Source organism: Paucisalibacillus algeriensis, from assembly GCF_000577245.1.
Classification (GTDB): Bacteria; Bacillota; Bacilli; order Bacillales; family Amphibacillaceae; genus Ornithinibacillus.
On record NZ_CBYO010000012.1, the window covers coordinates 1 to 57,206 of the forward strand.

Annotated in this window: 69 protein-coding genes, 1 rRNA gene and 3 other annotated features; of the genes, 69 read left to right on the plus strand and 1 reads right to left on the minus strand. The window is 38.1% G+C overall.

Annotated features, from left to right (window positions below; genetic code table 11):
* Positions 1-46: 46 nt before the first annotated feature.
* From rrf to TY11_RS09420, 68 genes are all read left to right on the plus strand, one after another.
* Positions 47-162: ribosomal RNA gene (gene rrf / locus TY11_RS09085) — 5S ribosomal RNA — on the plus strand.
* 252 nt (positions 163-414) lie between these two features.
* A complete protein-coding gene (locus tag TY11_RS09090) occupies positions 415-1,110 on the plus strand; it encodes an MgtC/SapB family protein (RefSeq protein ID WP_042145330.1) in 696 nt (231 codons plus the stop codon).
* A gap of 272 nt (positions 1,111-1,382) precedes the next feature.
* Positions 1,383-1,844, plus strand: a complete 462-nt coding sequence (locus tag TY11_RS09095; protein WP_042145332.1) for a CtsR family transcriptional regulator — start codon at positions 1,383-1,385, stop codon at positions 1,842-1,844.
* A 41-nt stretch (positions 1,845-1,885) separates the two neighbouring features.
* A complete protein-coding gene (gene mcsA, locus TY11_RS09100; protein WP_042145334.1) occupies positions 1,886-2,431 on the plus strand; it encodes a protein-arginine kinase activator protein McsA in 546 nt (181 codons plus the stop codon).
* Entirely contained in the window at positions 2,428-3,492 is a 1,065-nt protein-coding gene (mcsB, locus tag TY11_RS09105; RefSeq protein ID WP_042145336.1) for a protein-arginine kinase McsB, read from the plus strand. Before mcsA ends, mcsB begins: the two co-directional genes overlap by 4 nt.
* 17 nt (positions 3,493-3,509) lie before the next feature.
* Positions 3,510-5,936: an ATP-dependent protease ATP-binding subunit ClpC gene (gene clpC / locus TY11_RS09110; RefSeq protein WP_042145338.1), complete on the plus strand. Its 2,427-nt coding sequence runs from the start codon at positions 3,510-3,512 to the stop codon at positions 5,934-5,936.
* A 212-nt stretch (positions 5,937-6,148) separates the two neighbouring features.
* Positions 6,149-7,522, plus strand: coding sequence for a DNA repair protein RadA (gene radA, locus TY11_RS09115; RefSeq protein ID WP_042145340.1), 1,374 nt, complete (start codon positions 6,149-6,151; stop codon positions 7,520-7,522).
* Between the two features lie 192 nt (positions 7,523-7,714).
* Positions 7,715-8,806, plus strand: coding sequence for a PIN/TRAM domain-containing protein (locus TY11_RS09120; protein ID WP_042145342.1), 1,092 nt, complete (start codon positions 7,715-7,717; stop codon positions 8,804-8,806).
* Between the two features lie 377 nt (positions 8,807-9,183).
* Positions 9,184-10,653 carry a glutamate--tRNA ligase gene (gene gltX, locus TY11_RS09125; protein ID WP_042145343.1) on the plus strand — a complete coding sequence of 490 codons (1,470 nt, stop codon included), beginning with the start codon at positions 9,184-9,186 and terminating at the stop codon, positions 10,651-10,653.
* A gap of 148 nt (positions 10,654-10,801) precedes the next feature.
* Positions 10,802-11,018 (plus strand) — a binding site (T-box leader).
* Between the two features lie 58 nt (positions 11,019-11,076).
* Positions 11,077-11,724, plus strand: a complete 648-nt coding sequence (cysE, locus tag TY11_RS09130) for a serine O-acetyltransferase (protein ID WP_042145345.1) — start codon at positions 11,077-11,079, stop codon at positions 11,722-11,724.
* 2 nt (positions 11,725-11,726) lie between these two features.
* Entirely contained in the window at positions 11,727-13,127 is a 1,401-nt protein-coding gene (cysS, locus tag TY11_RS09135; RefSeq protein ID WP_042145347.1) for a cysteine--tRNA ligase, read from the plus strand.
* A 3-nt stretch (positions 13,128-13,130) separates the two neighbouring features.
* Complete coding sequence (locus tag TY11_RS09140; protein WP_042145349.1) at positions 13,131-13,529, plus strand: Mini-ribonuclease 3; 399 nt, start codon at positions 13,131-13,133, stop codon at positions 13,527-13,529.
* Entirely contained in the window at positions 13,529-14,272 is a 744-nt protein-coding gene (rlmB, locus tag TY11_RS09145) for a 23S rRNA (guanosine(2251)-2'-O)-methyltransferase RlmB (RefSeq protein ID WP_042145351.1), read from the plus strand. Before TY11_RS09140 ends, rlmB begins: the two co-directional genes overlap by 1 nt.
* Before the next feature lie 2 nt (positions 14,273-14,274).
* Positions 14,275-14,784 carry an NYN domain-containing protein gene (locus tag TY11_RS09150; protein WP_042145354.1) on the plus strand — a complete coding sequence of 170 codons (510 nt, stop codon included), beginning with the start codon at positions 14,275-14,277 and terminating at the stop codon, positions 14,782-14,784.
* Between the two features lie 441 nt (positions 14,785-15,225).
* A complete protein-coding gene (sigH, locus tag TY11_RS09155; RefSeq protein ID WP_042145357.1) occupies positions 15,226-15,876 on the plus strand; it encodes an RNA polymerase sporulation sigma factor SigH in 651 nt (216 codons plus the stop codon).
* Between the two features lie 70 nt (positions 15,877-15,946).
* The gene (gene rpmG / locus TY11_RS20100; protein ID WP_081755885.1) at positions 15,947-16,096 is read left to right on the plus strand and encodes a 50S ribosomal protein L33; all 150 of its coding nucleotides are present in this window, start codon (positions 15,947-15,949) and stop codon (positions 16,094-16,096) included.
* Positions 16,097-16,155: 59 nt separating this feature from the next.
* Positions 16,156-16,329: a preprotein translocase subunit SecE gene (gene secE / locus TY11_RS09160; RefSeq protein ID WP_042145359.1), complete on the plus strand. Its 174-nt coding sequence runs from the start codon at positions 16,156-16,158 to the stop codon at positions 16,327-16,329.
* A 149-nt stretch (positions 16,330-16,478) separates the two neighbouring features.
* Entirely contained in the window at positions 16,479-17,012 is a 534-nt protein-coding gene (nusG, locus tag TY11_RS09165) for a transcription termination/antitermination protein NusG (protein WP_042145361.1), read from the plus strand.
* Positions 17,013-17,413: 401 nt separating this feature from the next.
* On the plus strand, positions 17,414-17,839 hold the full coding sequence (gene rplK / locus TY11_RS09175; RefSeq protein WP_042145365.1) for a 50S ribosomal protein L11: 426 nt from the start codon (positions 17,414-17,416) through the stop codon (positions 17,837-17,839).
* A 177-nt stretch (positions 17,840-18,016) separates the two neighbouring features.
* Complete coding sequence (gene rplA, locus TY11_RS09180) at positions 18,017-18,709, plus strand: 50S ribosomal protein L1 (protein WP_042145368.1); 693 nt, start codon at positions 18,017-18,019, stop codon at positions 18,707-18,709.
* 48 nt (positions 18,710-18,757) lie between these two features.
* Positions 18,758-18,887 (plus strand) — a sequence feature (ribosomal protein L10 leader region).
* Between the two features lie 40 nt (positions 18,888-18,927).
* Positions 18,928-19,428, plus strand: a complete 501-nt coding sequence (gene rplJ / locus TY11_RS09185; protein WP_042145370.1) for a 50S ribosomal protein L10 — start codon at positions 18,928-18,930, stop codon at positions 19,426-19,428.
* Positions 19,429-19,492: 64 nt separating this feature from the next.
* Complete coding sequence (gene rplL, locus TY11_RS09190; RefSeq protein ID WP_042145372.1) at positions 19,493-19,858, plus strand: 50S ribosomal protein L7/L12; 366 nt, start codon at positions 19,493-19,495, stop codon at positions 19,856-19,858.
* A 110-nt stretch (positions 19,859-19,968) separates the two neighbouring features.
* Positions 19,969-20,571: a class I SAM-dependent methyltransferase gene (locus TY11_RS09195; protein WP_042145375.1), complete on the plus strand. Its 603-nt coding sequence runs from the start codon at positions 19,969-19,971 to the stop codon at positions 20,569-20,571.
* Between the two features lie 439 nt (positions 20,572-21,010).
* On the plus strand, positions 21,011-24,547 hold the full coding sequence (gene rpoB / locus TY11_RS09200) for a DNA-directed RNA polymerase subunit beta (protein WP_042145377.1): 3,537 nt from the start codon (positions 21,011-21,013) through the stop codon (positions 24,545-24,547).
* Positions 24,548-24,636: 89 nt separating this feature from the next.
* Positions 24,637-28,242, plus strand: coding sequence for a DNA-directed RNA polymerase subunit beta' (rpoC, locus tag TY11_RS09205; RefSeq protein ID WP_042145379.1), 3,606 nt, complete (start codon positions 24,637-24,639; stop codon positions 28,240-28,242).
* A gap of 316 nt (positions 28,243-28,558) precedes the next feature.
* Positions 28,559-28,810: a 50S ribosomal protein L7ae-like protein gene (locus tag TY11_RS09210; protein WP_042145382.1), complete on the plus strand. Its 252-nt coding sequence runs from the start codon at positions 28,559-28,561 to the stop codon at positions 28,808-28,810.
* Positions 28,811-28,944: 134 nt separating this feature from the next.
* Positions 28,945-29,364, plus strand: coding sequence for a 30S ribosomal protein S12 (gene rpsL, locus TY11_RS09215; protein ID WP_042145384.1), 420 nt, complete (start codon positions 28,945-28,947; stop codon positions 29,362-29,364).
* Between the two features lie 43 nt (positions 29,365-29,407).
* Entirely contained in the window at positions 29,408-29,878 is a 471-nt protein-coding gene (rpsG, locus tag TY11_RS09220) for a 30S ribosomal protein S7 (RefSeq protein WP_042145386.1), read from the plus strand.
* 120 nt (positions 29,879-29,998) lie between these two features.
* A complete protein-coding gene (gene fusA / locus TY11_RS09225; RefSeq protein WP_042145388.1) occupies positions 29,999-32,077 on the plus strand; it encodes an elongation factor G in 2,079 nt (692 codons plus the stop codon).
* A 122-nt stretch (positions 32,078-32,199) separates the two neighbouring features.
* On the plus strand, positions 32,200-33,390 hold the full coding sequence (tuf, locus tag TY11_RS09230; RefSeq protein ID WP_042145389.1) for an elongation factor Tu: 1,191 nt from the start codon (positions 32,200-32,202) through the stop codon (positions 33,388-33,390).
* 529 nt (positions 33,391-33,919) lie between these two features.
* Entirely contained in the window at positions 33,920-34,228 is a 309-nt protein-coding gene (rpsJ, locus tag TY11_RS09235; protein ID WP_042145391.1) for a 30S ribosomal protein S10, read from the plus strand.
* Between the two features lie 31 nt (positions 34,229-34,259).
* A complete protein-coding gene (gene rplC / locus TY11_RS09240; RefSeq protein ID WP_042145392.1) occupies positions 34,260-34,889 on the plus strand; it encodes a 50S ribosomal protein L3 in 630 nt (209 codons plus the stop codon).
* A gap of 26 nt (positions 34,890-34,915) precedes the next feature.
* Positions 34,916-35,539, plus strand: coding sequence for a 50S ribosomal protein L4 (rplD, locus tag TY11_RS09245; RefSeq protein WP_042145393.1), 624 nt, complete (start codon positions 34,916-34,918; stop codon positions 35,537-35,539).
* Positions 35,539-35,826 (plus strand): 50S ribosomal protein L23, encoded by a 288-nt coding sequence (rplW, locus tag TY11_RS09250; RefSeq protein ID WP_042145395.1) that lies wholly within the window; start codon positions 35,539-35,541, stop codon positions 35,824-35,826. Before rplD ends, rplW begins: the two co-directional genes overlap by 1 nt.
* Positions 35,827-35,852: 26 nt before the next feature.
* Complete coding sequence (gene rplB / locus TY11_RS09255) at positions 35,853-36,683, plus strand: 50S ribosomal protein L2 (RefSeq protein WP_042145397.1); 831 nt, start codon at positions 35,853-35,855, stop codon at positions 36,681-36,683.
* A gap of 54 nt (positions 36,684-36,737) precedes the next feature.
* The gene (rpsS, locus tag TY11_RS09260) at positions 36,738-37,016 is read left to right on the plus strand and encodes a 30S ribosomal protein S19 (RefSeq protein ID WP_026907478.1); all 279 of its coding nucleotides are present in this window, start codon (positions 36,738-36,740) and stop codon (positions 37,014-37,016) included.
* A gap of 21 nt (positions 37,017-37,037) precedes the next feature.
* The gene (gene rplV, locus TY11_RS09265; RefSeq protein WP_042145399.1) at positions 37,038-37,379 is read left to right on the plus strand and encodes a 50S ribosomal protein L22; all 342 of its coding nucleotides are present in this window, start codon (positions 37,038-37,040) and stop codon (positions 37,377-37,379) included.
* Between the two features lie 3 nt (positions 37,380-37,382).
* On the plus strand, positions 37,383-38,024 hold the full coding sequence (gene rpsC, locus TY11_RS09270) for a 30S ribosomal protein S3 (protein WP_026907480.1): 642 nt from the start codon (positions 37,383-37,385) through the stop codon (positions 38,022-38,024).
* A gap of 18 nt (positions 38,025-38,042) precedes the next feature.
* Positions 38,043-38,477, plus strand: a complete 435-nt coding sequence (gene rplP, locus TY11_RS09275) for a 50S ribosomal protein L16 (protein ID WP_042145401.1) — start codon at positions 38,043-38,045, stop codon at positions 38,475-38,477.
* A complete protein-coding gene (gene rpmC, locus TY11_RS09280) occupies positions 38,467-38,667 on the plus strand; it encodes a 50S ribosomal protein L29 (protein ID WP_042145403.1) in 201 nt (66 codons plus the stop codon). The genes rplP and rpmC overlap by 11 nt, the downstream gene beginning before the upstream one ends.
* 24 nt (positions 38,668-38,691) lie before the next feature.
* A complete protein-coding gene (gene rpsQ, locus TY11_RS09285) occupies positions 38,692-38,955 on the plus strand; it encodes a 30S ribosomal protein S17 (RefSeq protein WP_042145406.1) in 264 nt (87 codons plus the stop codon).
* A gap of 42 nt (positions 38,956-38,997) precedes the next feature.
* The gene (rplN, locus tag TY11_RS09290; protein ID WP_010095756.1) at positions 38,998-39,366 is read left to right on the plus strand and encodes a 50S ribosomal protein L14; all 369 of its coding nucleotides are present in this window, start codon (positions 38,998-39,000) and stop codon (positions 39,364-39,366) included.
* 34 nt (positions 39,367-39,400) lie between these two features.
* Entirely contained in the window at positions 39,401-39,712 is a 312-nt protein-coding gene (gene rplX, locus TY11_RS09295) for a 50S ribosomal protein L24 (protein WP_042145409.1), read from the plus strand.
* Between the two features lie 27 nt (positions 39,713-39,739).
* Complete coding sequence (rplE, locus tag TY11_RS09300) at positions 39,740-40,279, plus strand: 50S ribosomal protein L5 (protein WP_081755887.1); 540 nt, start codon at positions 39,740-39,742, stop codon at positions 40,277-40,279.
* Positions 40,280-40,310: 31 nt separating this feature from the next.
* Positions 40,311-40,496: a type Z 30S ribosomal protein S14 gene (locus tag TY11_RS09305; RefSeq protein WP_026907486.1), complete on the plus strand. Its 186-nt coding sequence runs from the start codon at positions 40,311-40,313 to the stop codon at positions 40,494-40,496.
* 30 nt (positions 40,497-40,526) lie between these two features.
* Entirely contained in the window at positions 40,527-40,925 is a 399-nt protein-coding gene (rpsH, locus tag TY11_RS09310; RefSeq protein WP_042145412.1) for a 30S ribosomal protein S8, read from the plus strand.
* 30 nt (positions 40,926-40,955) lie between these two features.
* Positions 40,956-41,492 (plus strand): 50S ribosomal protein L6, encoded by a 537-nt coding sequence (gene rplF, locus TY11_RS09315; RefSeq protein ID WP_042145414.1) that lies wholly within the window; start codon positions 40,956-40,958, stop codon positions 41,490-41,492.
* A 30-nt stretch (positions 41,493-41,522) separates the two neighbouring features.
* Positions 41,523-41,885: a 50S ribosomal protein L18 gene (gene rplR / locus TY11_RS09320; RefSeq protein WP_042145415.1), complete on the plus strand. Its 363-nt coding sequence runs from the start codon at positions 41,523-41,525 to the stop codon at positions 41,883-41,885.
* 20 nt (positions 41,886-41,905) lie between these two features.
* Complete coding sequence (rpsE, locus tag TY11_RS09325) at positions 41,906-42,409, plus strand: 30S ribosomal protein S5 (protein WP_042145417.1); 504 nt, start codon at positions 41,906-41,908, stop codon at positions 42,407-42,409.
* Positions 42,410-42,422: 13 nt separating this feature from the next.
* Positions 42,423-42,605 (plus strand): 50S ribosomal protein L30, encoded by a 183-nt coding sequence (gene rpmD / locus TY11_RS09330; protein WP_042145419.1) that lies wholly within the window; start codon positions 42,423-42,425, stop codon positions 42,603-42,605.
* Between the two features lie 30 nt (positions 42,606-42,635).
* Positions 42,636-43,076: a 50S ribosomal protein L15 gene (rplO, locus tag TY11_RS09335; protein WP_042145421.1), complete on the plus strand. Its 441-nt coding sequence runs from the start codon at positions 42,636-42,638 to the stop codon at positions 43,074-43,076.
* Entirely contained in the window at positions 43,076-44,368 is a 1,293-nt protein-coding gene (secY, locus tag TY11_RS09340; RefSeq protein WP_042145424.1) for a preprotein translocase subunit SecY, read from the plus strand. Before rplO ends, secY begins: the two co-directional genes overlap by 1 nt.
* Before the next feature lie 30 nt (positions 44,369-44,398).
* The gene (locus tag TY11_RS09345; RefSeq protein WP_042145427.1) at positions 44,399-45,043 is read left to right on the plus strand and encodes an adenylate kinase; all 645 of its coding nucleotides are present in this window, start codon (positions 44,399-44,401) and stop codon (positions 45,041-45,043) included.
* 419 nt (positions 45,044-45,462) lie between these two features.
* A complete protein-coding gene (infA, locus tag TY11_RS09350) occupies positions 45,463-45,681 on the plus strand; it encodes a translation initiation factor IF-1 (protein ID WP_010095735.1) in 219 nt (72 codons plus the stop codon).
* 31 nt (positions 45,682-45,712) lie between these two features.
* The gene (gene rpmJ, locus TY11_RS09355) at positions 45,713-45,826 is read left to right on the plus strand and encodes a 50S ribosomal protein L36 (RefSeq protein ID WP_010095733.1); all 114 of its coding nucleotides are present in this window, start codon (positions 45,713-45,715) and stop codon (positions 45,824-45,826) included.
* A gap of 20 nt (positions 45,827-45,846) precedes the next feature.
* Positions 45,847-46,212, plus strand: a complete 366-nt coding sequence (gene rpsM, locus TY11_RS09360) for a 30S ribosomal protein S13 (RefSeq protein ID WP_042145433.1) — start codon at positions 45,847-45,849, stop codon at positions 46,210-46,212.
* Positions 46,213-46,233: 21 nt separating this feature from the next.
* Positions 46,234-46,623: a 30S ribosomal protein S11 gene (rpsK, locus tag TY11_RS09365; RefSeq protein ID WP_042145435.1), complete on the plus strand. Its 390-nt coding sequence runs from the start codon at positions 46,234-46,236 to the stop codon at positions 46,621-46,623.
* A gap of 293 nt (positions 46,624-46,916) precedes the next feature.
* Positions 46,917-47,861 (plus strand): DNA-directed RNA polymerase subunit alpha, encoded by a 945-nt coding sequence (locus tag TY11_RS09370; protein WP_042145437.1) that lies wholly within the window; start codon positions 46,917-46,919, stop codon positions 47,859-47,861.
* 45 nt (positions 47,862-47,906) lie between these two features.
* Positions 47,907-48,260: a 50S ribosomal protein L17 gene (gene rplQ, locus TY11_RS09375; protein WP_042145440.1), complete on the plus strand. Its 354-nt coding sequence runs from the start codon at positions 47,907-47,909 to the stop codon at positions 48,258-48,260.
* 369 nt (positions 48,261-48,629) lie between these two features.
* The gene (locus TY11_RS09380; protein WP_042145442.1) at positions 48,630-49,469 is read left to right on the plus strand and encodes an energy-coupling factor ABC transporter ATP-binding protein; all 840 of its coding nucleotides are present in this window, start codon (positions 48,630-48,632) and stop codon (positions 49,467-49,469) included.
* The gene (locus tag TY11_RS09385; protein WP_042145444.1) at positions 49,445-50,317 is read left to right on the plus strand and encodes an energy-coupling factor ABC transporter ATP-binding protein; all 873 of its coding nucleotides are present in this window, start codon (positions 49,445-49,447) and stop codon (positions 50,315-50,317) included. Before TY11_RS09380 ends, TY11_RS09385 begins: the two co-directional genes overlap by 25 nt.
* A complete protein-coding gene (locus tag TY11_RS09390) occupies positions 50,310-51,110 on the plus strand; it encodes an energy-coupling factor transporter transmembrane component T family protein (RefSeq protein ID WP_042145446.1) in 801 nt (266 codons plus the stop codon). Before TY11_RS09385 ends, TY11_RS09390 begins: the two co-directional genes overlap by 8 nt.
* Before the next feature lie 20 nt (positions 51,111-51,130).
* Positions 51,131-51,874 carry a tRNA pseudouridine(38-40) synthase TruA gene (gene truA / locus TY11_RS09395; protein ID WP_042145447.1) on the plus strand — a complete coding sequence of 248 codons (744 nt, stop codon included), beginning with the start codon at positions 51,131-51,133 and terminating at the stop codon, positions 51,872-51,874.
* A gap of 289 nt (positions 51,875-52,163) precedes the next feature.
* Entirely contained in the window at positions 52,164-52,601 is a 438-nt protein-coding gene (gene rplM, locus TY11_RS09400; RefSeq protein ID WP_042145448.1) for a 50S ribosomal protein L13, read from the plus strand.
* Positions 52,602-52,619: 18 nt separating this feature from the next.
* Positions 52,620-53,012, plus strand: a complete 393-nt coding sequence (gene rpsI / locus TY11_RS09405) for a 30S ribosomal protein S9 (RefSeq protein ID WP_042145449.1) — start codon at positions 52,620-52,622, stop codon at positions 53,010-53,012.
* A 176-nt stretch (positions 53,013-53,188) separates the two neighbouring features.
* Positions 53,189-53,509 (plus strand): PadR family transcriptional regulator, encoded by a 321-nt coding sequence (locus TY11_RS09410; RefSeq protein ID WP_042145451.1) that lies wholly within the window; start codon positions 53,189-53,191, stop codon positions 53,507-53,509.
* Positions 53,502-54,104, plus strand: coding sequence for a DUF1700 domain-containing protein (locus TY11_RS09415; RefSeq protein WP_042145486.1), 603 nt, complete (start codon positions 53,502-53,504; stop codon positions 54,102-54,104). Before TY11_RS09410 ends, TY11_RS09415 begins: the two co-directional genes overlap by 8 nt.
* Positions 54,101-55,060 (plus strand): DUF4097 family beta strand repeat-containing protein, encoded by a 960-nt coding sequence (locus TY11_RS09420; RefSeq protein WP_042145453.1) that lies wholly within the window; start codon positions 54,101-54,103, stop codon positions 55,058-55,060. Before TY11_RS09415 ends, TY11_RS09420 begins: the two co-directional genes overlap by 4 nt.
* 309 nt (positions 55,061-55,369) lie before the next feature.
* Here TY11_RS09420 and TY11_RS09425 read toward each other — a convergent pair whose 3' ends face one another.
* Positions 55,370-56,176, minus strand: a complete 807-nt coding sequence (locus TY11_RS09425) for a YitT family protein (protein ID WP_042145455.1) — start codon at positions 56,174-56,176, stop codon at positions 55,370-55,372.
* Between the two features lie 123 nt (positions 56,177-56,299).
* Positions 56,300-56,550 (minus strand) — a binding site (T-box leader).
* Positions 56,551-56,826: 276 nt separating this feature from the next.
* Here TY11_RS09425 and TY11_RS09430 point away from each other — a divergent pair.
* Positions 56,827-57,054 (plus strand): hypothetical protein, encoded by a 228-nt coding sequence (locus tag TY11_RS09430; protein WP_042145457.1) that lies wholly within the window; start codon positions 56,827-56,829, stop codon positions 57,052-57,054.
* The last annotated feature ends 152 nt before the right edge of the window (positions 57,055-57,206 follow it).

The following is a 57,206-nucleotide window of genomic DNA, read 5'->3' on the forward strand; positions in this document are numbered from 1 at the left end:
TCCCGTCCTGGGAACAACACAGAACGACATACATCCTGTATGCCTGTCTGGTGACGATGGCGAGAAGGTCACACCTGTTCCCATACCGAACACAGTAGTTAAGCTTCTCAGCGCCGATGGTAGTTGGGGCATTGCCCCTGTGAGAGTAGGACGTTGCCAGGCAAATTAAAAGCCAAGAGATATTTAATATTCTCTTGGCTTTTTTTATTATAAAAAATTATAATCCCACAAGAAAACCTCCTTAGGCTAACTCGTATGTAGCCAAAAACAGACTAAATACAATTATAGAAATATAAATTAAAAGCACAAAGCCCTAGTTCAAAAATGAGCTAGGGCTTAAATAAAATAATTCAAAACTCATATTTACATTTTGAAAGACTAAACTGATAATATATATAAAAGAAGGAGATAAATATGAATTCAATCTTTTCACACTTAATAGATGAAAACTTTCTACTTATTATCGTTCGTGTACTTATTGCCTTATTTTTATCAGGGTTAATAGGATTTGAACGAGAATTAAAAAACCACTCTGCGGGATTTCGTACACACATCCTTGTAGGGGTGGGCTCTTGTTTAATGATGGTGCTATCCTTGTATGGATTTGAAGCATACATAGAAAAATATGAAAATGTACGTTTTGATCCAGCAAGAATTCCATCCTACGTCATTAGTGGTATCGGTTTCCTAGGTGCCGGTACTATTATGGTATATGGTGGTACTATTAGAGGATTAACCACTGCAGCATCCATATGGGCAGTTGCTGGCCTTGGTTTAGTTGTTGGCGCTGGTATGTATGCAGTTGCGTTATTTACAACATTAATTATATTATTGAGCCTGGTTTTCTTGAATAATTTCGAAAAGTTATTTACGAAAGGGAAGAGCTCAATGGTTGTAGAGATTGTCTCCTACCCTAATCTTGCAATTAATAAGGTCGTTTCCGTATTTGAAGAAAGTAATTTAAAGGTCAGACAGGTTGAGGTATTAAAAGTAGAAAATGATCTCCGAAGTATTTTTATTAAAGTGGAACCGAACGAGGGATTTAATCGAATTAAATTATTTGAAAGTCTTTCTAGTATTGATGCAGTAAAAAGTGTTTCTGAAAGGTAGGCTCCTCATGAAAATCCCGTACATCAAGAACATTGATACGGGATTTTTCTTGGTTGAAATTTGTAACCTTCCTAGTCAAGTTCTCTAAACTTAGATTTATAAGGTGAAAAAAGTTCAGATAGATTGTTTTGTTTTTTTACCAATTTGTCAACAATAGATAGGGTGAGAATGGTTGCATCTGATTAAAATTGAAGTATAATAAAAATATAGTCAAAGTTAGTCAAAGTCAGGGAAGAAAGCTGGATTACTCTTGGATTTAGGGAGGGAATCAATTGAGCAATATTTCAGATGTAATTGAACAATATTTAAAAAAGGTATTACAGGCAAAAGGTCAAGATGCCATTGAAATAAAGCGAAGTGAAATTGCAGATAGGTTCCAATGTGTTCCATCTCAGATAAACTATGTAATTAATACTCGCTTTACCATTGAGAAAGGCTATATCGTTGAAAGTAAGCGTGGTGGTGGAGGCTACATTCGTATCATAAGAATAAGGCATCGAGATAAATCAGACATGATAGACGAAATTATTAAGTTAATAAATCCTACTGTTACTCAACAAGCTGCCTATGATGTATTAGAGCGACTTGTGGAGGAAGAAATTATTACGACAAGAGAAGCAAAGATAATGGCTAATGGAATCGGCAGGGAAACGTTAGCTTTTAAACTGCCTTTAAGAGATGAAATTAGAGCACGTATTTTAACTGCTATGTTGTCGACATTAAAATATTTATAATCAACATATTAGTTTTAGGTTAACAGTAAGGGGGAAAAACAATGGAGTGTCATGAATGTCAAGAACGGCCAGCCACCCTACATTATACACAAGTAATTAATGGCCATAAAACTGAAGTTCAAATTTGCGAAGTTTGTGCGAAAGAAAAAGGTTACATGACCTATCCAGAAGAGGGGTATTCTCTTCATAATTTACTAACAGGTTTATTTAATTTTGACACAACTCATGTGAGCACACCAGGAACTCATATACAAAAAGAAAAAGAACATCAATGTCCAAAATGCGGATTAACTTTTTCAGAGTTTAAACAGATTGGTAAGTTTGGTTGTGGGGAATGCTACCATACTTTTTCTGGAAGTCTAAATCCTATATTCCGACGAGTTCATAGTGGAAACACGGAGCATCGAGGGAAAATTCCGAAACGAAAAGGTGGCAGTTTACATCTAAAGAAGCAAGTTGTTACGTATAAAGCTGAATTACAGGAGTTAATTATGAATGAGGAATTTGAACAAGCTGCTGTTATTAGGGATAAAATCAAGGAATTAGATGCAAAAATAAATCAAAAAGAAGCAGGTGATAGCAGGTGACACTTCAACACTTTATGAATGAGGCGATTAGTCCTTGGATGCGAGAACAGGGTCCAAATCATGACATTGTTTTAAGTAGTCGCATTCGTTTAGCAAGAAACTTTGCTGATGTGCCATTTCCTATCATTGCAGATCAAAAGGAATTAGAAGAGATTAGGGAGTTCTTTAAAAAGCATTATGAACATCGCTCATTTGAAGAGTATCAGAACTTTGAGTTTATCTCCATACGTGATTTAACAGCAATTGAAAAAAGTGTATTAGTAGAAAAGCACTTAATTAGTCCTTTACTTGCAAAAAAAGAGGGGGCAGCAGCTACTTTAATCTCAAACAACGAGCAAGTATCCGTCATGATTAATGAGGAAGATCATATCCGCATACAAATCTATTTTCCAGGATTACAATTAACCAAAGCTCTAAATAAAGCACTAGAATTTGATGATTGGATTGAAGAAAAGGTTAATTATGCTTTTGATGAGAAACGTGGATTCTTAACAAGTTGTCCTACAAATGTTGGTACGGGTATGAGAGCCTCAGTTATGATGCACTTACCAGCCCTTGCCATGACAAAGCAAATTAATAGAATGATGCCAGCAATTAATCAATTGGGACTTGTAGTTAGAGGGATTTATGGTGAAGGCAGTGAAGCATTAGGAAACATTTTTCAAATTTCAAATCAAATCACCCTTGGAAAAGCAGAGGAGCATATAATAGAAGACTTAGAGAGTGTTGTTCAACAACTAATAGAGCATGAACGTAAGGCTAGAACAAGAATTCTTGAACAATCTGGAATGGAATTAGAAAATCGTATTTTTCGGTCATTAGGAGTATTGGAATATAGTAGAATTATTGAATCCAAGGAAGCTGCTAGATGTTTATCGAATGTTCGATTAGGAATCGATTTAGGAATCATTAAAAATGTTTCTCGTAATATACTTAATGAACTGATGGTTTTAACCCAACCCGGATTTTTACAGCACTACGCAAAGAAGACGTTAACTATGGCGGAGAGAGATATACTTAGAGCGTCTTTAATTCGAGAACGATTACAATTTGAGGAATAGGTAGGAGGAAATCTTATATGATGTTTGGACGTTTTACTGAAAGAGCTCAAAAAGTACTAGCGCTATCACAAGAAGAAGCCGTACGTCTTGGTCATAATAACATTGGCACGGAACATATTTTACTGGGACTCGTGCGTGAAGGGGAAGGAATAGCTGCAAAAGCTCTTGAATCATTGGGACTGGAAGTTTCTAAGATTCAAGAGGAAGTGGAAAAGCTTATTGGAACTGGTAAGCAACCAATGCAAACCATACATTATACACCAAGAGCAAAGAAAGTGGTTGAACTTTCACAAGATGAAGCACGTAAATTGGGTCATTCCTATGTTGGGACTGAACATATATTACTTGGATTAATTCGAGAGGGTGAAGGTGTTGCTGCTCGAGTTTTAAATAACTTAGGTGTGAGCTTAAATAAAGCCAGACAACAAGTGCTTCAATTATTAGGTAGTAATGAGTCACAGGCAGGTAGACAAGGCCGTGGACAGGCAACGAGCGCCAATACACCGACACTAGATTCACTTGCGCGTGATTTAACTGCTAGCGCAAAGGAAGGAAATATTGACCCGGTTATAGGGAGAAGTAAAGAAATTGAACGTGTCATTCAAATATTGAGCCGTCGTACGAAAAACAATCCTGTATTAATTGGAGAACCAGGTGTGGGTAAAACTGCTGTAGCGGAAGGACTTGCACAACAAATTGTGAATAATGAAGTGCCGGAGACATTACGTGACAAACGAGTAATGACCCTTGATATGGGAACGGTTGTTGCTGGTACAAAATATCGTGGTGAATTTGAGGATCGTCTAAAAAAGGTAATGGAGGAAATTCGTCAAGCTGGCAATATAATTCTGTTTATTGATGAATTACACACCTTAATAGGTGCTGGTGGTGCAGAGGGTGCTATTGATGCATCCAATATTTTAAAACCATCTCTAGCACGTGGTGAACTACAATGTATTGGTGCTACTACTTTAGAAGAGTACCGTAAATATATTGAAAAGGACGCGGCCCTAGAAAGAAGATTCCAACCTATTCAAGTAGATGAACCAACTTTTGAAGAAACCATTCAGATATTAAAAGGACTGAGAGATCGCTATGAAGCACATCATCGTGTAACGATAACAGATGAGGCGATTGAAGCGGCTGCGAGTTTATCGGATCGTTATATTACAGATCGCTTTTTACCGGATAAGGCAATTGATTTAATTGATGAAGCTGGTTCAAAAGTAAGACTTCGTTCATACACTGTACCACCAAATTTAAAAGACTTAGAACAGAAGTTAGAAGAAGTACGTAAAGAAAAAGATGCAGCAGTACAGAGTCAAGAATTTGAAAAAGCAGCATCTTTAAGAGATTCAGAGCAGCGACTTCGTGAAGAGTTAGAAACGACGAAAAATGAATGGAAAGAAAAGCAAGGTCAAGAAGATTCCCAAGTAACTGTAGAAGATATAGCAAGTATTGTTTCCATCTGGACGGGTGTACCTGTATCCAAATTAACAAAAGATGAGAGTGAGCGACTACTTAATCTAGAAGAGTTACTACACGGTCGAGTTATTGGCCAGGAGGAAGCTGTTAAAGCTATTTCTAAGGCTATTAGAAGGGCTAGAGCAGGCCTTAAAGATCCAAAACGCCCAATAGGTTCCTTTATCTTCCTAGGACCAACAGGAGTCGGAAAAACAGAATTAGCACGTGCCCTTGCAGAAGCAATGTTTGCAGATGAAAATGCTATGATCCGAATTGATATGTCTGAATATATGGAGAAGCACTCAACTTCTCGTCTGGTTGGCTCTCCTCCAGGATATGTAGGATATGAAGAAGGGGGTCAACTAACAGAAAAGGTACGTAGAAAACCTTATTCTGTTGTACTGTTAGATGAAATAGAAAAAGCCCATCCGGAAGTATTTAATATCTTGCTCCAGGTGCTTGAAGATGGACGTTTAACAGATTCAAAGGGACGCGTAGTAGACTTCCGTAATACTGTGTTAATTATGACATCAAATGTAGGTGCAAGTGAATTAAAACGTAATAAGTTTGTCGGATTTAATTTAGAAGAGAATGGAAAAGACTATGCTAATATGAAATCGAAAGTTCTCGATGAATTAAAGAAAGCCTTCCGTCCAGAGTTTCTAAATAGAATTGATGAAACGATTGTATTCCACTCTCTAGAGAAAAAGCACATGAAGAGTATCGTCACGTTAATGATAAAAGACGTTCAAAAGCGCTTAGTGGAACAAGATATTGACTTTACACTTACAGATAAAGCAGTTGAAAAAATCGCTAATGAGGGGTTTGATCCGGAGTATGGTGCTAGACCATTACGTAGATCAATCCAAAAAAACATCGAGGATCTTTTATCGGAAGAGTTATTGAAAGGTACCATAAAAATTGGGCAAAAGGTGAAAATAGGTCTTAATAACAAAGGAGATTTTATCATTTTGTCTTAATGAAAACCGATAAAATCTAATATAAAAACTAGAAGGAATTCTCCCTTCTAGTTTTTTTCTTTAGCCGAAGAATGTGATACGATGCGAATATGAAGTTTGTTTGTATAATATGTGGCAGACTTTAGGAATTTTGACTTAAATTGATAGATTCCTGTAACCATAGAGGAATATTAAACGTATATAATAGAGATATCCGAAGGGACTGAATAGGGTTGGCAAAGATAAAGACCAAGTTTGTTTGTCAAGAATGTGGATATGAATCCGCAAAGTGGATGGGGAAATGTCCGGGCTGTAACAATTGGAATAGTTTTGTAGAAGAAACCTCCATCACTGGTAAACAAACAAGACATACATTTAGTGGTATAACTACTGCAGGAAGTAAGCCAGAAAAGATAACATCCATCGTATCAAAACAGGAACCACGTATTTCAACGGATTTGAAAGAATTAAATCGTGTATTAGGTGGAGGTATTGTTCCAGGTTCACTTGTTTTAATAGGGGGAGACCCGGGTATTGGTAAGTCTACGTTATTATTACAGGTCTCTCAACAGCTTGCAAAAAAACAACTGCCAGTTTTATATATTTCCGGTGAAGAATCAACTAGACAAACCAAGCTTCGTGCAGAACGATTAGGAGTTAGTTCCGATTCACTGTATGTACTGGCGGAAACAAATCTACTTAGTATTACAAATCATATTGAACAGTTAAAACCTTCACTTGTTATCATAGACTCCATCCAAACGATCTATCGTGAAGAGGTAACAAGTGCTCCAGGTAGTGTTTCACAGGTTCGTGAATGTACAAGTGAGCTGATGCGAATTGCCAAAACTAGTGGTATTCCAATTCTTATTGTTGGACATGTTACCAAAGAAGGTGCAATTGCTGGTCCAAGGTTACTTGAACATATGGTGGATACGGTCCTTTATTTTGAAGGGGAAAGACACCATACTTATCGTATATTACGTGGAGTTAAAAACAGGTTTGGAAGTACGAATGAAATGGGTATTTTTGAAATGAAGGAAGAAGGATTACGGGAAGTATTAAATCCTTCTGAAATATTTCTGGAAGAAAGATCACAGGGGTCTGCCGGCTCTACTGTAGTTGCATCTATGGAAGGAACAAGGCCTATACTAGTAGAAATTCAAGCTCTTATATCGCCTTCTAGCTTTGGTAATCCAAGGAGAATGGCAACTGGAATTGATCATAATAGAGTATCCTTATTAATGGCTGTATTGGAAAAACGGGTAGGGCTAATGCTGCAAAACCAAGATGCTTATATTAAGGTTGCAGGAGGAGTGAAACTGGACGAGCCAGCTATAGACTTAGCAACGGCAATAAGTATTGCTTCAAGCTTTCGAGATAATCCGACAAAACCAGATGATATTTTTATTGGAGAAGTTGGATTAACCGGTGAAATTAGACGGGTATCCCGAATTGAGCAGCGGGTACAAGAGGCAGCAAAACTAGGATTTAAACGTGTGATTTGTCCACAAAATAATCTTGATGGATGGACTTTTCCAAAAAACATTGAGGTAATTGGAGTTAAAACAATTCAGGAAGCATTAAATATTGGGATTCCGAGATGATAGTTTAAAAAAATACTAGAATTTTGTCGAAATTCCGTTGACTTCCATATTGCACTGTGATAAAATTTAATGTTTTGCCAATTTGATTGTTTGTTAAAGCTATGCTATGATGGTGAAGTACCACTCTAATTTCAAAATAATGGTTATTTTTTTAGGTTAATAGGCAATAATAGTGGTTAGGAGGTGACAGTGGTGCTGAAAAAGATTGTACATTTATTTTTTATCGTTTCAGGAGCTACCATTGGGTATTTATATATACCGTATATTATTAGGCTATTAGATTTTACCGATTTGACATGGGTTGAATCACCATTTTTAGGAGCAGCATTAGGTGCTATTATATTATTTGTTATTTCCTATTGGATTGCTGATTATATTGTAGATTTTTTAAGGTGGATAGAAGAAGGCTTAGTAAAAATACCAATTGGTGATCTACTCTTGGGAAGCCTTGGCTTAATAATTGGTTTGGTAACAGCGTTTTTAATTAATCTACCAATCCAAGAAATTCAAATTGAGTTTGTGTCCAATGTAATCCCACTATTCATAACAATTCTATTGGGGTATTTTGGATTCCAGGTTGGATTTAGAAGACGTGACGAATTATTGAATCTAATTAGTATTAATCGTAAGGAAAAAAAGAAGGTTTCTTCTGATAACGATAGTTCTGATATTAATCCCCGTCCAAAGATACTAGATACTAGTGTTATTATTGATGGACGTATTGCAGATATATGCCAAACAAACTTCTTAGAAGGAACAATCGTCATTCCACAATTTGTTCTAGGTGAATTACAGCATATTGCGGATTCATCCGATGTATTAAAGCGTAACCGTGGAAGACGAGGGTTGGATGTTTTAAATCGTATTCAAAAAGACCTACCTATAAAAGTAGAAATCTATGAAGGCGACTTCGAGGAAATACATGAGGTTGATAGTAAATTAATAAAGCTTGCTAAGGTAATCGATGGTATTGTCGTTACAAATGACTTTAATCTCAACAAGGTTTGTGACCTACAAGGTGTACACGTACTAAATATTAATGACCTGGCAAATGCTGTGAAACCTGTTGTGTTACCAGGTGAAGAACTGATGGTTCAAGTTATAAAAGATGGTAAAGAACAAAATCAAGGAATTGCTTATTTAGACGACGGGACAATGATTGTAGTTGAAGAAGGCAGAAATTATATTGGAAAAACGATTGAAGTACTTATAACTAGTGTTTTACAAACATCTGCCGGCCGCATGATCTTCGCAAAACCAAAATTACTTGAAAAAGCCCTATAAAAAAGGTATAACTTATATTGAGAATAACAATAAATAAAAGTGATAACATCCAGTGTTATCACTTTTTGTTATAATGGAAAAGGAATAATATTTTCTTAGGCTTTGTCTTTATTTAAATGATTTTGATTATGTATGTACGGAAACTAAATGTGAAGCACTGAGCGGTCCGAATACACGAAGAATCCTGCGGGAGGATAGGCATAGGTGAGAGACCCCGCAGTGCGATAGCACGAGGAGGCTCACCAGCCGCCCGCGGAAAGCGAAGTGTATTCGGACCGCGGGTACCATATACATTCTAGCCCAAGCAGCCTAATGAGAAATATAAATCTTATTTATTCAAAACATAATTAAACCAATAAAGAAGGAAGAGACCAAACATGACAAAAGAAGTTCGCGTGCGCTATGCACCAAGCCCAACAGGCCATTTACATATAGGAAATGCACGAACAGCACTATTCAACTATTTATACGCAAAACACTTCGACGGAAAATTCATTATTCGAATAGAAGATACAGACGAAAAACGTAACGTAGAAGGCGGCGAAGAAAGCCAACTAAAATACCTTAAATGGTTAGGTATTGAGTGGGACGAAGGCGCAGACGTTGGTGGAAACTACGGTCCGTATCGACAAATGGAACGCTTAGATATTTATAATAAATATGTTAATGAGTTAATTGAAAGAGGATTAGCTTATAGATGTTATATGTCAGAAGAAGAGCTGGAAGCAGAGCGCGAGGAACAAATTGCGAACGGACAACCACCGAAGTATTCAGGTAAACACCGTGATCTAACTCCTGAACAAATGGCAGCTTATGAAGCGGAAGGTCGTAAAGCTAGTATCCGTTTCCGAGTTCCTGATAATGTAACCTATACATTTAACGATATCGTTCGTGATGAGATTAAATTTGAATCTAGTGATTTCGGTGACTGGGTTATGGTAAAGCAAAATGGAGTTCCTACGTATAATTTTGCTGTTGCTATTGATGATCATTTAATGAATATTACCCATGTTTTCCGTGGTGAAGAACATATTTCAAATACACCGAAGCAGCTTATGATATATCAAGCCTTTGGCTGGGATTCACCAACATTTGGCCACATGACGTTAATATTAAATGAAGACCGTAAGAAATTAAGTAAACGTGACTCCCATATTATTCAGTTTATTGAACAATACAAAAATCTTGGGTATTTACCGGAAGCAATGTTTAACTTTATTACTCTACTCGGTTGGTCGCCAGTTGGTGAAGAAGAAATCTTTACTAAGAGTAAGCTTATCGAAATCTTTGATCCGGAAAGATTGTCAACATCACCAGCAATTTTTGATGTGCAAAAATTAAAATGGATGAACAACGAATACATTAAAGCATCTGAACTAGACAAGGTAATAGATCTTGCTATGCCACATCTAGTTGAAGCTGGAAGGCTTTCTGAAGACATGGATGAAGAAACTCGGGAATGGGCTGAAAAGGTTATAGGGTTGTACCGAGAACAATTGCGTTTTGGTCAGGAGATTGTAGAGCTAACCGACATGTTCTTTAATAAAACAGTAGAACTTGACGAAGCGGCTAAAGAAGTTCTGGCAGAAGAGCAAGTTCCTGAAGTACTTCAAGTATTTACTGACAAACTAATACACTTAGATGAGTTCAACAAAGATACAATTAAAGACCAAATAAAAGCCACACAAAAAGAAACAGGACACCGCGGTAAAAAACTATTCATGCCAATCCGCGTAGCAACAACCGGACAAACCCACGGCCCAGAACTACCACTAGCAATTGAGCTATTAGGTAAAGAAACAATCGTAGAACGATTAGATAATTTATTAAAAGAATTGGGAGCATAAGATTTTAATTTAATGTTTTTATTTTTCCGTAAGTAGAAAGCATATTCTGGTTGCGGACATCGTTAGGAAATTTTGCAAGATATTAAGTGAAAATTGAGCAATCCAATTCACATTTCACCCAAACTATAATATAGTAATAATACATTAATAAAGAGCGTTGAAAAGGGAAAGTAATAGTTAGAGAATTACACAGAGAGAATCACCTTGGCTGGAAGTGATTTTAATTACTAACTACGAAGTGCCCCTTGGAGTCCGTTATGGAAAAGTACAGTACATAACGGCGGTTCTCTCCCGTTACGAGAGCATAAGTTGGAAGGCTAACTCGCCTTCAAACAGAGTGGAACCGCGCTAAAAGCGTCTCTGTGTTTATACACAGGGGCGCTTTTTTGTTATATTTACTATTTCACTTTAGGGGGATGGAAAATGGGTTTTTTTAAGCGGATGAAGGAAGACATGGATGTTGTATTTGAACAGGATCCAGCTGCAAGAACCTATCTAGAAGTATTTTTAACCTATTCTGGATTACACTCTATATGGTCTCATCGTATTGCCCATTGGTTTTATAAACGCAAGTTATTTTTCATTGCTCGCTCCATATCTCAGGTAAGTCGATTTTTTACTGGGATAGAAATCCATCCAGGAGCCAAGATTGGGAGACGCTTTTTTATTGACCATGGAATGGGTGTTGTCATTGGTGAAACCTGTGAAATTGGGGATAATGTAACCGTCTTTCAAGGTGTTACATTAGGTGGAACAGGAAAGGAAAAAGGAAAACGACATCCTACTATAAGAAATAATGCTCTAATTGCGTCGGGGGCTAAAGTGCTAGGATCCATCACCATAGGTGAGAATGCAAAAATAGGTGCTGGTTCAGTTGTATTAAAAGATGTACCAGATAATTCGACTGTGGTTGGAATTCCAGGAAAAGTAGTCATTCAAGATGGGAAAAGAGTAAGTCGCGATTTGGAACATAATAAATTACCAGACCCGGTTGAGGATCGATGTGCAGAGTTGCAAAAGGAAATCGATATGTTAAAAGAGGAAATTACGAAATTGAAGGAAGGGAAATAGAAATGGCAATTACAATTTATAATACGTTATTACGAGATAAACAAGAATTTAAACCAATTGAAGATGGAAAAGTTCGTATGTATGTATGTGGCCCAACGGTTTATAACTATATTCATATTGGAAATGCCCGTCCTGCAATAGTTTTTGACACAGTTAGAAGGTATTTAGAGTACAAAGGATACCATGTTGATTATGTTCTAAACTTTACCGATGTTGATGACAAGATTATTAAGCGAGCTAATGAAATAGGCGAAGATGTATTTGCGGTATCTAACCGTTATATTGATGGATATTTGGAAGATGTTACAAAACTTGGGGTGAAACAGGCAACTCATAACCCGAGGGTTACAAATACAATGCAAGAAATCATCGGATTTATTGAAAGCTTAGTGGAAAAAGGTTATGCCTATGAAGCTGATGGTGATGTCTACTTCAAACCCAGAGCTTTTGAAGGTTATGGAAAGCTCTCCCATCAATCAATTGATGAGTTAAGATCTGGGGCTAGGATTCAGATTGGGGAAAAGAAGGATGATCCACTAGATTTTGCATTATGGAAAGGAGCAAAAGAAGGAGAAATTTCTTGGGGTTCTCCTTGGGGTAAGGGCCGTCCAGGTTGGCATATAGAATGTTCGGCAATGGCAAAGAAATATCTAGGTGAAACAATCGATATACATGCAGGTGGACAGGATTTAACTTTCCCTCATCATGAAAATGAGATTGCCCAATCAGAAGCGAATAATGGTAAGACCTTTGCTAACTATTGGATGCATAATGGGTATATTAATATTAATAATGAAAAAATGTCGAAGTCCCTTGGCAATTTTGTGTTAACAAGAGACCTATTAGAGAGTCATGATCCAAATGTTATTCGTTTCTTTATGCTAAGTGTTCATTATCGTAATCCAATTAATTTTTCCGATGATTTATTAGAATCTGCGAAAAATAGTTTGGAAAGAATAATAACGTCTTATCAAAACTTAGAGCATCGGAGAGAGTCCAGTACAAATCTTGATAAAAACGCACAAGAATGGCTTGATAAGATTGACTCATTTAAGCACCGCTTTGAAGTGGAAATGGATGATGATTTCAACACTGCAAATGCTATATCCGTATTATTTGATTTAACGAAAGAGGCAAATGTTTATTTGAATCAGGACCACACATCTGTGAAAGTTATTAATTATTTCCAAGAGAAGATACAGGACTTCCTAGAAGTATTAGGCATAACGATCCAAAATGAGGAATCGCTATTAGACGAAGAGATAGAGAAGTTAATTGAAGAAAGAAATGAAGCTAGAAAATCACGGAATTTTGCTCGTGCGGATGAGATTCGTGACTTGTTAAAAGAGAAAAATATAATATTAGAGGATACACCACAAGGGGTACGTTGGAAGAGAGGCTAAGGTATGGAATCCGATATCAAACAAATGAAAAGCCTGGCCCTCGCCTATATGGGTGACGCAGTTTATGAGGTGTACGTACGGAAACATTTATTAGAAAAAGGGACTGTCAAACCGAACCAGCTACATCAGGAAGCAATTACATTTGTATCTGCTAAAGCTCAGAATGCTGTATTAAGAGGATGGTTGGAGCAGGGGATACTCTCTGCTGAAGAAGAAAGTATTGTAGCGAGAGGTCGAAATGCTAAGTCGGGTTCAGTCCCTAAGCATACTAGTGTACAAACCTATCGTTATTCAACAGCATTTGAAGCTTTAATAGGCTTTCACTATTTATCCAAAAATGAGAGCCGACTACAAGAGTTATTGCAATTAGCCATTCAATATCTAGAAGGGAGGAACAGCTAATGGATCAGGAAATGATTGTGGGGAAAAATCCCGTTATAGAAGCACTTAATTCAGGCCGATCGGTTAATAAAGTTTTAATATCTGATCAATTAAACCCGAATTCCCAAGGGAAAATCGTCCAACTTGGCAAATCAGCTGGGACGATTGTACAGAAGGTTCCTAGGACTAAGCTTGATCATTTGACTGATGAGAACCACCAAGGTGTAATAGCTTATGTTGCTTCTTACCAATATGCTTCAATAGATGATTTATTTTCAAGAGCTAGGGAACGAAATGAAGAGCCGTTCTTTATAATCTTGGATGAGCTAGAGGATCCTCATAATTTGGGTTCTATTTTACGGACGGCTGATGCCACTGGTGCACATGGTGTTATTATTCCGAAACGACGCTCAGTAGGGTTAACCGCAACGGTTGCCAAAACAGCAGCGGGAGCACTTGAACATATACCTGTTGTACGCGTGACCAATATCGCAAGTACCATTGATGAACTAAAGAGTAAACATGTATGGGTTGTTGGGACAGAAGCGGAAGCAACAGAAGATTATAGAAAGCTTGAAGGCACACTTCCAATTGCAATAGTAATCGGTAATGAAGGAAAAGGAATGAGTAGACTGGTACGCCAAAAATGTGATTGGACTGTAAGCCTTCCGATGAAAGGTGAGGTTTCTTCTCTTAATGCTTCTGTTGCCTGTAGTTTACTGTTATATGAGGTCTTTCGAAAAAGATTCCCAGCGGGTGTTTAGTTATGGTTGTATTGATAGTTGACGGCTATAACATTATTGGTGATTGGGACGAGCTGAAGCGTTTGAAACAGAAGGATATGGGGCAAGCCCGTGATCGTCTTATTGAATTAATGGCTGAATATCAGGCGTATTCAGGAATTCGAGTAATCATAGTATTTGATGCATATTATGTTCGTGGTATGGAAAACAAGCTGAAACAATATAAGGTTGAAATCATCTTTACAAAGGAGAAGGAAACAGCGGACGAGTGTATTGAACGTTTAGTAAAGAAACTTAAAAACGTCAAAACACAAGTTTATGTTGCTACCTCCGACTACACCGAACAAAGGGTTACATTTGGACAAGGCGCACTTCGGAAATCGGCAAGAGAACTGGCCATCGAAATAGACGACCTTGAACATGAAATCACACTAAATGTAGCACAACACGAAAAAGCAAAACCGAAATCAAAAATACCATTACCAGATGACATATTGGAGAAGTTTGAAAAATGGAGAAGAGGGGATATATAAGTAACACAACTCCCCGATTCTCTTTTTTTAAGGGCTATTTCCTGCGCTAGCATTGGGTAAACAGTTTACTCCACTAAATAATACATTAACAATCATTATCTAGAAACGATTACTAGCGTAGGCAGAATACAGAGACTCCTGCGGGAGGCTCACCAGCCGCCCGCGGAAAGCGGAGTATTCTGCCGGATCCTAGCTTCGCAAATATTTAAAAGGTTACCGCACAATATCTATCTACTATTTGTTAGGCTATACTAACCTAAAAAACAACAATGTTCTAGAAAACGGCATTTGTAAAAAACATTCTAGACTTTTTTCTCTGAGTGACAGAAAAGTTCACTTATCTATTTTCAAAAACGTTAGAAAATTAAAGCTATTGAGTTATTGAAACGCTTACGGTATAATTGGTTGTAAAAATTGACACCGCGTCAAGGGGGCTTCCGGATGAACATCAAGCAATTAATCAAAGACAACGACAAATTACTCACGCTTGATGATGACGATATATTAGAACTGGTACATCAAGGTGATAATCAGGCGTTAGATTATTTAATACATAAATATAAAAACTTTGTCCGGGCAAAAGCTAGAACTTATTTTTTAATAGGAGCAGATAAAGAGGATATTATTCAAGAAGGAATGATAGGCCTTTACAAGGCTATCCGTGATTATAATGAAGACAAGCTCACTTCATTTAAAGCATTTGCTGAATTATGTATTACCAGACAGATTATTACAGCGATTAAGACCGCCACAAGACAAAAGCATATCCCATTAAATTCATATGTTTCATTGGACAAGCCTATCTATGATGAGGAGTCAGATCGAACATTACTTGATATAATTGCTGGTTCAACAGAGATTGACCCACAAGAATTATTGGTAAACCAAGAAAAATTTGGTGACATGGAAATAAAACTCTCGGAATTATTAAGTGAATTTGAAAGAGGAGTACTCCGCTTATATCTCGAAGGAAGAACATATCAAGAAATATCAGCCGAGTTAAAACGACATGTAAAATCTATTGATAATGCACTTCAGCGAGTGAAAAGAAAGCTGGAACAATTAATGGAAGCAAACGAAGTGAATCTCTAGCGAGCGTTGACACATCTGGACAACCATGCTACATTTAAATGAGAAAAACCCTAAATTCCGGGGTGACATTATGACGAAGAAAATTATATTAGCGTGTGCAATCTGTTCAAGCAGAAATTATACCACTAGTAAAAATGTCTCCACGCAAGCAACACGCATGGAAGTGCGCAAATATTGTAAGACATGTGGGCAACATACATTGCATCGCGAAACAAAATAATTTAGATATTATAAATAGTTTACGCATTTTCAAGGCTTTAGTTTGGGGAGGGCACAAGCATGTTTAAGTTTCTATCAAATGTATCTAGAGAAATGAAAAAGGTTAGCTGGCCAAAAGGTAAGGAATTAACAAGCTATACAGTAGTTGTAATTTCCACAGTGGTATTTATGGCTGTTTTCTTTGGAGTGATTGATTTAGGAATTTCAGAGCTCTTGAACTTATTTTTTGAATAAATTTCCTATAAATATGCTATAATGAACAATGGATACAATATTTATTTAAAAAAACCCGGCTTATCGGGTTTTTTTAATATGAATTTTTTGCTATTTTTGATCGTGATTTACCTATAAAGGGAGGGACGGGCAACTATTGTCCTAATTTAATGGAGAAAAACTGGTATGTTGTTCATACTTATTCAGGGTATGAAAATAAAGTTAAAACCAATTTAGAGAAGCGTGTGGAAACGATGGGAATGGAAGATAAGATCTTTCGTGTTATCGTTCCGGAAGAAGAAGAAACAGAAATTAAAAACGGTAAAAAGAAAGTACAAAAAAAGAAAGTATTCCCTGGCTATGTCTTAACGGAAATGATTATGACGGATGACTCCTGGTATGTAGTAAGAAACACACCAGGAGTAACCGGATTTATCGGATCTAGTGGTGGTGGAACAAAACCTACCCCGTTATTACCTGGTGAAGCAGAAGCAATCTTAAAACGAATGGGTATGACAGAACCAGTTGTTCAAGTGGACTTCGAACTAAAAGAAAATGTTCGAGTTAACGATGGACCATTCGCAAATTTCACGGGAACAATTGAACATATTGATATTGATAAACAAAAAGTAAAAGTACACGTCAACATGTTCGGTAGAGAAACCCCAGTAGAACTAGACTTCGCACAAGTGGAGAAAATATAAGGTTGTTTCTTTATAGAAAAAGATTCAGGACTAGAAAAGGTAATATTGATATTTGCACTGAGCGGTCTGAATACACGGAGACTCCTTGAAAAAGAAACCCACTTTTTCTGCGTGAGATGTGTTGCTGCCGAAGCGTTCCTTGGGACTGAGACTGTGTTTGCTCGTCCCACCGAAGACCTTTTGCTCATACTCGCCCCTATGCTGGAAGTAAAGGCGAAGTGTATTCAAACCGAGGGTATGGAATTGCATGATAAATTACAGAAATAATTAAGTAGCTACTTGCATTTTTTTCTGATTCATGCTAAACTTCTTTTGTTATTCATGCCCTCAGGGTGTGAAATCTGAGTGGGAGGGGAAAATCCCCAATTTACCACATCACGGACTTTAAGGAGGTGTGTCTCGTGGCTAAAAAAGTAATCAAATTAGTAAAATTGCAAATTCCAGCTGGTAAAGCGAATCCGGCTCCACCGGTAGGACCTGCACTTGGTCAAGCTGGTGTTAATATCATGGGATTCTGTAAGGAATTCAATGCGCGTACACAAGATCAAGCTGGTTTAATTATTCCAGTTGAAATCACTGTATTCGAAGACCGTTCATTTACATTTATTACGAAAACTCCGCCTGCTGCTGTATTGCTTAAAAAAGCGGCTGGTTTAGATTCAGGTTCTGGAGAGCCTAATAAAAACAAGGTTGCGACGTTAAAACGTGATAAAGTAAGAGAAATTGCAGAAACTAAAATGCCAGATTTAAACGCCGCTGACGTAGAAGCAGCGATGCGCATGGTTGAAGGAACTGCACGAAGCATGGGTATTGTTATTGAAGACTAATACTCTTTAAAACTAATTCTTTAAGGTTGCGGTTATGGTCTTCCGTTTCGCGCAACCTTTTTCGTGAAAACAATCTGCTTGATAGTAGATTGTCTTGCAAGCTTTATAGAAGCCAATACGCGCTTTTATAAGTGGGAGGTATTACCGTTATTACCACAATAGAGGAGGAAATTTATAATGGCTAAAAGAGGTAAAAGATATCAAGAAGCGGTAAAGCTTGTTGATCGCACTAAGCAATACGATATAAGTGAAGCTGTTTCTTTATTAAAAGAAACTGCAAAAGCTAAATTTGATGAAACTGTAGAAGTTGCTTTCCGTTTAGGTGTTGACCCTAAGAAAGCTGACCAACAAATCCGTGGTGCTTTTGTATTACCACACGGTACTGGTAAAACACAACGTGTGCTAGTATTCGCTAAAGGTGAGAAGCTTAAGGTAGCAGAAGCTGCTGGAGCTGACTATGTAGGAGATCAAGATCTTATCAATAAAATCAACCAAGGTTGGTTTGAATTTGATGTAATCGTAGCAACTCCTGACATGATGGCTGAGGTTGGTAAACTAGGACGTATTCTAGGACCTAAAGGCCTAATGCCAAACCCTAAAACTGGAACTGTAACGTTTGAAGTTGAGAAAGCAGTTAAAGAAATTAAAGCTGGTAAGGTTGAATATCGTGTAGATAAGCAATCTAATATCCACGTTCCAGTTGGTAAAATTTCATTTGACGACCAAAAGCTTATTGAAAACTTTACAGCACTTGTAGAAACAATTGTTAAAGTTAAACCGCAAGCAGCTAAAGGTGTCTACATGAAGAATGTATCTATTACATCTACTATGGGACCTGGAATCAAAGTTGACGTTTCAAACTACCGTTAATTGGTAATTGACTTTTCGGAGTCAATTCGGTATACTATTTTTTGTTGATAAATTAAATACGTTGTACCGTAGACAGTAGGTGCTTAATTGCTTAATATCCTACCGAGGTGTTTGAAACAAGTGATAAATTTGTTTGTTCGAGCCTTCATGTCTACATGAGGGCTCTTTTATTGAAGAGACTCGTAAACGGTATGATGAAACTAACGGGAGGTGGAACAATGTCAAAGGTAATGGAAAAGAAACAGCAACTAGTTCAAGAAATCGCTGATAAACTACGTGGAAGTCAATCAACAGTTTTAGTTGATTACCGTGGACTTGATGTTGCGGAAGTAACTCAGCTTCGTAAAGAATTACGTGATGCTGGTGTTGAGTTTAAAGTTTACAAAAACACAATGACACGCCGTGCTGCTGATGATGCAAACCTAAGCGAGTTAAATGAATCATTAGTTGGACCGACTGCTATCGCTTTTAGTAAAGACGATGTAATTGCTCCTGCTAAGATTCTAAGCAACTTTGCTAAAGAACACGATGCTCTAGAAATTAAAGCTGGTGTATTGGAAGGTAAAATGGTATCACTTGAACAAATCAAGGAACTTGCAGACCTACCAAACTACGAAGGAATGCTTTCTATGCTACTCAGCGTACTACAAGCACCAATTCGCAACTTTGCACTTGCTACAAAAGCTGTTGCAGATCAAAAAGAAGAACAAGGCGCGTAAGTTGAGGAATACTCAACAACTTGCTTACGAATAAAAACAATAATAACCTAGGAGGAACTAAAAAATGACTAAAGAGCAAATTATCGATGCTATTAAAGAAATGTCTGTTTTAGATCTTAACGATCTAGTTAAAGCAATTGAAGAAGAATTTGGAGTAACTGCTGCAGCACCTGTTGCTGTTGCTGGTGGAGCTGCTGCTGGCGGTGCTGCTGAAGAACAAACTGAATTTGATGTAGTACTAACTAGCGCTGGTGCTTCTAAAATCAAGGTTGTTAAAGCAGTTCGTGAAATCACTGGTCTTGGCTTAAAAGATGCTAAAGACTTAGTTGATAACGCACCTAAAGCTGTTAAAGAAGGCGTTTCTAAAGAAGAAGCTGAAGAAGTTAAAGGTAAACTTGAAGAAGCAGGCGCTTCTGTAGAAGTTAAATAATTAAATTTTATTAAAATTAAAATGAGCTCGTCGTATTTTCTTCCGACGGGCTCTATATTTAGGCTGAAAGTATCTTCTCTTATACATATTACATTAAAGTAGGTGCCCAAATGTCTGAGCATTACTTTTCAGAAAAACCCCAATCTAAAAGTTCACCCAATCAATTGAATTACAGACTAAGAGACAAGAACTACACATTCACAAGTGATGTAGGTGTGTTTTCAAAAAAAGAAATAGATTTTGGAACTCGATTACTAATTGAGACATTTACGCCACCTAAAATTCCTGGAAATGTATTGGATTTAGGGTGTGGCTATGGACCGATTGGCATCACAATAGCGGATCTGTTGGTTGATCGCATAGTATTCATGGCGGATGTAAATGAACGTGCCTTGAATCTGGCGAAGTCTAACGCAGAACGAAATAATGTAACGAATGTTCAATTTGTGAAGAGTGACCAGTTTTCAGGGATTAAGGATCAACAGTTTGCGGCGATTATAACAAATCCACCAATAAGAGCCGGGAAAAAGGTTGTTCACGGAATGTTTGAAGGTAGTAAGGAAAAGTTGCATAAGGGCGGAGAGCTTTGGGTAGTGATACAGAAGAAACAAGGTGCACCGTCAGCTATTCAAAAAATGGAAAGTCTATTTGGAAATTGTGAGATTGTTGAACGCAGCAAAGGTTATTGTATTTTGCGCTCAATAAAAGATTGACTTCTATTGCTTGACTATGATAATATAATAAAATGCTAATATGGGGTTATTTTGTCAAGAGGAATTTTTTGCAGAATAAAGAAAAGTGTATATTTCATTGGTTAACGGAAACAATGATAGAATCGAGTAAATGAGCGTTCTATCTGTTTTTCTAGTTTACGGAGTTTATGAATTGGATTCTTATTATTGCTTTTCTATTCTAAAATCATACCCCATAATCTTGAATATGACAAGTAATTATTTTATTCAAGAAATTAGAATGGGCATTTATTATGTCCCATTAAGGTTTGTCTTTTTTAGTATAAACCTATTTGTTTTATCAGTTGTGAAAACGTAGTTTCTTCTGAGCGGGAGAAACGATAGTTTTCTAACAATATATTGCTTTTCATGTGGGCTTATGCTCGCAAATAAAATATGCATGATTTGAGAGGTGAAGCAGTTGACAGGTCAACTAGTTCAGTATGGACGGCACCGCCAACGCAGAAGTTATGCGCGCATCAGTGAAGTATTAGAATTGCCGAATCTTATCGAAATCCAAACCGCTTCATATCAATGGTTTATGGAAGAAGGTTTGCGAGAAATGTTCCAAGACATTTCTCCGATCGAGGACTTTACAGGTAATCTATCGCTTGAATTCGTAGATTATAGCTTAGGAGAACCTAAGTATCCTGTAGATGAATCAAAAGAAAGAGATGTAACTTATAATGCTCCGCTTCGCGTGAAGGTTCGTTTAATTAACAACGAAACTGGCGAAGTAAAAGAGCAAGAAGTTTTTATGGGGGATTTCCCTCTCATGACAGATACTGGTACGTTTATTATCAATGGGGCTGAGCGTGTAATTGTTTCTCAGCTTGTGCGTTCGCCAAGTGTCTATTTTAATGAAAAAATTGATAAAAACGGAAAAAGGGGTGTAGCTGCAACTGTAATTCCAAACCGAGGGGCTTGGTTGGAGTTTGAAACAGATGCAAAAGATGTCGCTTATGTCCGTATCGATCGTACACGTAAATTGCCAATCACCGTATTATTACGTGCCCTTGGTTTTGGCTCAGATCAAGAGATTATTGATTTGATTGGTGAAAATGAATACTTAATTAATACGTTAGAAAAAGATAATACAGAATCAACTGAAAAAGCGCTACTTGAAATTTACGAGCGTTTGCGTCCGGGTGAACCACCTACTGTAGAAAATGCAAAAAGCTTATTGATATCCCGTTTCTTTGATCCAAAACGTTATGACTTAGCTCATGTTGGGCGATACAAGATTAATAAAAAGCTTCATTTGAAGAACCGTTTATTTAATCAAGTGTTGGCTGAACCAATTGTAGATGCTGATACAGGTGAAGTATTAGCAGAAGCAGGCGACAAGGTTGAACGTAGATTATTAGATAAGATCATCCCATACATCGAAAATAGTGATGTTGTTCTTGGAGAAAAGATTCTTGAACCTCATGATGGAGTGCTGGAAGATCCGATTCACATCCAATCTATTAAGATTGTAGACCCTACTGACCCGAGTGGTGAAAGAGTACTTAATGTGATTGGTAATGCAAACATTGAATCTAGTGTAAAACATATTACACCAGCTGATATTTTAGCATCAATCAGTTATTTCTTTAACCTATTACACAAAGTGGGAGATACAGATGATATTGACCATTTAGGGAATCGTAGACTTCGTTCTGTGGGTGAACTCTTACAAAACCAATTCCGCATTGGGTTATCCCGTATGGAACGTGTTGTGCGTGAACGTATGTCTATTCAAGATACATCAAGTGTAACGCCACAACAATTAATTAATATTCGTCCAGTAATTGCATCAATTAAGGAGTTCTTTGGTAGCTCTCAGTTATCACAGTTCATGGATCAAACTAATCCACTAGCTGAGTTAACGCACAAGCGCCGTCTGTCGGCTTTAGGGCCAGGTGGTCTAACGCGTGAACGTGCAGGGTTTGAGGTTCGTGACGTTCACTACTCTCACTATGGTCGTATGTGTCCGATTGAGACACCAGAAGGACCGAACATTGGATTGATTAACTCTCTATCATCTTATGCAAAAGTAAATAAATTTGGGTTTATTGAAACTCCGTATCGTCGAGTGGATCCTGATACAGGTAAGGTTACAAATCAAATTGATTACCTAACTGCTGATGAAGAGGATAATTATGTAGTTGCACAGGCAAATGCTAGATTAAATGAAGATGGTACATTTGTTGATGAAGAAGTTATTTCTCGTTTCCGTGGTGAAAACACTGTAGTTGCTAGAGAAAAACTTGACTACATGGACGTTTCACCAAAACAAGTAGTATCGGCTGCGACCGCGTGTATTCCTTTCTTGGAAAACGATGACTCTAACCGTGCGCTAATGGGAGCAAACATGCAACGTCAAGCAGTTCCTTTACTAAGACCTAGAGCGCCTCTTGTAGGTACAGGAATGGAATATGTGTCAGGTAAAGACTCTGGTGCTGCGGTAATCTGTAAACATGAGGGTATTGTAGAGCGAGTCGAGGCTAAAGAAGTATTGGTTCGCAGAGTTTCCGAGGTTGATGGCAAGGAAGTAAAAGGTGATCTTGATCGCTACAAAGTACAGAAGTTTATTCGTTCTAACCAAGGTACTTGTATTAACCAACGCCCGATTGTGAGCGAAGGGGACCGCGTAGTTAAAGGCGAAGTACTTGCAGATGGTCCTTCCATGGAGTTAGGTGAACTTGCTTTAGGCCAAAACGTCCTAGTAGCTTTCATGACATGGGAAGGTTATAACTACGAGGATGCTATTATCATGAGTGAACGCCTTGTGAAGGATGATGTTTATACGTCAATCCATATTGAGGAGTATGAATCTGAAGCTCGTGATACAAAGCTTGGACCTGAAGAGATTACAAGAGATATCCCTAACGTAGGGGAAGAGGCACTTAAAAACTTAAATGAACAAGGAATCATCCGTATTGGAGCTGAAGTTACCGATGGGGATATCCTAGTTGGTAAGGTAACACCTAAGGGGGTAACGGAACTCTCTGCAGAGGAACGTTTACTACATGCAATCTTTGGAGAGAAAGCTCGTGAGGTTCGTGATACTTCTCTACGAGTACCTCATGGTGCAGGTGGAATTGTTTTAGATGTTAAAATCTTCAATCGTGAAGACGGAGATGAATTACCACCAGGTGTTAATGAGTTAGTTCGTGTTTATATTGTGCAAAAGCGTAAAATTCACGAAGGAGATAAGATGGCTGGCCGTCACGGTAATAAAGGGGTTATTTCTCGTATATTACCGGAAGAGGATATGCCGTTCTTGCCAGATGGAACACCGGTTGATATCATGTTGAACCCACTAGGGGTACCATCACGTATGAATATCGGACAGGTGTTTGAATTGCACTTAGGTATGGCTGCGAGACAGTTGGGTATCCATGTTGCCTCACCAGTATTCGATGGAGCCACAGAACAAGACGTTTGGGATACTTTAGAAGAAGCTGGTATGCCAAGAGATGCGAAGACCATTCTATATGATGGTAGAACTGGAACTCCGTTTGATAACCGTGTATCTGTTGGGGTCATGTATATGATCAAACTTGCTCACATGGTTGATGATAAGTTACACGCTCGTTCAACAGGTCCTTACTCACTTGTTACACAGCAACCACTGGGTGGTAAAGCTCAGTTTGGTGGTCAGCGCTTTGGTGAGATGGAGGTATGGGCATTAGAAGCATATGGTGCTGCATATACACTACAAGAAATCTTGACAGTTAAGTCGGATGACGTAGTGGGACGTGTGAAGACATATGAAGCAATCGTTAAGGGCGATAATGTTCCAGAACCAGGAGTACCTGAATCATTTAAAGTACTGATAAAAGAATTACAAAGTTTAGGTTTAGATGTAAAAATTCTTGCTGGTGATGAGTCAGAAATTGAAATGCGTGATTTAGAAGAAGAAGAGACACAAGCTGCAAGTAAGCTTAACTTAGAAGTTGAAGAAAATTAATTAAGGCGGGGAATTGACATATAGTCATTCCCCCACATCTCATTAATAGTAATCCATAGGGAATCGCACATTAAAAGGGAGGTAGACCCTTGATAGATGTAAATAACTTTGAATTTATGAAAATTGGTTTAGCTTCACCAGAAAAAATTCGTTCATGGTCATTTGGTGAAGTCAAGAAGCCAGAAACAATTAACTATCGTACATTAAAACCAGAAAAAGACGGACTATTTTGCGAGCGAATTTTTGGCCCGACTAAAGACTGGGAATGTCACTGTGGTAAATACAAACGAGTACGTTATAAAGGTGTCGTTTGTGACCGATGTGGTGTAGAGGTTACTAAATCAAAAGTGCGTCGTGAGCGTATGGGACATATCGAGCTAGCTGCTCCGGTATCACATATATGGTACTTCAAAGGAATTCCTAGCCGTATGGGTCTTGTGCTAGATATGTCACCAAGAGCTTTAGAAGAAGTAATTTACTTTGCTGCTTACATCGTTACGGAACCAGGAAATACCCCTTTAGAGAAAAAGCAATTGCTCTCTGAGAAGGAATACCGTGCGTACTATGAAAAATACGGAAGTTCTTTCAAAGCTCAAATGGGTGCGGAAGCAATTCGCAAGCTTCTACAAGATATCGATCTTGATAAAGAAGTTGATACTTTAAAAGAAGAGTTGAAAACTGCTCAAGGACAACGTAGAACAAGGGCGATTAAGCGTCTAGAAGTATTAGAAGCTTTCCGTCACTCTGGAAACGAAACTTCTTGGATGGTTTTAGATGTTCTACCAGTTATTCCTCCAGAAATAAGACCAATGGTACAGCTGGATGGTGGACGTTTTGCAACTTCTGACTTGAATGATTTGTATCGCCGTGTGATTAACCGAAATAACCGTTTAAAACGGTTATTAGATTTAGGTGCACCTAGTATTATTGTGCAAAATGAAAAGCGCATGCTTCAAGAAGCTGTCGATGCTTTAATTGATAATGGACGTCGTGGTCGTCCTGTGACAGGACCTGGAAATCGTCCATTGAAGTCACTTTCACATATGCTTAAAGGTAAACAAGGTCGTTTCCGTCAGAACTTACTTGGTAAACGTGTTGACTACTCTGGTCGTTCCGTTATTGTAGTTGGTCCTAACTTGAAAATGTATCAATGTGGATTACCGAAAGAAATGGCTTTGGAGTTATTCAAACCATTTATTATGAAAGAGCTTGTTGAGAGAGGTATTGCACACAATATCAAATCAGCAAAACGCAAAATTGAACGCGTACACCCTGATGTTTGGGGAGTGCTAGAAGATGTAATCAAGGAGCACCCTGTTTTACTAAACCGTGCCCCTACACTTCATAGATTAGGTATTCAGGCATTTGAACCAACATTAGTAGAAGGACGTGCAATTCGTTTACACCCTCTAGTATGTACAGCATATAACGCTGACTTCGATGGTGACCAAATGGCTGTACACGTACCGCTATCAGCTGAAGCACAAGCAGAAGCTCGTCTACTAATGTTAGCTGCACAGAACATCCTTAATCCAAAGGATGGAAAACCGGTTGTTACACCATCCCAGGATATGGTATTGGGTAACTATTACCTAACACTAGAACGTGAGGGTGCAATTGGAGAAGGTGCTGTATTTACTGGTGTGAATGAAGCAAGAATTGCTTATCAAAATGGATTTGTTCATTTGCACACACGTATTGCGGTTCAAGCGTCAAGCTTAAATAATAAAACATTTACAGAAGAACAAAACAACCAATTATTACTAACGACTGTTGGTAAACTAATATTTAATGAAATTCTTCCAGATTCATTCCCGTTCATCAACGAACCAACGAGGTTTAATTTAGAGGATCGAACTCCTGAAATGTACTTTGTTGATAAAGGAACTGACATTAAAGAAGAAATTAAGAAACGCGAAATCATTAAGCCGTTTAAGAAGGGCTTCCTAGGTGATATTATTGCAGAAGTCTTTAAACGATTTAAGATTACAGAAACATCTAAGATGCTTGACCGGATGAAAGATCTTGGCTTTACTATGTCAACAACAGCTGGTATGACTGTTGGTATTTCTGATATCGTGGTATTACCTGAGAAAGAAGAAATACTTGTAGAAGCACAGAAGAAAGTTGACAATGTATTGAAGCAATTCCGCCGTGGTTTAATTACGGATGAAGAGCGTTATGATCGAGTTATTTCTATTTGGTCTCAAGCTAAAGACAGTATTCAAGATCGCTTGATGGAGTCTCTTGACAACCGTAACCCGATCTTTATGATGAGTGATTCAGGAGCTCGTGGTAATGCATCGAACTTTACACAGTTAGCTGGTATGCGTGGTCTAATGGCTAACCCAGCCGGACGTATCATTGAGTTACCAATCAAATCAAGTTTCCGTGAAGGTTTAACAGTACTAGAGTACTTTATTTCTACCCACGGTGCTCGTAAAGGGCTTGCGGATACAGCATTGAAGACAGCAGACTCTGGTTATCTAACACGTCGTTTGGTTGACGTAGCACAAGATGTTATTGTTCGTGAAACAGATTGTGGAACAGACCGAGGATTACCGGTTTCAGCTTTAACGGATGGCAATGAAGTAATTGAACCATTATTCGACCGTTTAGTAGGACGTACTGCATTTGAAAAAGTGTTACATCCTGATACAAAAGAGGTAATTGTAGAATTCGATACAGTAATTTCGGAAGATCAAGCTAAACAAATCGTTGAATCTGGTATTGAACAAGTAACTATTCGTACAGTGTTCACATGTAATACCAAACATGGTGTGTGTAAGAAATGTTACGGACGCAACCTAGCTACTGGTTCAGAAGTTGAGGTTGGAGAAGCGGTTGGAATCATTGCTGCTCAATCAATTGGTGAACCAGGAACACAGCTAACAATGCGTACATTCCATACAGGTGGAGTTGCGGGGGATGATATCACGCAAGGTCTTCCTCGTATCCAAGAGTTATTTGAAGCACGTAACCCTAAAGGTCAAGCGATAATTACAGAAGTTTTCGGTACAGTACTTGAAATTCATGAGGTTAAGGATAAACAAGAAATTGTTATTCAGGGCGAAGTTGAACAGCGTTCATACGCAGTTCCATATAATGCTCGTTTGAAGGTTTCTGTTGGGGATGAGGTAATTGCAGGGCAAGAACTTACAGAAGGTTCAGTTGACCCTAAAGAACTTATCCGTGTCCAAGGTGTATCTGGAGTTCAAGATTACTTACTACGCGAAGTACAACGTGTATACCGTATGCAAGGGGTAGAAATTGGCGATAAGCACGTAGAAGTAATGGTTCGCCAAATGCTTCGTAAAGTCCGTGTTGTCGATGCGGGTGATACAGATGTACTTCCAGGATCATTACTTGAAGTACATCAATTCAAAGATGCAAACAGTAAAGTCCTTACAGAAGGTAACCAACCAGCAGTTGGAAGACCTGTCCTGCTAGGTATTACGAAGGCTTCACTAGAAACAGATTCATTCTTATCAGCAGCTTCCTTCCAGGAAACTACAAGAGTACTAACAGATGCAGCAATCAAAGGCAAACGTGATGAACTTCTTGGTCTGAAGGAAAACGTAATTATCGGTAAACTAGTTCCAGCTGGAACAGGAATGCAACGCTACCGTAAGATACAGTTACCAGCAGTTGAAGAGGAAGAAGTACTAGAAGAAGTAGAACAACCCGTACAATAATTTTATCTAACAGATTTTCTTGATATTAGCGAGAAACTGTACGAATAGACTGAGCGGCTCTTACCTTGTGGGATGCTTAACCAGCCTCCCACGGGAAGGTATACACCGTGAGTTTTTTGAACAGAGGCCACCACTGTGCTCTGGAATGAAGATGAAGTGTTTTCGGACTACGGACTTGTTATGTTAGAAAAGCTTTAGTAAAAAAATATCTGGAAGCACCAAAAAAATATCAGAATTCTAGTTGACATTAAAAAACTAGAATGATAATATATTCAAGGTGCTTCCAATTTATACTTCTTACTTTGGAGGATATATAATGTCTTATGAAAAAGTGAGTCAAGTAAAATCAAAAACACTAATTGGTGTGAAGCAAACACTTAAGGCTATGAAAAACGGCCAAATAAGTGAAGTGTATATAGCCGAAGATGCTGATCGGTTTCTTACACAAAAAGTAGAAGAATTAGCCAAAACGCTAGGTATTCCATACCAGCGTGTTGATTCCATGAAAAAGCTAGGAGCCGCATGTGGTATTGATGTTGGCGCATCTACTGTAGCGATTAAGAAGTAATAATAGTTTTGGCAAGGAAATCCTTGCGAAGGCTTTGTTTTTTGCTTCAAGATGAACCACCTGGATGTGTGGGTTTACGATACAGATAATAACTAGCTAATCACGAAGTCATTAATAGAAGGGAGGACAACATAATGCCTACAATTAATCAACTTGTACGTAAAGGTCGCGTAAGCAAACCTAAGAAATCTGACTCACCAGCACTTAACAAAGGGTACAACAGTTTTAAAAAGTCATTAACTAACGAAAACTCTCCACAAAAACGTGGTGTATGTACTCGTGTTGGTACACTAACTCCTAAGAAACCGAACTCAGCATTACGTAAATATGCTCGTGTTCGTTTATCAAACAACATGGAGGTAACTGCATACATTCCTGGTATTGGACACAATCTTCAGGAACACAGTGTAGTACTAATCCGTGGAGGTCGTGTAAAAGACTTACCAGGGGTACGTTATCACATTGTACGTGGTGCGCTTGATACTGCTGGAGTAGACGGTCGTATGCAAGGTCGTTCTAAATACGGTACAAAACGCCCTAAAGAGAAAAAGTAAGTTAATCGTTTAACAACATAGATATAGGAAAGGAGGGGGACATATGCCACGTAAAGGACCAGTACCTAAGCGCGATGTCTTGCCAGATCCACTTTATAATTCAAAACTAGTAACTCGTTTAATCAATCAAATTATGGTTGATGGTAAACGCGGTGTAGCACAAAAGCTTCTTTATAACGCTTTTGAACTAGTAGAACAACGCAGCGGACAAAATCCGATGGAAGTGTTTGAACAAGCAATGAAAAACGTTATGCCTGTACTTGAAGTACGTGCACGCCGTGTTGGTGGTTCTAACTACCAAGTACCTGTTGAAGTTCGTCCAGAACGTCGTCAAACTTTAGGTTTACGTTACCTTGTTAACTACGCACGTTTGCGCGGAGAAAAAACAATGGAAGAACGTTTAGCAAATGAAATTCTAGATGCTTCAAATAATACAGGTGCTTCTGTTAAGAAACGCGAAGATATGCACAAAATGGCTGAAGCAAACAAAGCGTTTGCTCACTACCGTTGGTAATCTGAGATTATGTTTAAATAGGTTGGGAAAATGGTCCAAGAAATTCGATGTATCATTTTTACCACTATTTAAACATCCTCTATACAAAAATAAAGGTTTTAACAGGAAGGAGAAGAATACATGGCAAGAGAGTTCTCCTTGGAAAAGACGCGCAATATTGGTATTATGGCACACATTGATGCAGGTAAAACCACTACAACCGAGCGTATTCTTTTCTATACAGGACGCATTCATAAAATTGGTGAAACGCACGAAGGTGCTTCACAAATGGACTGGATGGAACAAGAGCAAGAGCGCGGAATCACAATCACTTCTGCTGCAACGACTGCTCAATGGAAAAACCACCGTATCAACATTATTGATACTCCAGGGCACGTAGACTTCACTGTTGAAGTTGAACGTTCACTACGTGTGCTTGACGGTGCTGTAACAGTACTTGATGCTCAATCAGGTGTTGAGCCTCAAACAGAAACTGTATGGCGTCAAGCAACAACATATGGTGTTCCACGTATCGTGTTCATCAACAAAATGGATAAAACTGGTGCTGACTTCTTATATTCAGTTGGTACATTAAAAGAACGTTTAGGTGCAAATGCACACCCTGTACAACTTCCAATCGGTGCCGAAGACCAATTCAATGGTATTATCGACCTAATTAACATGGAAGCTCACTATTATTTAGATGATCTTGGAACTCGTGATGAATCTCGCGAAATTCCAGAAGAACTAAAAGACCAAGCTGAAGAATTACGTGCTAGCCTTATTGAAGCAGTTTCAGAGCTAGATGAAGAGCTTATGATGAAGTACTTAGAAGGAGAAGAAATCTCTAACGAAGAACTGAAACAAGCAATTCGTAATGCAACTCTTTCTGTAGAATTCTACCCAGTATTCTGTGGATCTGCTTTCAAAAACAAAGGTGTTCAGTTAATGCTTGATGGAGTAATTGACTACTTACCAGCACCAACTGATGTACCTGCTATCGAAGGTACTTTACCTGATTCAGATGAAAAGGTAACTCGTAAATCGTCTGATGATGAGCCTTTTGCTGCTTTAGCATTTAAGGTTATGACTGACCCATTTGTTGGTAAATTAACTTTCTTCCGTGTTTATTCTGGAACACTTGATTCGGGTTCGTATGTACGTAACTCTGTTAAAGATAAACGTGAACGTGTTGGACGTATCCTACAAATGCACGCTAACTCTCGTGAAGAGATTGCGAAGGTATACTCTGGTGAAATTGCGGCTGCAGTAGGATTGAAAGATACTTCAACTGGTGACACTCTATGTGATGAAAAGAATCTTGTAATTCTTGAATCTATGGAATTCCCAGAACCGGTTATCTCGGTTGCTATCGAGCCAAAAACAAAAGGTGACCAAGATAAAATGGGTATTGCTTTAGGTAAACTTGCTGAAGAAGATCCAACATTCAGAACTGAAACAAACCCTGAAACTGGTCAAACAATTATCTCTGGTATGGGTGAACTTCACCTAGATATCATTGTTGACCGTATGAAACGTGAATTCAAAGTTGAAGCTAACGTTGGTGCACCACAGGTTGCTTACCGCGAAACATTCCGTACAGCTGCTGAAGTTGAAGGTAAATTCGTACGTCAGTCTGGTGGACGTGGACAATTCGGTCACGTTTGGATCAAGTTTGAGCCAAACGAAGAAGGCGCTGGCTTTGAATTTGAAAACAAAATCGTTGGTGGTGTAGTTCCTCGTGAATACATCCCTGCTGTAGAACAAGGTGTTAAAGAAGCAATGGAAAATGGTGTATTAGCTGGTTATCCGCTAATTGACGTTAAAGCTTCCTTGTTCGATGGTAGTTATCATGATGTTGACTCAAACGAAATGGCGTTTAAAGTTGCTGCGTCTATGGCACTTAAAGCTGCTAAGAACAAATGTAACCCAGTTCTACTTGAACCAATGATGAGAGTAGAAGTTGTTATGCCTGAAGAATACATGGGTGACATCATTGGTGATATTACTTCTCGTCGTGGACGCATGGAAGGTATGGAAGCACGCGGACAATTACAAGTTGTTAAAGCATTCGTACCACTTGCTGAAATGTTTGGTTATGCAACCGCATTACGTTCAAACACTCAAGGTCGTGGACAATACACCATGCACTTTGACCATTATGAAGAAGTACCAAAGAGTGTTTCTGAAGAAATTATTAAGAAAAATGCTGGAGAATAATTGCATTTTTAGTAATTCTCAAGTATAACTTTTATTGTAGGCTAAGAAATAGCACAGGCTGTTATTTCTTGGCTACAACATATACTTAAAAAACTTTCATTCATTTAAAGGAGGAAATATAAATGGCTAAAGAAAAATTTGACCGCTCCAAGAGTCACGTTAACATTGGTACAATCGGACACGTTGACCACGGTAAAACTACTTTAACTGCTGCTATTACAACTGTAATGGCTAAAAAATCTGGTAAAGGTACTGCAATGGCTTATGACCAAATCGACGGTGCTCCAGAAGAAAAAGAACGTGGAATTACAATCGCTACTTCTCACGTTGAGTATGAAACTGAATCTCGTCACTACGCACACGTAGACTGCCCAGGACACGCTGACTATGTTAAGAACATGATCACTGGTGCTGCACAAATGGATGGAGCTATCCTAGTAGTATCTGCTGCTGATGGTCCTATGCCACAAACTCGTGAGCACATCCTACTTTCTCGTAACGTAGGTGTACCAACAATCGTAGTATTCTTAAACAAAGTAGATATGGTTGATGACGAAGAATTATTAGAATTAGTTGAAATGGAAGTTCGTGACCTATTATCTGAATATGACTTCCCTGGTGATGATGTACCAGTAATCAGCGGTTCTGCTTTAAGAGCTCTTGAAGGTGACGAAAAGTATGAGCAAGCAATCGTTGACCTAATGAACGCTGTTGATGAGTACGTTCCAACTCCAGAACGTGACACTGAAAAGCCATTCATGATGCCAGTTGAGGATGTATTCTCAATCACTGGTCGTGGTACAGTTGCTACTGGTCGTGTAGAACGTGGTCAAGTTAAAGTTGGAGACGAAGTTGAAATCATCGGTCTTCAAGAGGAATCAGGCAAAACTACTGTAACTGGTGTTGAAATGTTCCGTAAGCTTCTAGATTATGCTGAAGCTGGAGACAACATTGGTGCATTACTTCGTGGTGTTGGACGTGAAGATATCACTCGTGGTCAAGTATTAGCAAAGCCAGGTTCAATCACTCCACACACAAACTTCAAAGCTGAAGTTTATGTATTATCTAAAGAAGAAGGTGGACGTCATACTCCATTCTTCACAAACTATCGCCCACAGTTCTACTTCCGTACAACTGACGTAACTGGAGTTATCTCACTTCCAGAAGGCGTAGAAATGGTTATGCCTGGAGACAACATCGAAATGAATGTTGAACTAATCTCTCCAATCGCTATTGAAGACGGTACTCGTTTCTCAATCCGCGAAGGTGGCCGTACTGTAGGATCAGGCGTTGTAACAACAATCTCTAAATAATAATTGATTCAAATAGAAACAGGTAACGTGACGACGTTGCCTGTTTTTTCTTTTAAAAACTGTTAGATTCTAATGATCTACATTATTGGAGTAGTAACCATGTTTGAAAAGTAGAGTGAGAGTGTCTCATACAACATGAAAAGCTATAATCAAAGATGAAATGAAGAATAAGAGTAAGCCACAACTCAAATTGCGCGACAGTATATAATGTATCCACCCTTAAAAACATATTCAACGTACATTTATACTCAACCACTAAAACAACACCAAACTTTCCCAATAAAAAACTTACCTACAACTCTTGCAATCACTAAGATTACTAAGTATAATACATAGATGTGCAAGAAAAAGAATTTTATTCAAAAAAAGGTTGCACTGACCATGTATATTCTATATAATAAGAATGTTGGTCGTTTCAGGCGATGATGTGGAAGGTTGTTGGCACACCCGGCCCCTTTGCCATGGGCGGTGGCTAAGAAATTTTCACGGAGTATGTCTATTATAATATGGGCGAAAAGGAGGTAAAATGATGGCAAAAGAGAAAATCAGAATCCGTTTGAAAGCATATGATCACCGTATCTTAGATCAATCTGCTGAAAAAATTGTAGAGACTGCGAAGCGTTCTGGAGCAAAAGTATCTGGTCCGATTCCATTACCTACAGAAAAAGCTATTTACACAATCTTACGTGCGGTTCACAAATATAAGGACTCACGTGAACAATTCGAGATGCGTACACATAAACGTCTAATCGATATTGTTAACCCAACACCACAAACAGTTGATTCGCTAATGCGTTTAGATTTACCATCTGGTGTTGACATTGAAATTAAACTATAAAATTTTGTTTTTATAATAGGAGGTGTAACGGATGACGAAAGGAATCTTAGGTCGAAAAATCGGCATGACACAGCTATTTAACGAAAACGGTGAGTTAATCCCGGTAACAGTTGTTCAAGCTGAACCTAACGTAGTTTTACAAAAGAGAACTCTTGAAAACGACGGTTATGAAGCAATTCAAATCGGTTTCCAAGATCTTAAGGAATCACGTACAAATAAAGCGGAAAAAGGTCATGCTGCAAAAGCAAACACAGCCCCTAAGCGCTACGTTCGTGAAATCCGTGACGTTAATCTTGATGAATATGAAGTTGGTCAAGAGATTAGCGTTGAAATTTTCCAAGCTGGAGAAAAAGTTGATGTAACTGGAACTTCTAAAGGTAAAGGATTCCAGGGTGTAATTAAGCGCCACAATCAATCTCGCGGACCAATGTCACATGGTTCTCATTACCATAGAGCACCAGGTTCAATGGGGGCAGTTGACCCAATGCGTGTATTCCCAGGCAAAAACTTACCAGGACATATGGGTGATGAACAAGTAACCATTCAAAACCTTGAAGTAGTAAGTGTTGATGTTGAACGCAACTTACTTTTAATCAAAGGTAATGTCCCAGGTGCTAAAAAATCATTCGTGAAAATCGCGGGTGCAATTAAGGCTAACTAATCATATAAACGAAGGGAGGATATGTCATGCCTAAAGTAGCACTATTTAAACAAGATGGTTCACAAGCTGGCGAATTCGAATTAAACGAATCCGTATTCGGTATTGAACCAAACACACATGTATTACACGAAGCGGTAGTTATGCAACGTGCATCAATGCGTCAAGGTACTCACGCTGTTAAAAACCGTTCTGAAGTTCGTGGCGGAGGTCGTAAGCCATGGCGTCAAAAAGGTACAGGCCGCGCGCGTCAAGGATCTATTCGCTCACCACAATGGGTAGGCGGTGGAGTTGTGTTCGGACCTACACCACGTAGCTATAGCTATAAGCTACCTAAAAAAGTTCGTCGTTTAGCACTTAAATCTGCTTTATCTTCTAAAGTTAAAGAAGAAAGCTTAGTTGTTTTAGAGAGTCTTGCATTCGATGCTCCTAAGACAAAAGAAGTAGTGAAAATGCTAAGTGCTTTAAATGTAAATGAAAAAGCTTTAATCGTAACTGCTGAAACTGATGAAAATGTTATTCGTTCAGCAAACAACCTACAAGGTGTTAAAGTTCTTACAGTAACTGAAGTTAATGTATTAGATTTGTTATCGCATGACAAGCTGATCTTAACTAAGGAAGCAGCTGAAAAAGCAGGGGAGGTGCTTGCATAATGACTGATGCACGTGATATTATTAAGCGCCCTGTTATCACTGAACACTCTGCTGACTTAATGGCAGAAAAGAAATACACTTTCGAAGTTAGTACAAAAGCTAACAGAACTCAAATCAAAGATGCCGTTGAGGAAATCTTTGGAGTGAAAGTAGAAAAAGTAAACACAATGAACCTAAAAGGTAAATTTAAGCGTATGGGTCGTTACGGTGGTTTCCGCCCAAATCGCAAAAAAGCTGTTGTACAGCTTTCTCAAGACAGTAAAGATCTAGACTTCTTTGAAGGCTAAGAATCATAGAGAAGGAGGGAAAAAAGATGGCGATTAAAAAATTCAAACCTACCTCTAATGGTAGACGTAATATGTCTGTATCTGATTTTGCTGAAATCACTACAGATAAACCGGAAAAATCCCTTTTAGCTCCACTTTCAAAACGCGGTGGACGTAATAACCAAGGGAAATTAACGGTTCGTCATCAAGGTGGCGGTCATAAGCGTCAATATCGTATCATTGATTTCAAACGTGATAAAGATGGTATACCAGGTCGCGTTGCTACAATCGAGTACGATCCAAACCGTACCGCTAACATTGCATTAATCAACTACGCTGACGGTGAAAAGCGTTATATCCTTGCACCGAAAGGTTTACAAGTAGGGCAAGAAATTGAATCAGGTGAAAATGCGGATATTAAAGTAGGTAACGCATTACCACTTGCAAATATTCCAGTTGGTACAATCGTACACAACATCGAATTAAAACCAGGTAATGGTGGCCAACTAGCTCGTTCTGCGGGTGCTGAGGCTCAAATTCTTGGTCGCGAAGAGAAATACACACTTGTGCGTTTAGCTTCTGGTGAAGTTCGCTTAGTATTATCAACTTGTCGTGCTACTGTAGGTCAAGTAGGTAACTTAGAACATGAACTAATCCGTGTTGGTAAAGCAGGACGTTCTCGTTGGAAGGGTATCCGCCCAACTGTACGTGGATCTGTTATGAACCCGAATGATCACCCACACGGTGGTGGTGAAGGACGTGCTCCAATCGGACGTAAATCACCAATGTCACCATGGGGCAAACCAACACTTGGTTACAAAACACGTAAACGTAATAAAACTACAGATAAGTATATTGTGCGTAAACGTAAAAAATAATCGTAACTATTGGTGGAAAGTATCCATCTCTGAACTTCGAAAGGAGGTTTATCCATGGGTCGTAGCTTAAAAAAGGGACCTTTTGCAGATGACCATCTATTGAAAAAGATTGATCAATTGAATGAATCTGATAAAAAGCAAGTTATTAAGACTTGGTCACGTCGTTCTACTATATTCCCAACTTTTATCGGTCATACTATCGCTGTTTATGATGGACGTAAACATGTTCCTGTTTATGTAACAGAAGACATGGTTGGACATAAATTAGGTGAATTTGCTCCAACTCGTTCATACAAAGGACACGCAAATGACGATAAGAAAACAAAACGCTAATGAGAGGAGGCGCTATAAGGTATGCAATCTAAAGCCGTAGCTAAATCAGTTCGTATTGCTCCTCGTAAAGTGCGATTAGTCGTTGATTTAATTCGAGGAAAAGAAGTTGGCGAAGCAATTGCTATTCTACGCCACACACAACGCGGTGCTTCTCCAGTTGTAGAAAAAGTGTTAAAGTCTGCTATCGCAAACGCAGAACACAACTACGAAATGGATACAGATAATCTAGTTATTTCTGAAGCATTCGTAAACGAAGGTGTTACATTGAAACGTTTCCGTCCACGCGCTCAAGGACGTGCAAGCAAAATTAATAAGCGCACTAGCCACATTACAGTGGTTGTAACAGAAAAGAAGGAGGGGTAGTTAGTGGGTCAAAAAGTGAATCCTACAGGTCTTCGCGTAGGTATCATTAAAGACTGGGAGTCTAAATGGTATGCTGGCAAAGACTATGCAGACTTACTACACGAAGATATCAAAATTAGAGAATATCTTGAAAACCGTTTAAAAACCGCAGCTGTTTCCCACATTGAAATCGAACGTGCAGCAAACCGTGTTAACGTTACGATTCACACTGGTAAACCAGGTATGGTTATTGGTAAAGGCGGTTCTGAAGTAGAAGCTCTACGTAACTCATTAAACGCTTTGACTGGCAAACGTGTTCACATTAACATTGTTGAAATCAAAAAAGTTGATGTAAATGCTAAGTTGGTTGCTGAAAATATTGCTCGTCAATTAGAAAATCGTATCTCATTCCGTCGTGCCCAAAAGCAAGCTATTCAACGTGCAATGCGTGCTGGTGCAAAAGGAATTAAAACTCAAGTATCTGGACGCCTAGGTGGCGCGGATATTGCTCGTGCTGAACACTATAGTGAAGGAACTGTTCCACTACACACACTACGTGCTGATATCGACTATGCAACTGCAGAAGCTGATACAACATATGGTAAACTTGGTATTAAAGTGTGGATCTATCGTGGTGAAGTCCTTCCGACTAAAACTAACAAATAAGGAAGGGGGCTTTTACGTATGTTAATGCCTAAACGTGTTAAATATCGTAGACAACATCGTGGTAAAATGAGAGGCCAAGCAAAAGGCGGTACTCAAGTTACATTCGGTGAATATGGATTACAGGCTCTTGAAGCGTCTTGGATTACAAGTCGTCAAATCGAAGCTGCTCGTATCGCTATGACTCGTTACATGAAACGTGGCGGTAAAGTATGGATTAAAATTTTCCCAGATAAGCCTTACACAGCGAAGCCTCTTGAAGTCCGCATGGGTTCCGGTAAAGGTGCTCCTGAGGGTTGGGTTGCTGTAGTAAAACCAGGAAAGATTATGTTCGAAATCGCTGGAGTTTCTGAAGAGGTTGCTCGTGAAGCACTAAGACTTGCTTCTCACAAACTTCCGATCAAAACAAAGTTTGTAAAACGTGAAGAAATTGGTGGTGAAATCAATGAAGGCTAATGAAATCAGAGAACTAACCACTGCCGAAATTGAACAAAAACTAAAATCATTAAAAGAAGAATTATTTAACTTACGCTTCCAACTTGCAACTGGTCAACTTGAAAACACTGCACGTATTCGTGAAGTAAGAAAGACCCTTGCACGTATGAAAACTGTTGTACGTCAACGTGAACTAAGCGTAAACAACTGATAATGAGAGGAGGTTAGCCTCAAAATGACTGAACGTAATAATCGTAAGGTATATACAGGTCGTGTTGTTTCAGATAAAATGGACAAAACAATTACTGTTTTAGTTGAAACTTATAAAAACCACAAATTATATGGTAAACGTGTTAAATACTCTAAGAAGTTTAAAGCTCATGATGAAAACAACCAAGCAAAAACTGGTGATATCGTTCGCATCATGGAAACTCGTCCGCTATCAGCAACTAAACGTTTCCGTCTAGTTGAAGTCGTTGAAGAAGCGGTCATTATATAATAAAGTTCGTTCGGAAGATATCCGAAAGGAGGTCGCAGACGTATGATTCAACAAGAAACTCGTCTAAAAGTTGCAGATAACTCTGGTGCTCGTGAGTTATTAACCATTAAAGTACTTGGTGGTTCTGGACGTAAAACTGCAAACATTGGTGATGTAATTGTTTGTTCTGTAAAACAAGCAACACCAGGAGGCGTTGTCAAAAAAGGTGACGTTGTTAAAGCAGTTATTGTTCGTACTAAATCAGGTGTTCGTCGTAAAGACGGTTCGTATATTCGTTTTGATGAAAATGCTGCAGTAATCATTCGTGACGACAAAAGTCCAAGAGGTACTCGTATCTTCGGACCAGTTGCGCGTGAATTACGTGATGCACAGTTCATGAAAATCGTATCTCTAGCTCCAGAAGTTCTATAAGAAGTGAATTACCTTGTAAGGAGGTGCGTCAAGCATGCATGTAAAAAAAGGTGATAAAGTTATCGTTATTTCCGGCAAAGACCGTGGTAAAACTGGAACAATCTTAGAAGCATATCCGAAAAAGGAACGTGTACTTGTTGAAGGTGTAAACATGATCAAAAAACACGCTAAGCCTTCACAAGAAAACCCACAAGGTGGGATTCTTAACCAAGAAGCTCCTATTCATGTTTCTAACGTGATGCCAGTAGATCCGAAATCCGGCCATCCAACTCGTATTGGTTATGAAGTACGTGATGGAAAGAAAGTCCGCATTGCTAAAAAATCCGGTGAAGCATTAGATAAATAGTATGTGCTGTGAAAGGAGGGCAACATGGTGAATCAATTAAGACAAAAATACCAAGATGAAGTTGTATCATCGTTAATGAATAAATTTAACTATAAGTCTGTTATGGAAGTGCCTCAGTTAGAAAAGATCGTTATCAACATGGGTGTTGGTGATGCAGTTCAAAACTCTAAGGCACTAGATAGCGCAGTAGAAGAACTAGCATTAATTTCTGGTCAAAAGCCTATGATTACACGCGCTAAAAAATCAATCGCTGGTTTCCGTCTACGTGAAGGAATGCCGATTGGAGCGAAGGTTACTCTTCGTGGTGAGCGTATGTATGAATTCCTTCAAAAGCTAGTATCAGTTTCTCTTCCACGTGTACGTGACTTCCGTGGAATCTCTAAGAAAGCTTTTGATGGTCGTGGTAACTACACGCTAGGTGTTAAAGAACAATTAATTTTCCCAGAAATTAATTACGATAAAGTAAGTAAGGTGCGCGGTATGGATATTGTTATCGTAACAACTGCTAATACCGATGAAGAAGCACGTGAACTTTTAGCTCAGCTAGGCATGCCTTTCCAAAAATAGAGCTCATGAGCTAATACAAGGAGGGAAAATTGTGGCTAAGAAATCTATGATTGCGAAACAAAAACGCCCACAAAAATTCGCTGTACAAGAATATACTCGTTGTGAACGTTGTGGCCGTCCGCACTCTGTAATGCGTAAATTTAAACTTTGCCGTATTTGTTTCCGCGAACTTGCCTATAAAGGTCAAATTCCTGGTGTCAAAAAAGCAAGCTGGTAAACCCCGATTAGGGAAGGAGGTAATTTAGTAATGGTTATGACAGATCCAATCGCAGATATGCTAACTCGTATTCGTAATGCGAACATGGTAAAACATGAAAAGTTAGAACTTCCTGCTTCTAAAATTAAAACTGAAATTGCTGATATTTTAAAACGTGAAGGCTTTGTACGTGACTACGAAGTTATTGAAGATAACAAGCAAGGGATCTTACGTGTATTCCTTAAGTACGGTGCTAATGAGGAAAAAGTAATTACAGGTATTAAACGTATTAGTAAGCCAGGATTACGTGTATATGCAAAAGCTGATGAAGTACCTCGTGTACTAAACGGTCTAGGTATTGCAATCGTATCAACTTCTAAAGGTGTTCTTTCTGATAAAGAAGCACGCTCTCAAGCTGTTGGTGGCGAAGTACTTGCATACGTATGGTAATTTATTTTTAAAGATGAGGAGGTGCATGGAATGTCTCGTATAGGACTTAAACCAATTGAGATTCCGAGTGGTGTAGAAGTAAAACTTAACGGTGATACAGTAACTGTAAAAGGCCCTAAGGGCGAACTAACAAGAAATTTTCATAGCGATATGAACATTGTTGTTGCAGATAACGTTTTAACAGTTGAACGTCCAAGTGATCAAAAGGAACATCGATCATTACACGGAACAACTCGTAGCTTACTTGCTAACATGATAGAAGGTGTTTCTAAAGGCTTTGAAAAACAACTTCAAATCATCGGTGTTGGTTATCGTGCACAAAAACAAGGTAATAAAGTTGTTGTGAATGCTGGGTATTCTCATCCAGTTGAAATAGATCCAATTGACGGTATTGAAATCGATGTACCAAGTAATACTTCTGTAATCGTTAAAGGTATTGATAAAGAGAAAGTTGGAGCAGTTGCTTCCAACATCAGAGCTATCAGACCACCAGAGCCTTATAAAGGTAAAGGTATTCGTTACGTTGATGAATATGTACGTCGTAAAGAAGGTAAAACTGCTAAGTAAGGTTAGTTAGGCGAGAAAGGAGTGACCCAGATGATCACAAAACCTGACAAAAATGTTGCACGTAAGAGAAGACATAATCGTGTTCGTAAAAATCTATTTGGAACAGCAGAACGTCCTCGTCTAAACGTGTATCGTTCAAATAAACACATTTATGCACAGTTAATCGATGATACTAACGGCGTAACATTAGTTAGCGCATCTACTGTTGATAAAGAATTAAGCGTTGATTCAACTAGCAGTGTTGATGCTGCAACTAAAGTTGGAGAATTGATCGCAAAACGTGCCCAAGATAAAGGTCATAAATCAGTTGTATTTGATCGCGGAGGCTACCTTTATCATGGACGTGTAAAAGCACTTGCAGATGCTGCTCGTGAGGCAGGTCTTGAATTTTAATTGTAAAAGGAGGGACATAGATGAAAACAGTAATCGATCCTAATAAATTAGATCTTGAAGAACGTGTTGTAGCGGTTAACCGCGTTGCAAAAGTAGTTAAAGGTGGACGTCGTTTCCGTTTTGCTGCACTAGTTGTAGTAGGAGATAAGAACGGTCACGTTGGATTTGGTACTGGTAAAGCACAAGAGGTACCGGATGCAATTAAAAAAGCAGTTGACGATGCTAAGAAAAACTTAATTACTGTACCTATCGTTGGTACTACAATTCCACACGAAATTCACGGAGTGTTCGGATCTGGTAACGTATTAATGAAACCAGCTTCTGAAGGTACTGGAGTTATCTCTGGTGGTCCGGTTCGTGCCGTACTAGAACTTGCAGGTGTTGGTGACATTTTAACTAAATCACTTGGTTCTAATACACCAATTAATATGATTCGCGCTACAATGAATGGTTTAAACAACCTTAAACGCGCAGAAGACGTTGCAAAACTAAGAGGAAAGTCTGTAGAAGAACTGTTAGGATAAGGAGGGAAACATTATGTCTAAAAAATTAGAAATCACCCTCACACGCAGTGTAATCGGTGCTAAAGAAAAACAAATTAAAACCGTTGAAGCACTTGGTTTAAAAAAGATTCGTCAAACCGTAGTTCTTGAGGATACTCCAGCTGTTCGTGGAATGGTTAATAGAGTATCTCACCTAGTAGCGGTTAAAGAAGGTTAATAAACATAAGCGTAAAGAGGAGGTGCTCGTATGAAACTTCATGAATTGAAGCCAGCAGAAGGATCACGCAAAGAAAGAAACCGTGTTGGTCGCGGTACATCATCTGGTAACGGAAAAACTTCTGGTAGAGGACACAAAGGACAAAATGCTCGTTCAGGCGGTGGCGTTCGCCCAGGATTTGAAGGTGGACAAATGCCATTATTCCAACGTTTACCAAAACGTGGATTTACAAACATTAACCGCAAAGAATATGCTATAGTGAACTTAGACGTATTAAATCGATTTGAAGACGGCACAGAAATTACTCCTGAGTTATTAATTGAATCAGGTGTCGTAAAGAACGAAAAATCAGGTATCAAGATACTTGGAAATGGTTCCGTCGAAAACAAATATACCGTTAAAGCTCATAAGTTCTCTGCTTCTGCAAAAGCAGCTATCGAAGAAGCGGGCGGTAAAACAGAGGTGATCTAATGTTCCGTACATTCTCCAATTTTATGCGCGTGGCTGACATTAGACGGAAAATACTTTTTACATTGGCTTTGTTAATTGTATTCCGTCTTGGCACATTTATTCCTGTGCCGTTCACAGATAAAAATGCACTTGCATCTTTAGACCAACAAAATAATGTATTTGGATTCCTAGATACATTTGGCGGTGGGGCATTAATGAATTTCTCCATTTTAGCAATGGGGATTATGCCTTATATTACAGCATCAATCATTATGCAATTACTACAAATGGATGTTGTACCGAAGTTTACCGAATGGAAAAAACAAGGTGAAATGGGCCGTAAAAAGTTAGCACAAGTAACTCGTTATGGAACAGTGGTTCTTGCGTTTGTCCAGGCGATTGCTATGTCAATTGGGTTCAATGCAATGGCTGGCGGATTATTAATCCGTGATCCTGGTCCTGGTAAATTCCTAATTATTGCACTTGTACTAACGGCAGGAACAACATTCTTAATGTGGTTAGGTGAACAAATAACAGCTCATGGAGTTGGGAATGGAATTTCGATACTGATTTTTGCTGGTATCGTTGCTGCTGTACCGAATGCTGTTAACCAATTATTCGTCCAGTACTTTACAAATGCTGGAGATCAATTGTTTATAAATATCATTATTGTTGTATTAATTGCATTAGTTGCAATTGCGATTACAGCAGGTGTTATCTTCGTAATACAAGCATTACGTAAGATACCGATTCAATATGCAAAGAAACTTGTTAATCGTTCTCCAGTTGGAGGTCACTCAACGCATTTGCCACTTAAAGTAAATGCTGCGGGAGTTATCCCGGTAATCTTTGCGATTGCATTCATTATGGCCCCAAGTACTGTTGCAAGCTTCTTTGAAGGTAATTTTGCTACAACAATCAGAACGATTTTTGATTATACAACGCCTGTAGGTATGCTTATATATGTAGCGTTGATTATTGCGTTTACGTATTTCTATACATTTGTTCAAGTTAACCCCGAACAAATGGCTGAAAACTTACAAAAACAAGGTGGATATATCCCAGGCATTCGTCCTGGTAAGAATACCGAAACATATCTTACTCGTGTTATCAATCGATTAACATTTGTAGGTGCGATATTCTTAGCTGCAGTTTCCGTTTTACCTATCATCTTTGGACAACTTGCAGGACTTCCACAAGCAGTTCAAATCGGCGGCACAAGTTTACTTATCGTTGTAGGTGTAGCAATTCAAACGATGAAGCAATTAGAAGGTCAGTTAGTGAAGCGACACTACAAAGGATTTATCAAGTAAGTAATGAGCCAATGAAGCGAGGGGAAAGTTTTGAATCTATTGTTAATGGGTCTTCCTGGTGCCGGTAAGGGTACACAGGCAGAGAAAATCAGTGAGAAATATAAAATCCCTCATATTTCAACAGGAGATATGTTCCGTTCTGCCATTAAAGAAGGAACAGAACTTGGAATTAAAGCGAAAAGCTTTATGGATCAAGGTGCACTTGTTCCGGATGAAGTTACAATTGGTATTGTAAAAGAGCGCTTGAGTAAAGACGATTGTGAAAAAGGTTTCTTGTTGGATGGTTTCCCAAGAACTATAGCACAAGCAGAGGCTTTACAAACGCTTTTATCCGAATTGAATCAAGAAATTGATCATGTTTTACATGTGAAAGTACCAGAAGAAAAGTTAGTGGAGCGTTTATCCGGTCGTAGAATCTGTCCAACATGTGGTAGAGCATATCATGTAATGTATAATCCTCCTGAAAAAGAGGGTATATGTGATAGAGATGGTTCTGCATTAATTCAGCGTGATGATGACAAACCAGAAACGGTTAAAAATCGTTTGGCGATTAATATTGAACAATCGAAGCCGTTACTTGACTTTTATGATGATAAAGGATATCTTGTAACCCTTAATGGGGACCAGGATATTAATAAAGTTTTCGAAGATATTCAATCGGTTATTGAAAAATAAGCTATTACTGTAGGCACCACGCTTTTAAACAATTCTATTTGATTCAAAAAGGTTTGAGTCGTGAGGTTATGCTTTATTCATATTTGCACAACAAGTGTTTGACAATATTAACCCTCAATTAGGTAAACGTTGTTAAGCGAAACTGATTCGATTCCACGAATAGGTCTTGTTTGTCGTATTTGGCAAGGACAAAGAAAGGCATTATCGGTTATTTTTGATGATGATCGTTATGTCTTGGTAACATGGGGAAAACGTAAATATGATCGACCAAAGATTAGAATAAACATCATATTGTTATATGGATTATACGTCTCCAGAAGTCCAAAACAGCCTTCTAGATACTGGTCGTGTCACAAATGAAAGTAAAAGCTAAATACGTTTGTAATTGTGACTGATTTAAAAGAAGGGAGATCAACACGATGGCGAAAGATGATGTAATTGAAGTGGAAGGAACCGTAACTGAAACATTGCCTAATGCAATGTTTAATGTAGAGCTTGAAAACGGCCATACGGTCTTGGCACACGTATCTGGTAAAATCCGAATGCACTTCATCCGTATTTTACCAGGTGATAAAGTAACGGTAGAACTCTCTCCGTATGACTTGACTAGAGGACGAATTACGTACCGTTATAAATAAGCGAGCTCCGATATAAAAGGAGGTAAAGATGATGAAAGTAAGAGCATCTGTAAAGCCGATTTGTGAAAAATGCAAAGTCATTAAGCGAAAAGGCAAAGTAATGGTGATTTGTGAAAATCCGAAACATAAGCAAAAACAAGGATAAGAAGGAGGTGCAAGATACTAATGGCACGTATTGGAGGAGTAGACGTACCACGTGAAAAACGTGTGGTAATCTCTTTAACATATATTTACGGTATTGGTAAGAATACTGCACAAAACATCTTAAAAGAAGCAGGCGTTTCTGAAGATACACGTGTACGTGATCTAACAGAAGATGAGTTAGGACGCATTCGTCAAGCAGTTGACGGATATACAACTGAAGGTGATCTTCGTCGTGAGGTTTCTCTTAACATTAAACGTCTTATTGAAATTGGATCATATCGTGGTTTAAGACACCGTCGTGGTTTACCGGTTCGTGGTCAAAATACGAAGAACAACTCTCGTACTCGTAAAGGCCCACGTCGTACAATCGCTAACAAGAAAAAATAACGTAAGGAGGTTAACAATTAGATGGCTCGTAAAACAAATACACGTAAACGTCGTGTGAAAAAGAATATTGAGACTGGTGTAGCACATATCCGTTCAACTTTCAACAACACTATCGTTACAATTACTGATGTTCAAGGTAATGTTATTGGATGGAGTTCTGCTGGTGCACTAGGTTTCAAAGGTTCTCGTAAATCTACACCATTCGCTGCACAAATGGCTGCTGAAACAGCTGCTAAGACTGCAGTAGATAATGGTATGAAAACTCTAGAAGTAACAGTTAAAGGTCCAGGAGCTGGTCGTGAAGCTGCTATTCGTTCGTTACAAGCAGCTGGACTAGAAGTTACAGCTATTAAAGATGTAACTCCAGTTCCTCATAACGGTTGCCGTCCACCAAAACGTCGTCGTGTATAATTTTAACGTATATTGATTTGTCACCCTGTCAATAATGGGTATGATGACTAAACGTATAGACGTAAACAGAGATAAATAAAATGACTAAGGTATATGAAAGAGTAGAGCTGGTAGTTAAATAAGACTCTCAGGACTTAGCTATTTGTAGCCTTACCTATACAGCATCGCATAGACAATAAAATACGAGAAAATATACAAGTTGTGCCCAAGTCGCCAACTTCCTATTTGAGGAATTTCGGTTAGATGTATAGGTCTAACCGGGGTTTCGACGTTTTAAAGGAGGGTATTATGGAATGATTGAAATAGAAAAGCCAAAGATTGAAACGGTTGAGATTAGTGATGATGCTACATTTGGGAAATTTGTGGTAGAACCGCTCGAACGTGGTTATGGTACAACTCTTGGAAACTCCTTGCGTCGTATTCTGCTATCCTCACTTCCAGGTGCTGCTGTTACTTCAGTTCAAATTGATGGAGCATTACATGAGTTTTCAACAATCGATGGAGTAGTTGAAGATGTTACAACAATCATTTTGAATTTGAAAAAGCTAGCCCTTAAAATCTATTCAGATGAACCAAAAACATTAGAAATTGATGTGCAAGGTGAAGGAGTAGTTACTGCTGCTGATCTAACCTATGATAGTGATGTAGAAGTATTAAATCCTGATCTTCCAATTGCAACACTTAATGCAAAAGGTAACTTGCGTATGAAAATTAATGCCGGGCGTGGTCGTGGTTATGTTCCAGCTGAAGCAAACAAACATGAAGATCAACCAATTGGTGTTATTCCAGTTGATTCCATTTTCACACCGGTATCACGTGTTACTTACCAAGTAGAGAATACTCGTGTAGGTCAAAGTGCAAACTACGATAAATTAACATTGGATGTTTCTACAGATGGAAGTATTCGTCCGGAGGAAGCAATTTCTCTTGGTGCAAAAATTCTATCAGAGCATTTAAATATTTTCGTGGGCTTAACAGATGAAGCACAGAATGTTGAAATAATGGTCGAAAAAGAAGAAGACCAAAAAGAAAAAGTAATGGAAATGACAATTGAGGAATTAGATCTTTCTGTTCGTTCTTACAATTGTTTAAAACGTGCTGGCATAAATACAGTTCAAGAGCTTTCAAATAAATCTGAAGAAGATATGATGAAAGTGCGTAACTTAGGTCGTAAATCTTTAGAGGAAGTTAAAGTAAAACTTGCTGATTTAGGCTTAGGTCTACGTAAAGACGACTAACAAAAACGGACATCTTTAGAGTTTCAAGAAAGGGAGGGATAGTCCATGGCTAGAAAACTAGGACGTACAACAGATCAACGACTAGCACTACTTCGTAACCTAGCTTCTGATTTGATTATTCATGAGCGCCTTGAAACAACAGAAGCTAAAGCGAAAGAGCTTAAGTCTGTTGTTGAGAAAATGATTACGTTAGGTAAACGTGGTGATCTACATGCTCGTCGTCAAGCTGCGGCATTCTTATACAATAAAGAAGCTAGCGAAGAAGATACAGTACTTCAAAAGCTTTTTAATGATGTTGCAAAGCGCTATGAAGACAGACAAGGTGGATACACACGCGTTCTTAAATTAGGTGAACGCCAAGGTGATGGAGCGAAAATGGCTATTATTGAATTAGTTTAATCAATCCATACGCGTTAAGGGCAGGACTTGATCTCTTCCACGAGGTGAAATCCAAGCCCTTTTTTTATAGTAAAATGTGTCGCGGGCTTGCCCAGAAACGTAAGGTATAAGCAATGGGCCGTAGAGCGGGTGATCTTACCGCACGGAGTGTCCCTTGCTTATATCCCGTAGTTTCTAGCCCAAGCGAAACTAGATTGGAACCGCTATCCCCGTAAATATGCAGACGAATTGACTACTTCGGTTGGAGTTCTTAAGTACCAGCTAGCATCGACTAAACAATCAACACCTGACATTTAACATAAACCAAAATTAATAGTAAAATACATACATATACCACCTATAGGCTTAGATAGACGAGGAGGAGTAAGCATGAGTGAGAAATTTATAGAGTTTAGGAATGTATCATTTCGATACGGAGACGAGCAGCCTTGGGTATTAGATAACGTTTCATTTGAAATTTATAAAGATGAGTGGGTTGCCATTATTGGGCATAATGGTTCTGGTAAATCCACAATTGCAAAGCTAATGAATGGGTTATTATATCCCCAACAGGGAGAAATTATTATAAATGGTACGCCAGTTAATGATGAGCATGTATGGAATGTTCGGAAGCAAGTAGGCATGGTGTTTCAGAATCCGGATAACCAATTTGTAGGGACAACTGTTCAGGATGATGTTGCTTTTGGAATGGAAAACCGAGGCATCCCTAGGGAAGAAATGGAGAAAAGAATTAAAGAAGTACTAAAAGCAGTTCGTATGGAAGATTATCTTTTAACTGAGCCACACCGTTTATCTGGAGGACAAAAGCAACGTGTTGCAATTGCTAGCGTTCTAGCAGTAAAGCCTGATGTACTAATACTAGACGAAGCAACAGCAATGCTAGATCCAAGAGGTCGCAAAGAAATTATGCGGACCGTTGCAGATATACAAGAAAAAAGTGAGATTTCTTTAATTACGATTACCCATGATTTACAGGAAGTCGTGATGGCAGAGCGCGTAATTGTTATGAATAATGGGAAAGTATGGGATGAAGCAATACCAAGGGATATTTTTGCAAAGAAGGATGAGTTAAGAAAGATTGGGTTAGATGTACCTTTTGTTGCGGTATTAGCTGATGAATTAAAACAGAATGATCTGTTGATCGAGAATGAACCATTAAATCATGATGAACTATTGGAGGAACTATGGACATTACATTTAAAGATGTAAGTTACATCTACCAAGCTAATTCACCTTTTGCTCATAAAGCATTAGAAAATCTATCCTTCCATATCCCATCAGGATCATTTGTCGCAGTCATCGGGCATACCGGATCAGGTAAATCAACTTTAATTCAACATTTAAATGGCCTTATAACACCAACCAAAGGCATTGTTCAAATTGGAGATTACCAACTAAATGCTGAGAAGAAACCGGAGAATTTAAAAGAACTACGAAGCAGAGTTGGGGTTGTTTTTCAGTATCCAGAGCATCAATTGTTTGATGAAACAGTTGCGAAGGATATTGCTTTTGGACCCAAAAACTTTGGGATTTCTGAGACGGAAATCCAAAGAAGGATAAAAGAAATAGTGCCAGCTGTTGGACTTGATGAAAAGTTACTAGACAGGTCTCCATTTGACTTAAGTGGTGGTCAGATGAGGAGAGTCGCAATAGCAGGAGTACTTGCAGTTAAACCGGAAATCCTCGTTTTAGATGAACCGACTGCAGGTTTAGACCCTAGAGGTCAGCGTGAAATTATGGATATGTTTTCTAGTCTCCACAAAGAACAAAAACTAACTACTGTACTAGTTACACATAGTATGGAAGATGCAGTTAAATATGCAGACCATGTCATTATTATGAATAAAGGGACAAAGTATATGGAGGGTACACCTGAAGAAGTATTTACCCAAAGGGAAGCACTCAATCAAGTACAGTTAGACGTTCCAGAAATGATTCAATTTATGAAAGCCTTTGAAGGGCGTTTTGGTCATGCTATTACCTTTAAACGACAGTCCATTCCGTCACTAGCCAAAGAGATTCGGCAAGCTTTAAAGGGGGCTGAATCACTTGAATAATGCGATAATAATCGGACAATATGTCCCAGGAAATTCTTTGGTACATCGATTAGACCCACGTATGAAAATAACGATTATTTTCTTGTTTGTTATTTTCGTGTTCTTTGCTAATAATGTTCTAAGCTATAGCATATTAACAGTATTTGCAGTCTTAACCGTCATAATCACTAAAATATCTTTTCGATTCATTTTAAAGGGTTTGACTCCTGTTTGGTTTTTGATTATTTTCACTTTAATATTGCATTTAATTGTTACAAAAGAAGGGACAGTTTTATACGAGTTATTAGGATTTAAAATATATTCTGGTGCCCTTATCCAAGGTTTTGCAATATCATTGCGCTTTTTCTTATTAATTCTTATAACATCATTATTAACACTTACCACAACACCAATTGAGATTACTGATGCGATAGAAGATATGTTACATCCTTTGAAAAAAATAAAGTTTCCGGTACATGAACTGGCTTTAATGATGTCAATTTCCCTACGCTTTATCCCAACATTGTTACAGGAAACAGATAAAATTTCAAAAGCTCAAGCTTCAAGAGGAGTAGACTTTCGTACAGGGCCAATTAAGGAGCGTATAAAGGCTATTGTTCCACTCTTAGTTCCTCTATTTGTTAGTGCATTTAAACGCGCAGAAGAGCTTGCAATGGCGATGGAGGCGAGAGGATACCAAGGTGGAGAAGGAAGGACAAAGCTAAGGCAATTAAAAATAAAGAACATTGATATTTTCGTCCTTTTAGTTTTCCTTCTAGTTGTTACGGGATTATTCATTACAAGAAACTATTAATAAAAGGAGGGTTGGATACTGTGCCAAAAGTAAAATGTAAGATCACTTATGATGGAACTAATTTTTTTGGCTACCAGGTCCAGCCTAAAAAGCGTACCGTACAAGGAGAACTTGAACATGCACTAGAAAAGATTCATAAGGGTGAAAAGGTGCGAGTCTATGCTTCTGGTAGAACGGATACAGGGGTACATGCAAAGGACCAAACCATTCATTTTGAGACGAACCTTACTATCCCAGGTGGTAGCTGGAAAAAGGCGCTGAATGCATTACTCCCTAATGATCTTTATATCCGCCATTCAGAAGTAGTCCCAAACGATTTTCATGCACGCTATAATGTCCGTGAAAAAGAATATCGTTATTTTGTTTTAAATAACGCGGAACCAGATGTTTTTCAAAGGAATTATGTATTCCACTATCGATACGACCTGGACTTCAATGCAGTGGAAGAAGCATGTAAATATTTAATTGGAACTCATGACTTTACTACTTTTTCTTCGGCTAAGTCTACGGTAAAAGGAGATAAAATTCGAACCCTATTTGAAGCTACCTGTCATAGGGAAGGTGATCAAATTGAATTTATTTTTCGAGGAAGTGGGTTTCTTTATAATATGGTCCGTATTATAGTAGGTACACTTTTAGAGGTTGGACAAGGAAAGAAAAAACCAGTAGATATTAAGAGGATTCTGGAGGCAAAGGATCGTAAATTAGCCGGAAAAACTGCTCCTGCGCATGGGTTATTTTTGTGGAAAGTAGATTACAAATGAGGAAAAAGACTCGACTAAACACGACATTTCCTGGGAAATATCGACGAATTTCTTACTTTACTCACAATGGTATATAATGAGCTTGTTAGTTTTTTAGTTAGAAACGTAAATAAATATAAAATAAATCTATCAAACCCTTGACAAAATGGCTCAATTTGATATATTATGGTCTATGGCAATTTATTTCTAAAACCGCGATTAGCCCCGGAACTAATTGTGTTGAAAATATAGGAATAACGAATTTTAAACTTTAAAAATGAATGAATGAAAATATGGAGGGAAACCAATCATGCGCACAACTTTCATGGCGAATGAAAACAATATCGAACGCAAATGGCTTGTTGTGGATGCTGAAGGAAAGCGTCTCGGCCGTCTAGCAAGTGAGGTTGCTGCAATCCTTCGCGGAAAGCATAAGCCAACTTACACACCACACGTTGATACTGGTGATTATGTAATCATCGTTAACGCTGAAAAAATTGAACTAACTGGAAACAAACTAGCTGACAAGAAGTACTACCGTCACTCTGGACATCCAGGTGGATTAAAAGAACGTAATGCTGAAGAAATGCGTACAAAATATCCTGAGCAAATGCTTGAGCTTGCTATCAAGGGCATGCTTCCAAAAGGATCTTTAGGACGTAAAATGGGCAAGAAATTACACGTTTATAGAGGTGCTGAACATAATCATGCAGCACAAAAACCTGAAGTTTACGAACTTCGCGGATAATAAAAGGAGGTAAATCAATTGGCACAAGTACAATACTACGGCACAGGTCGTCGTAAAAAGTCAACTGCACGCGTACGTTTAGTACCGGGTACTGGAAATGTAACTATCAATGGTCGTGAAGCAAAAGACTATTTCCCATATGAAACACAACTTTTAATTCTTAACCAACCACTACAAGCAACTGAAACTCAAGGAACTTATGATGTTTTAGTAAACGTTCAAGGTGGTGGATTTACTGGTCAAGCTGGTGCTATCCGTCATGGTATCGCACGTGCTTTACTAGAAGCAGATCCTGGTTACCGTCCAGCTCTTAAGAGTGCAGGGTTCTTAACTCGTGACCCTCGTATGAAAGAGCGTAAGAAATACGGTCTTAAAGGCGCTCGTCGTGCACCACAGTTCTCAAAACGTTAATATCATTACGCTTCAAGGCTCTTTTCACTTATGTGGAAAGGGTCTTTTTTTGTGCCTGAAATGTGTTTTAAAGGTTTCCAATTAATTGCTTGACATCGTATATTATACTCCATATAATATGAACGAATAATATTATACGGCGTATAATATTAAAAATTGAGTGGAGGTGTGTTTGAATGTCATTCCAACTGGGTTCCTCTTTACTTGATGCATGTGTCTTAGCGATATTGGCGAAAGAGGATGCCTATGGATATTCACTTACTCAGCAGGTCCGTGAAATTATGGATATTTCTGATTCAACACTTTACCCGGTACTTCGAAGATTACAAAAGAAGAATTTCTTAACAACATATGATCAACCATTTCAAGGGAGGAATCGCAGATATTATCGAATTACTGCCAGTGGAATAGAAAAGTATGAAGAGTTACTTCAAGATTGGGTGGAATATAAGAAAAAAATTGATTCTGTTTTAGTAGGGGGTATGAATGGTGAGTAAAGATGAATATTTAAAAAAACTTCGTTCGAAAATTAAGAAATTGCCACGTGAGGATGTAAATGAAGCAATCGATTATTATCAAGAATATTTTGCTGAAGCAGGGGAAGAGGATATAGAATCAGTTATTGCTAGGTTAGGTTCCCCATCCTTTGTTGCATCTCAGATTCTGGCAGACTATGCTGTAAAGGATATAACAACCAAAACTAGTACCGCTAAAAAAAACATCTCGGCTATTTGGTTTATCATCTTGGCAATATTTGCTTCTCCAATCGCTCTTCCATTGCTCATCATTGTAATCACCGTTGTATTTATATTAATCCTAGTTTGTGGTGTTTCAATTTTAACATTTCTTATCTTTATTGTTGGTTTGCCTATTTCTGGCCTTTATAGCATAATATCTGGTTTTGCAGTAATCGTTCAACATTGGCAAACTTCTCTGTTCTTTATAGGCATTGGCCTTATAGCCTTAGGGATTGGAGTGGTTTTAATTTCTCCATTTGTAAATTTCTCCAAAAAGGCTAGCTTAGGATTAGTAAATTTATTGAAGAAGCTTTTTGATAAAATTGCTAACAACACTAGGAGGGAATATAATTGAAAAAATCGAGAAAGCCTATCACCATAATTGGAGGCGGATTGATTATAGTAGGTATCCTACTTGCAACCATTGGACTTTTTGTTGGAGCAAATTTTACTATTGTCAATACTGATACTGGCTTAAAGGCAGTGGGCAATAACGATCGTTTACATGAAGAATTGTCATTAAAAGAATTCAAGAATATTGAACTAAATATTGCTGATGGCGATATAGAAGTTATTCCTTCAGATGAATATAAAATAGAAATTGAAAGAATGGAAGGTACAAAAATTACGCATGCAGTCGAAAACAAAACACTTTCCATTAAAGAGGAGACTAACTCTGGATTCAAATTTGTAATGAATTTCTCTTTTAACATTCAAGAAACAGTCATAAAAATATATGTACCAACAGATGCAGAATTCACAGATATTACAATTGCCAGTAAATTTGGCGATATACAATTAGATGGACTGAATGTAAACAAATTGCATGTCTATTCTAATGATGGTGAGGTAGCAATCGATAATATTCATTCGGATAAAATAGTCGTAGAAAACAAATATGGTGATGTTAAAAGCACAAATTTAAAAACAAACCATTTAGAGGTAGAAATAAATGATGGTGATGCAAATTTAGAGTCAATTGTTGCTGCAAATACTGTTTTAAATAATCACTATGGCGATACCTCTTTAAGTAATTTCACAAGCAAAGGAACTAAAATAGAAAGCGAGGATGGAGATATAAACATAAATGGAGAGCTTTTAGGACAAACAACTATCAATTCTAATTATGGCAATATTTATTTGAAACTAGCTAATAAAGAATCAGAGATGAGCTATAATATTCAGAATAAATATGGTGGTATTGTTGTAAATGATAACCAGTACGTAACAAAGGCTACTAATTCTGTAAACTCTCCTAATAAGATGGTTATCAACTCAAAGGATGGAGATGTAGAGGCTACTTTAAAATAAAAAGGTATTATTGACATTACAAGATTATACACCCTAAATAATACGGTCTAAAAGGCGCTAGTCGTACGTCTCATTTGTCAAACTGATAATGATAGAAGTATTACTCATTAGTATGTTTTCTCAAAATGTTTAATATGATGTTTTTATAGGCTCCTCCCCTTTGTGGAAGAGCCTTTTTAATGTATAAGAAATGAAATAGTTGGGATTCAACAATTTAAATAGCTGTAAATCTGTACCGTATTTCTGGAGAGGTTCTATTTGGATTTCCATTCACTAAAATACTTTAGTCCCTGTCTCATTTTAACTAATCTAGTTCTTAGCGAAAACACCATCAACTTCAACTGTCTCAAATATATTAATAAAGGCAGCTTCATCGCGTTGGCGAACAATCTTTTTTATTTGCCCCAGTTCATATCGCGTAACTACCATCATCAAAATATCTTTCTCCTCTTGGGTATAGCCACCGTATCCTTTTGTGATGGTAATACCTCGATAGACAGACTTCAATAAATCATTTCGGATAATATCCCCTTTTGAAGTGATAATTTGCATGGTTAACTTGATATGATTGGTATGAATCTTATCAATCATAATTCCGGTTAAGTAAATAGATAAAAGCGTATATAAGGCGATATTCCAGTTAAAAGCGGTCCCTGAGATAAGCACAATGATGCCATTCATGATGGTAAGGAGGAGACCAACACTAACGTTGCTAGTTCTGGACAGGATGATGGCGATGATATCCAATCCACCAGAAGTACCAGAGCACTTTAATATAATACCAATGCCAACTCCCCCAATAAGCCCTCCAAAAATTGTTGATAACAATATATTGTCTGTCACAGGAACTACGGGCAATAGATATAAGAAGAAGGATAAGGATACAACACAGATTAGTGTATTATAGGTAATCAACTTACCAAGTTTAAAGTAACCTAATATAATTAAAGGTAAATTAAGCAATAGATTCATTATACCAATATCAAATGGCGTAATTAGCCCGATTAAAATAGCTACTCCACTTATTCCACTACTTAATATTCCATAGGGAACAAGAAAGAAATTAAAACCAAATGCAACGATCAACGAACCGATGATAATTATTATATTTTTCATAAATAATGAGCCTCCTTATAGTTAAGTATCAATCAATTCCTAGGAAAAAGTTTTCTTGCAAGCATCCCTCAGTTGATATGATGTCCTTTTATCGTCTTTTTCCATAAAAAAACTCGCCCCCCAATTAGGGACGAGTTGGGCTCGCTATACCACCCATATTCCAATGTTTCATTATAAGAGAAACAATCCGGCTCTTAATACTTCATACTATTATACGTGTTCCCATATAACGGTGGAAATCCGTCAATGCTTACTATTTTCAGCTTTACATCTCGGAGATGAGTTTCAGAAAAGAATGTCCATCGACTTCCACCAAACGCCGAATCTCTGGAGAACAGGGTTCTTCTCTTACTTTTTCTCGTCACTGACTTTAAATTATTAATACTAATTTAGTGGAATTAAATAAGGATGTCAATAAAATAAGTGAATAAAAAAACATTAAAATAAATTAGAATGTTCCTATTAAATATGGTCTAAATTAGACAAATAAGGACAACCATTAGATGAAATTCTAGTTATGTCGAGTAGGATACCTGCATACGATTATATGAAAGAAGAAATCAAGCAATCATTTGTGTAAGGTTTTCACTTAATTATTATGAGTTTTTTCTAAAGGGTTTCTTAAATCAATTAAAGGTGGTGCAAAGAAAGTGAATAGAAAGTGCACAATAGGAGCATTAGTAGGTGGTTCAACGGCTGGAGGATGGTTAATCATGGACCTAATTCTTCCAGAACCAATAGGGGATTATTTGTTGTTTGGAATAATGGCTGCAGTTAACGCAGCGGTAGGCTGGCAAGTAGTGCGAATGCTAGAGAAAAAGGAAAATGGAAACGAGGACTCCTTGGAAGGTGAAAAACTAGGGGCAGGATCGAATTAAATATGATGATACTTAAAGGTACCAGATACTCGGAAGTGTAACAAATTTCCTAGTATCTGGTGCTTTTTGTTTAGTAGGTAGTTCGTACTAATATTATTTGAAATAGATTGAAAATAATGGATATTTGTTGAAACGTGCGTTAAAATTAATGA

What these genes read in the sequence shown, in the direction of transcription:
- TY11_RS09090 (WP_042145330.1), top strand. Translation starts at nt 415, where the DNA reads ATGAATTCAATCTTTTCACACTTAATAGATGAAAACTTTCTACTTATT.
- mcsA (WP_042145334.1), top strand. Translation starts at nt 1,886, where the DNA reads ATGGAGTGTCATGAATGTCAAGAACGGCCAGCCACCCTACATTATACA.
- clpC (WP_042145338.1), top strand. Translation starts at nt 3,510, where the DNA reads ATGATGTTTGGACGTTTTACTGAAAGAGCTCAAAAAGTACTAGCGCTA.
- gltX (WP_042145343.1), top strand. Translation starts at nt 9,184, where the DNA reads ATGACAAAAGAAGTTCGCGTGCGCTATGCACCAAGCCCAACAGGCCAT.
- cysE (WP_042145345.1), top strand. Translation starts at nt 11,077, where the DNA reads ATGGGTTTTTTTAAGCGGATGAAGGAAGACATGGATGTTGTATTTGAA.
- cysS (WP_042145347.1), top strand. Translation starts at nt 11,727, where the DNA reads ATGGCAATTACAATTTATAATACGTTATTACGAGATAAACAAGAATTT.
- TY11_RS09140 (WP_042145349.1), top strand. Translation starts at nt 13,131, where the DNA reads ATGGAATCCGATATCAAACAAATGAAAAGCCTGGCCCTCGCCTATATG.
- rlmB (WP_042145351.1), top strand. Translation starts at nt 13,529, where the DNA reads ATGGATCAGGAAATGATTGTGGGGAAAAATCCCGTTATAGAAGCACTT.
- TY11_RS09150 (WP_042145354.1), top strand. Translation starts at nt 14,275, where the DNA reads ATGGTTGTATTGATAGTTGACGGCTATAACATTATTGGTGATTGGGAC.
- sigH (WP_042145357.1), top strand. Translation starts at nt 15,226, where the DNA reads ATGAACATCAAGCAATTAATCAAAGACAACGACAAATTACTCACGCTT.
- rpmG (WP_081755885.1), top strand. Translation starts at nt 15,947, where the DNA reads ATGACGAAGAAAATTATATTAGCGTGTGCAATCTGTTCAAGCAGAAAT.
- secE (WP_042145359.1), top strand. Translation starts at nt 16,156, where the DNA reads ATGTTTAAGTTTCTATCAAATGTATCTAGAGAAATGAAAAAGGTTAGC.
- nusG (WP_042145361.1), top strand. Translation starts at nt 16,479, where the DNA reads ATGGAGAAAAACTGGTATGTTGTTCATACTTATTCAGGGTATGAAAAT.
- rplA (WP_042145368.1), top strand. Translation starts at nt 18,017, where the DNA reads ATGGCTAAAAGAGGTAAAAGATATCAAGAAGCGGTAAAGCTTGTTGAT.
- rplJ (WP_042145370.1), top strand. Translation starts at nt 18,928, where the DNA reads ATGTCAAAGGTAATGGAAAAGAAACAGCAACTAGTTCAAGAAATCGCT.
- rplL (WP_042145372.1), top strand. Translation starts at nt 19,493, where the DNA reads ATGACTAAAGAGCAAATTATCGATGCTATTAAAGAAATGTCTGTTTTA.
- TY11_RS09195 (WP_042145375.1), top strand. Translation starts at nt 19,969, where the DNA reads ATGTCTGAGCATTACTTTTCAGAAAAACCCCAATCTAAAAGTTCACCC.
- TY11_RS09210 (WP_042145382.1), top strand. Translation starts at nt 28,559, where the DNA reads ATGTCTTATGAAAAAGTGAGTCAAGTAAAATCAAAAACACTAATTGGT.
- rpsL (WP_042145384.1), top strand. Translation starts at nt 28,945, where the DNA reads ATGCCTACAATTAATCAACTTGTACGTAAAGGTCGCGTAAGCAAACCT.
- rpsG (WP_042145386.1), top strand. Translation starts at nt 29,408, where the DNA reads ATGCCACGTAAAGGACCAGTACCTAAGCGCGATGTCTTGCCAGATCCA.
- fusA (WP_042145388.1), top strand. Translation starts at nt 29,999, where the DNA reads ATGGCAAGAGAGTTCTCCTTGGAAAAGACGCGCAATATTGGTATTATG.
- tuf (WP_042145389.1), top strand. Translation starts at nt 32,200, where the DNA reads ATGGCTAAAGAAAAATTTGACCGCTCCAAGAGTCACGTTAACATTGGT.
- rpsJ (WP_042145391.1), top strand. Translation starts at nt 33,920, where the DNA reads ATGGCAAAAGAGAAAATCAGAATCCGTTTGAAAGCATATGATCACCGT.
- rplC (WP_042145392.1), top strand. Translation starts at nt 34,260, where the DNA reads ATGACGAAAGGAATCTTAGGTCGAAAAATCGGCATGACACAGCTATTT.
- rplD (WP_042145393.1), top strand. Translation starts at nt 34,916, where the DNA reads ATGCCTAAAGTAGCACTATTTAAACAAGATGGTTCACAAGCTGGCGAA.
- rplW (WP_042145395.1), top strand. Translation starts at nt 35,539, where the DNA reads ATGACTGATGCACGTGATATTATTAAGCGCCCTGTTATCACTGAACAC.
- rplB (WP_042145397.1), top strand. Translation starts at nt 35,853, where the DNA reads ATGGCGATTAAAAAATTCAAACCTACCTCTAATGGTAGACGTAATATG.
- rpsS (WP_026907478.1), top strand. Translation starts at nt 36,738, where the DNA reads ATGGGTCGTAGCTTAAAAAAGGGACCTTTTGCAGATGACCATCTATTG.
- rplV (WP_042145399.1), top strand. Translation starts at nt 37,038, where the DNA reads ATGCAATCTAAAGCCGTAGCTAAATCAGTTCGTATTGCTCCTCGTAAA.
- rplP (WP_042145401.1), top strand. Translation starts at nt 38,043, where the DNA reads ATGTTAATGCCTAAACGTGTTAAATATCGTAGACAACATCGTGGTAAA.
- rpmC (WP_042145403.1), top strand. Translation starts at nt 38,467, where the DNA reads ATGAAGGCTAATGAAATCAGAGAACTAACCACTGCCGAAATTGAACAA.
- rpsQ (WP_042145406.1), top strand. Translation starts at nt 38,692, where the DNA reads ATGACTGAACGTAATAATCGTAAGGTATATACAGGTCGTGTTGTTTCA.
- rplN (WP_010095756.1), top strand. Translation starts at nt 38,998, where the DNA reads ATGATTCAACAAGAAACTCGTCTAAAAGTTGCAGATAACTCTGGTGCT.
- rplX (WP_042145409.1), top strand. Translation starts at nt 39,401, where the DNA reads ATGCATGTAAAAAAAGGTGATAAAGTTATCGTTATTTCCGGCAAAGAC.
- rpsH (WP_042145412.1), top strand. Translation starts at nt 40,527, where the DNA reads ATGGTTATGACAGATCCAATCGCAGATATGCTAACTCGTATTCGTAAT.
- rplF (WP_042145414.1), top strand. Translation starts at nt 40,956, where the DNA reads ATGTCTCGTATAGGACTTAAACCAATTGAGATTCCGAGTGGTGTAGAA.
- rplR (WP_042145415.1), top strand. Translation starts at nt 41,523, where the DNA reads ATGATCACAAAACCTGACAAAAATGTTGCACGTAAGAGAAGACATAAT.
- rpsE (WP_042145417.1), top strand. Translation starts at nt 41,906, where the DNA reads ATGAAAACAGTAATCGATCCTAATAAATTAGATCTTGAAGAACGTGTT.
- rpmD (WP_042145419.1), top strand. Translation starts at nt 42,423, where the DNA reads ATGTCTAAAAAATTAGAAATCACCCTCACACGCAGTGTAATCGGTGCT.
- rplO (WP_042145421.1), top strand. Translation starts at nt 42,636, where the DNA reads ATGAAACTTCATGAATTGAAGCCAGCAGAAGGATCACGCAAAGAAAGA.
- secY (WP_042145424.1), top strand. Translation starts at nt 43,076, where the DNA reads ATGTTCCGTACATTCTCCAATTTTATGCGCGTGGCTGACATTAGACGG.
- infA (WP_010095735.1), top strand. Translation starts at nt 45,463, where the DNA reads ATGGCGAAAGATGATGTAATTGAAGTGGAAGGAACCGTAACTGAAACA.
- rpmJ (WP_010095733.1), top strand. Translation starts at nt 45,713, where the DNA reads ATGAAAGTAAGAGCATCTGTAAAGCCGATTTGTGAAAAATGCAAAGTC.
- rpsM (WP_042145433.1), top strand. Translation starts at nt 45,847, where the DNA reads ATGGCACGTATTGGAGGAGTAGACGTACCACGTGAAAAACGTGTGGTA.
- rpsK (WP_042145435.1), top strand. Translation starts at nt 46,234, where the DNA reads ATGGCTCGTAAAACAAATACACGTAAACGTCGTGTGAAAAAGAATATT.
- TY11_RS09370 (WP_042145437.1), top strand. Translation starts at nt 46,917, where the DNA reads ATGATTGAAATAGAAAAGCCAAAGATTGAAACGGTTGAGATTAGTGAT.
- rplQ (WP_042145440.1), top strand. Translation starts at nt 47,907, where the DNA reads ATGGCTAGAAAACTAGGACGTACAACAGATCAACGACTAGCACTACTT.
- TY11_RS09380 (WP_042145442.1), top strand. Translation starts at nt 48,630, where the DNA reads ATGAGTGAGAAATTTATAGAGTTTAGGAATGTATCATTTCGATACGGA.
- TY11_RS09385 (WP_042145444.1), top strand. Translation starts at nt 49,445, where the DNA reads ATGGACATTACATTTAAAGATGTAAGTTACATCTACCAAGCTAATTCA.
- rplM (WP_042145448.1), top strand. Translation starts at nt 52,164, where the DNA reads ATGCGCACAACTTTCATGGCGAATGAAAACAATATCGAACGCAAATGG.
- TY11_RS09410 (WP_042145451.1), top strand. Translation starts at nt 53,189, where the DNA reads ATGTCATTCCAACTGGGTTCCTCTTTACTTGATGCATGTGTCTTAGCG.
- TY11_RS09425 (WP_042145455.1), bottom strand. Translation starts at nt 56,176, where the DNA reads ATGAAAAATATAATAATTATCATCGGTTCGTTGATCGTTGCATTTGGT.